This window comes from Desulfatibacillum aliphaticivorans DSM 15576 (genome assembly GCF_000429905.1).
GTDB lineage: Bacteria > Desulfobacterota > Desulfobacteria > Desulfobacterales > Desulfatibacillaceae > Desulfatibacillum > Desulfatibacillum aliphaticivorans.
The window spans coordinates 57672-115342 of record NZ_AUCT01000021.1 but is presented as its reverse complement, the minus strand read 5'-3'; the positions used below and the strand labels follow the sequence as shown (position 1 = coordinate 115342).

At 54.1% G+C, this 57671-nt stretch carries 49 protein-coding genes (2 of these 49 cut by a window edge); 20 read left to right on the top strand and 29 right to left on the bottom strand.

From position 1 onward, the window contains the following. Both G491_RS34165 and G491_RS0118215 read right to left on the bottom strand, forming a co-directional pair. A protein-coding gene (locus tag G491_RS34165) for a hypothetical protein (protein WP_051327364.1) crosses the window boundary here: on the bottom strand, positions 1-751 show its 5' portion. Its footprint begins 161 nt before the window's first position; the window shows 751 of its 912 coding nt (coding positions 1-751); the start codon lies at positions 749-751; the stop codon falls past the left edge of the window. Positions 752-1055: 304 nt separating this feature from the next. Further along, on the bottom strand, positions 1056-2717 hold the full coding sequence (locus G491_RS0118215) for an acyl-CoA synthetase (RefSeq protein WP_028315607.1): 1662 nt from the start codon (positions 2715-2717) through the stop codon (positions 1056-1058). Between the two features lie 372 nt (positions 2718-3089). Between G491_RS0118215 and G491_RS0118210 the strand changes: the two genes are divergently transcribed. Beyond that, complete coding sequence (locus G491_RS0118210) at positions 3090-3338, top strand: Nif11-like leader peptide family natural product precursor (protein ID WP_028315606.1); 249 nt, start codon at positions 3090-3092, stop codon at positions 3336-3338. 341 nt (positions 3339-3679) lie between these two features. Here the strand turns inward: G491_RS0118210 and G491_RS0118205 are convergent, their stop codons facing one another. After that, positions 3680-4936, bottom strand: a complete 1257-nt coding sequence (locus tag G491_RS0118205; protein ID WP_028315605.1) for an SGNH/GDSL hydrolase family protein — start codon at positions 4934-4936, stop codon at positions 3680-3682. Here G491_RS0118205 and bioD point away from each other — a divergent pair. Beyond that, the gene (gene bioD / locus G491_RS0118200) at positions 4935-5627 is read left to right on the top strand and encodes a dethiobiotin synthase (protein WP_051327363.1); all 693 of its coding nucleotides are present in this window, start codon (positions 4935-4937) and stop codon (positions 5625-5627) included. The genes G491_RS0118205 and bioD overlap by 2 nt on opposite strands. Positions 5628-5634: 7 nt before the next feature. Here the strand turns inward: bioD and G491_RS0118195 are convergent, their stop codons facing one another. From G491_RS0118195 to G491_RS31390, 4 genes are all read right to left on the bottom strand, one after another. Further along, positions 5635-6810, bottom strand: coding sequence for an efflux RND transporter periplasmic adaptor subunit (locus G491_RS0118195; protein ID WP_028315604.1), 1176 nt, complete (start codon positions 6808-6810; stop codon positions 5635-5637). Positions 6811-6850: 40 nt separating this feature from the next. Then, entirely contained in the window at positions 6851-8182 is a 1332-nt protein-coding gene (locus tag G491_RS0118190) for a TolC family protein (RefSeq protein WP_028315603.1), read from the bottom strand. Between the two features lie 11 nt (positions 8183-8193). After that, positions 8194-11331 (bottom strand): efflux RND transporter permease subunit, encoded by a 3138-nt coding sequence (locus G491_RS0118185; RefSeq protein WP_028315602.1) that lies wholly within the window; start codon positions 11329-11331, stop codon positions 8194-8196. Between the two features lie 172 nt (positions 11332-11503). Continuing rightward, complete coding sequence (locus G491_RS31390; protein ID WP_051327362.1) at positions 11504-12511, bottom strand: alpha/beta fold hydrolase; 1008 nt, start codon at positions 12509-12511, stop codon at positions 11504-11506. 162 nt (positions 12512-12673) lie between these two features. Between G491_RS31390 and G491_RS31385 the strand changes: the two genes are divergently transcribed. From G491_RS31385 to G491_RS0118140, 8 genes are all read left to right on the top strand, one after another. After that, a complete protein-coding gene (locus G491_RS31385) occupies positions 12674-13939 on the top strand; it encodes a (Fe-S)-binding protein (protein ID WP_169829466.1) in 1266 nt (421 codons plus the stop codon). Positions 13940-14035: 96 nt separating this feature from the next. After that, entirely contained in the window at positions 14036-15034 is a 999-nt protein-coding gene (locus G491_RS0118170; RefSeq protein WP_028315601.1) for a biotin synthase BioB, read from the top strand. Between the two features lie 20 nt (positions 15035-15054). After that, positions 15055-16008, top strand: a complete 954-nt coding sequence (locus G491_RS0118165; protein WP_028315600.1) for an ABC transporter substrate-binding protein — start codon at positions 15055-15057, stop codon at positions 16006-16008. 19 nt (positions 16009-16027) lie between these two features. Further along, positions 16028-16828 carry an ABC transporter permease gene (locus G491_RS0118160; protein WP_028315599.1) on the top strand — a complete coding sequence of 267 codons (801 nt, stop codon included), beginning with the start codon at positions 16028-16030 and terminating at the stop codon, positions 16826-16828. Further along, entirely contained in the window at positions 16825-17622 is a 798-nt protein-coding gene (locus G491_RS0118155; RefSeq protein WP_028315598.1) for an ABC transporter ATP-binding protein, read from the top strand. Before G491_RS0118160 ends, G491_RS0118155 begins: the two co-directional genes overlap by 4 nt. A gap of 135 nt (positions 17623-17757) precedes the next feature. Further along, complete coding sequence (locus G491_RS0118150; RefSeq protein WP_028315597.1) at positions 17758-17979, top strand: ParB N-terminal domain-containing protein; 222 nt, start codon at positions 17758-17760, stop codon at positions 17977-17979. 100 nt (positions 17980-18079) lie between these two features. Continuing rightward, positions 18080-19489, top strand: a complete 1410-nt coding sequence (locus tag G491_RS0118145; RefSeq protein WP_028315596.1) for a M14-type cytosolic carboxypeptidase — start codon at positions 18080-18082, stop codon at positions 19487-19489. A 60-nt stretch (positions 19490-19549) separates the two neighbouring features. After that, positions 19550-20746 carry an FAD-dependent monooxygenase gene (locus G491_RS0118140; protein ID WP_028315595.1) on the top strand — a complete coding sequence of 399 codons (1197 nt, stop codon included), beginning with the start codon at positions 19550-19552 and terminating at the stop codon, positions 20744-20746. A gap of 9 nt (positions 20747-20755) precedes the next feature. Here G491_RS0118140 and G491_RS0118135 read toward each other — a convergent pair whose 3' ends face one another. The 8 genes from G491_RS0118135 to G491_RS0118100 all read right to left on the bottom strand — a co-directional run bounded on the left by G491_RS0118135 (position 20756) and on the right by G491_RS0118100 (position 30058). Beyond that, complete coding sequence (locus tag G491_RS0118135; RefSeq protein WP_028315594.1) at positions 20756-21172, bottom strand: hypothetical protein; 417 nt, start codon at positions 21170-21172, stop codon at positions 20756-20758. Between the two features lie 124 nt (positions 21173-21296). Further along, entirely contained in the window at positions 21297-23369 is a 2073-nt protein-coding gene (locus G491_RS31380) for an ABC transporter ATP-binding protein (RefSeq protein ID WP_051327360.1), read from the bottom strand. Positions 23370-23392: 23 nt separating this feature from the next. Then, on the bottom strand, positions 23393-25168 hold the full coding sequence (locus tag G491_RS0118125) for an ABC transporter ATP-binding protein (RefSeq protein ID WP_051327359.1): 1776 nt from the start codon (positions 25166-25168) through the stop codon (positions 23393-23395). A 28-nt stretch (positions 25169-25196) separates the two neighbouring features. After that, the gene (locus tag G491_RS0118120; protein WP_028315592.1) at positions 25197-26051 is read right to left on the bottom strand and encodes an EFR1 family ferrodoxin; all 855 of its coding nucleotides are present in this window, start codon (positions 26049-26051) and stop codon (positions 25197-25199) included. A gap of 36 nt (positions 26052-26087) precedes the next feature. Beyond that, positions 26088-27035 (bottom strand): SPFH domain-containing protein, encoded by a 948-nt coding sequence (locus tag G491_RS0118115; protein ID WP_028315591.1) that lies wholly within the window; start codon positions 27033-27035, stop codon positions 26088-26090. A 30-nt stretch (positions 27036-27065) separates the two neighbouring features. Then, positions 27066-27530 (bottom strand): NfeD family protein, encoded by a 465-nt coding sequence (locus G491_RS31375; RefSeq protein WP_051327358.1) that lies wholly within the window; start codon positions 27528-27530, stop codon positions 27066-27068. A gap of 27 nt (positions 27531-27557) precedes the next feature. Continuing rightward, positions 27558-28457 carry an MBL fold metallo-hydrolase gene (locus G491_RS0118105; RefSeq protein ID WP_084511577.1) on the bottom strand — a complete coding sequence of 300 codons (900 nt, stop codon included), beginning with the start codon at positions 28455-28457 and terminating at the stop codon, positions 27558-27560. A gap of 80 nt (positions 28458-28537) precedes the next feature. Further along, positions 28538-30058: a tetratricopeptide repeat protein gene (locus G491_RS0118100; protein ID WP_169829465.1), complete on the bottom strand. Its 1521-nt coding sequence runs from the start codon at positions 30056-30058 to the stop codon at positions 28538-28540. Between the two features lie 329 nt (positions 30059-30387). Between G491_RS0118100 and G491_RS0118095 the strand changes: the two genes are divergently transcribed. The 6 genes from G491_RS0118095 to G491_RS0118070 all read left to right on the top strand — a co-directional run bounded on the left by G491_RS0118095 (position 30388) and on the right by G491_RS0118070 (position 37560). After that, positions 30388-31149 (top strand): SDR family oxidoreductase, encoded by a 762-nt coding sequence (locus tag G491_RS0118095; protein WP_015948492.1) that lies wholly within the window; start codon positions 30388-30390, stop codon positions 31147-31149. A 69-nt stretch (positions 31150-31218) separates the two neighbouring features. Beyond that, positions 31219-32145, top strand: a complete 927-nt coding sequence (locus tag G491_RS0118090) for a diguanylate cyclase (protein ID WP_015948493.1) — start codon at positions 31219-31221, stop codon at positions 32143-32145. 33 nt (positions 32146-32178) lie between these two features. Then, entirely contained in the window at positions 32179-33888 is a 1710-nt protein-coding gene (gene ade, locus G491_RS0118085) for an adenine deaminase (RefSeq protein WP_028315587.1), read from the top strand. A 12-nt stretch (positions 33889-33900) separates the two neighbouring features. Continuing rightward, complete coding sequence (mtnA, locus tag G491_RS0118080) at positions 33901-35010, top strand: S-methyl-5-thioribose-1-phosphate isomerase (protein WP_015948495.1); 1110 nt, start codon at positions 33901-33903, stop codon at positions 35008-35010. Positions 35011-35676: 666 nt separating this feature from the next. Then, on the top strand, positions 35677-36738 hold the full coding sequence (locus G491_RS0118075) for an RT0821/Lpp0805 family surface protein (protein ID WP_015948496.1): 1062 nt from the start codon (positions 35677-35679) through the stop codon (positions 36736-36738). A 168-nt stretch (positions 36739-36906) separates the two neighbouring features. Further along, positions 36907-37560, top strand: a complete 654-nt coding sequence (locus G491_RS0118070; RefSeq protein ID WP_028315586.1) for a TetR/AcrR family transcriptional regulator — start codon at positions 36907-36909, stop codon at positions 37558-37560. Positions 37561-37641: 81 nt separating this feature from the next. On the opposite strand, the gene G491_RS0118065 is transcribed toward G491_RS0118070, so the two are convergent. The 3 genes from G491_RS0118065 to G491_RS0118050 all read right to left on the bottom strand — a co-directional run bounded on the left by G491_RS0118065 (position 37642) and on the right by G491_RS0118050 (position 40285). Then, positions 37642-38898, bottom strand: a complete 1257-nt coding sequence (locus tag G491_RS0118065) for a diguanylate cyclase (RefSeq protein WP_028315585.1) — start codon at positions 38896-38898, stop codon at positions 37642-37644. A gap of 395 nt (positions 38899-39293) precedes the next feature. Then, on the bottom strand, positions 39294-40103 hold the full coding sequence (locus tag G491_RS0118055) for a DUF3786 domain-containing protein (protein WP_028315583.1): 810 nt from the start codon (positions 40101-40103) through the stop codon (positions 39294-39296). Further along, complete coding sequence (locus tag G491_RS0118050; protein WP_028315582.1) at positions 40100-40285, bottom strand: hypothetical protein; 186 nt, start codon at positions 40283-40285, stop codon at positions 40100-40102. The genes G491_RS0118055 and G491_RS0118050 overlap by 4 nt, the downstream gene beginning before the upstream one ends. Before the next feature lie 243 nt (positions 40286-40528). On the opposite strand from G491_RS0118050, the gene G491_RS0118040 reads away from it, so the two are divergent. After that, positions 40529-42973 carry a serine/threonine protein kinase gene (locus tag G491_RS0118040; protein ID WP_028315581.1) on the top strand — a complete coding sequence of 815 codons (2445 nt, stop codon included), beginning with the start codon at positions 40529-40531 and terminating at the stop codon, positions 42971-42973. 8 nt (positions 42974-42981) lie between these two features. On the opposite strand, the gene G491_RS0118035 is transcribed toward G491_RS0118040, so the two are convergent. The 4 genes from G491_RS0118035 to G491_RS0118020 form a co-directional block, all read right to left on the bottom strand. Further along, the gene (locus tag G491_RS0118035; protein ID WP_015948501.1) at positions 42982-44262 is read right to left on the bottom strand and encodes a serine/threonine-protein kinase; all 1281 of its coding nucleotides are present in this window, start codon (positions 44260-44262) and stop codon (positions 42982-42984) included. Positions 44263-44299: 37 nt separating this feature from the next. Continuing rightward, positions 44300-45484, bottom strand: a complete 1185-nt coding sequence (locus G491_RS0118030) for a DNA-methyltransferase (protein ID WP_028315580.1) — start codon at positions 45482-45484, stop codon at positions 44300-44302. A gap of 100 nt (positions 45485-45584) precedes the next feature. Beyond that, positions 45585-46403: an agmatinase gene (gene speB, locus G491_RS0118025; RefSeq protein ID WP_169829464.1), complete on the bottom strand. Its 819-nt coding sequence runs from the start codon at positions 46401-46403 to the stop codon at positions 45585-45587. A gap of 50 nt (positions 46404-46453) precedes the next feature. Beyond that, on the bottom strand, positions 46454-46999 hold the full coding sequence (locus G491_RS0118020) for a pyruvoyl-dependent arginine decarboxylase (RefSeq protein WP_028315578.1): 546 nt from the start codon (positions 46997-46999) through the stop codon (positions 46454-46456). A 154-nt stretch (positions 47000-47153) separates the two neighbouring features. Here G491_RS0118020 and G491_RS0118015 point away from each other — a divergent pair, with 154 nt between their 5' ends. Together G491_RS0118015 and G491_RS0118010 are read left to right on the top strand one after the other, a co-directional pair. Then, positions 47154-47450: a hypothetical protein gene (locus tag G491_RS0118015; RefSeq protein ID WP_157468372.1), complete on the top strand. Its 297-nt coding sequence runs from the start codon at positions 47154-47156 to the stop codon at positions 47448-47450. Between the two features lie 75 nt (positions 47451-47525). Further along, positions 47526-48245, top strand: coding sequence for an enoyl-CoA hydratase/isomerase family protein (locus G491_RS0118010; protein WP_028315576.1), 720 nt, complete (start codon positions 47526-47528; stop codon positions 48243-48245). Between the two features lie 774 nt (positions 48246-49019). Here G491_RS0118010 and epmA read toward each other — a convergent pair. The 7 genes from epmA to G491_RS0117970 all read right to left on the bottom strand — a co-directional run bounded on the left by epmA (position 49020) and on the right by G491_RS0117970 (position 55424). Beyond that, the gene (gene epmA, locus G491_RS0118000) at positions 49020-49919 is read right to left on the bottom strand and encodes an EF-P lysine aminoacylase EpmA (protein ID WP_028315575.1); all 900 of its coding nucleotides are present in this window, start codon (positions 49917-49919) and stop codon (positions 49020-49022) included. Between the two features lie 67 nt (positions 49920-49986). Further along, positions 49987-50550: an elongation factor P gene (gene efp / locus G491_RS0117995; protein ID WP_015948510.1), complete on the bottom strand. Its 564-nt coding sequence runs from the start codon at positions 50548-50550 to the stop codon at positions 49987-49989. Positions 50551-50744: 194 nt separating this feature from the next. After that, the gene (locus tag G491_RS0117990) at positions 50745-51371 is read right to left on the bottom strand and encodes a nitroreductase family protein (RefSeq protein WP_028315574.1); all 627 of its coding nucleotides are present in this window, start codon (positions 51369-51371) and stop codon (positions 50745-50747) included. Between the two features lie 31 nt (positions 51372-51402). Beyond that, positions 51403-52800, bottom strand: a complete 1398-nt coding sequence (pyk, locus tag G491_RS0117985; RefSeq protein ID WP_028315573.1) for a pyruvate kinase — start codon at positions 52798-52800, stop codon at positions 51403-51405. A 132-nt stretch (positions 52801-52932) separates the two neighbouring features. Next, a complete protein-coding gene (locus G491_RS0117980; protein ID WP_015948513.1) occupies positions 52933-53646 on the bottom strand; it encodes an enoyl-CoA hydratase/isomerase family protein in 714 nt (237 codons plus the stop codon). A gap of 55 nt (positions 53647-53701) precedes the next feature. Beyond that, the gene (locus G491_RS0117975) at positions 53702-54841 is read right to left on the bottom strand and encodes an acyl-CoA dehydrogenase (protein ID WP_028315572.1); all 1140 of its coding nucleotides are present in this window, start codon (positions 54839-54841) and stop codon (positions 53702-53704) included. A 28-nt stretch (positions 54842-54869) separates the two neighbouring features. Continuing rightward, positions 54870-55424, bottom strand: a complete 555-nt coding sequence (locus G491_RS0117970; protein WP_015948515.1) for a helix-turn-helix domain-containing protein — start codon at positions 55422-55424, stop codon at positions 54870-54872. Between the two features lie 609 nt (positions 55425-56033). Here G491_RS0117970 and G491_RS0117960 point away from each other — a divergent pair. Beyond that, positions 56034-57671, top strand: partial view of a tetratricopeptide repeat protein gene (locus tag G491_RS0117960; protein ID WP_028315571.1) — the 5' portion only. The gene runs 987 nt beyond the window's last position; only the first 1638 of its 2625 coding nucleotides appear in the window; it begins with the start codon at positions 56034-56036; its stop codon lies beyond the right edge, outside the window.

Below are 57671 nucleotides of genomic sequence, written 5' to 3'. Positions count from 1 at the left end.
CGGCTACGGCAGCAAAAACCAGCATGGCCGAAAAATGTATCAACAAAAAGGCCATGGCAAAGGTTCCGATTAAATACACAAGGATGAAGATAACCGCTTGCGCCAATCCGCCTGCAGGCGCCGCATTCTTGAAAATAACGCCCGCTTGCACAAGCTGGGCGAGAAGGATGAGGCCCATAACCGCCGGCATCCCGGATTGATAGAAGAACTGGCAGATAACCAGGCATACAAGTCCTCCCGCCCAGGAGTACAAGCCGGGTTTCCACGAAAACTCCGCCTGGGAATGATGCTGTAAATCCGCTAAAATATTGGCCAGGCACATGAGTTGATTGTACACGACCCAGGCGAAAATCACAAAGCCGGGTATGAACCACAGCCAGCCCGCCTTGTAAGGGTTGCAAAACCACGCGGCGTCTTTGCCCATGGTCAGGGCGTAAAACAGCTCTAAAGACGAAAGCAAGAGCAGGGTCGCCCAGTTGGCTGCGTGGGACATCCCTTCCAATGGCTCGTTATTCCGACCTTCCTGAATAGTGCGGAAGACCTTCAGCACAACGGACAGCGCAACAATGGCCAAGGTCATTTGTAAATAAAACCCGGAAAAAGAGTTGAACCCCGGCGCCCCATCCCGAAACACGGTTTGCAGGGCGTCTCCCTGGCTTGCGGCGTTCGCCGCGTTAAGAGGCAGGACAAACACGGTCAAAACAGCCGGGAGGAACATTTTTTCATTCAAACTTTTAAACAAATGCATCATGGCAGCAGGGCTTTCTTCATTCGGTGGAATTTCTATATTTGACGCCTTTTATTTTGCGCCAATAAGTTGCTTCACAACACCCCTGTCATAATATCCAAATGATTCCTAATAATCAAGGGCTGGAACGTTGGAATGTATACTAAATATCGTTATTTAAACTTAAAATAGTGTTCTAATAATGATTAATTTAGCTGGGGGGCGGGAGTCTTGCGAATTAAATTCCTTGATTTCCGTGTCTTCCGCGTAAAAAAAAAGGGCGGCCACGAAAAAATTCATGGACGCCCCCATTGGGTTCTATGTGTTGTTAGGCCCCTTTAAAAATATCCTTGTATTGCTGGCGCATGTCGCGTTTCAGGATTTTGCCGGTGGGCGTCTTGGGCAGGGCGTCCACGATGATCACCCGTTTGGGCGTCTTGAAAGGCGCCAGGTGCTCCTTGCACAGATCCATGATTTCATCCTCGGCGATGGTTTCGCCGGCCCGGGGGACCACCACGGCCGTGACCGCCTCCACCCATTTGGCGTGCTCCACGCCGATGACCGCCACTTCCTCCACCCGTTTGTCCAGGTAGACCACTTCCTCCACTTCCCGGGTGGAAACGTTTTCTCCGCCGGTCTTGATCATGTCCTTTTTACGGTCCACAACCGAAATATAACGGTCTTCGTCCAGAACGCCGATGTCTCCGGAATGGAACCAGCCGCCCTTCATGGCGTCTTCCGTCTTTTCCGGCTCCTTGAAATACATGATCATGGCGTGGGGGCCTTTACCGCATATTTCGCCGGGAGCGCCCAATTCCGTGATGGTCTCGCCGAACTCGTCCTCCAGCCGGCTTTCCATGTTCAGGCCCGCCATGCCGGCCGATCCCAGTTTGCCCAATGCGTCTTCCGCCTTCAGGACAGTGTGGTAAGGCGCCAGCTCGGTCTGGCCGTAGTAATTGTAGACTCCCGCGTCGGGGAAGCGCTCCAGGATTTCCTTCAACACTTCAACCGGCATGATGGAAGCGCCGTAGTAGCATTTGGTCAGGCAGGAGAGGTCGTACTTGTCAAAATCCGGGTGCCGCAAAAGCCCTATCCAGACTGTTGGCGGGGCGAAGAACATGGTGGCCCGGTATTTGTCGATGGTTGCAAGCACTTCGCCCAGGTCCGGCGCCATAAGCACGTTGGTGCCTCCCACCCAGAATACGGGATTCATAAAAACGTCCCGGGCGGCGCAATGATAGATGGGGAGGGCGTTTACGTTGATGTCGTTGGTGTCGTACCTGCCGTCGATGATGGCGCCCATGTATTGGGCGATCAAGGCCTGGTTGGATATGATCACGCCTTTGGGCAGGGATTCCGTGCCGCTGGTATAGGTCATCTGGCAGGGATCTTCGATCCGCAGGATCACGTCCGGCTCGGTTGCGGGATAGGCGCTGTACCAGGATTCAAAATCCTTGAACCGGTCGCTGGGAGGGCCTTGTCCGGCGAAATCGTCCGACCAGATAAAAGTATCCACCGTCTTCATGTCGTCCAGAACGTCTTCCACCAGCGGGTAGAGGGCGTCTTCCACGATAAAGACCTTGGATTCCGAATGGTCGATGCAATAGGTCACGTCCTTGCCCTTTAAAAGATAATTGATGGCCAGGTAGACCGCGCCGATCTTGCAGCATCCCAGCCAGGTGAGGACGTGGTGGATGGTGTTGTGAGCCAGGATGGCCACCCGGTCGTATTTTTTCACCCCCAGATCGGCCAGGGCGTTGGCCGTGCGGTTGGCGGCCTCTTCCAGTTGAGCGTAGGTCAGCGTTTTGTCTCCGAAAACCACGGCGGCCTTGTCCGGATAGTGGTACGCGCTGCGGCGGATCATGTCTGCGATCACCAAACGGTTGACCCGGTTGTACCGCTCCATGAGAAAGTCCACGTTTTCTTTGTTCAGCGTGTTGTAGCGCAGTTTGTCCTCTGCCGTCATGGGTTTATAAAAATTGTCGGTCATAGCGCCCCCCTTTATCAGGTCTTGGAAAGTTGCAGGGTTGAGTAGGAAAAGCCAAAGCGTCTTGGTTGAGTTTTGGGGTAAAAATTGAATGTCTTGTTGAAGTTGCAAATAAAGAAGTGCAGCCCGGGCTGGAAACCGCCGCCCGGTTAACGACTTTCGCCTATATAAGCCGTCATGTAATGTGATAAACTATTTTTTTCTTCTTGGCAAAAACAAATTCAATAATTCTGAATATCCATAGCAGACGATTCAATTTTTGAATTTTTTTTGGGCAATTATTTGGCTTTTTTCAAGCCGCCGACCAAAAAGTTGTGGTACGATCTATGCGGGATATGGACAGCCTGCCTGATCAAGACATAAGGAAGAAAAGCAATGACCGTGGCAAATGCACAAAAATTTATAAAAAGAGGCCTAATAGACAGCGAACTGCGGGCCCGCTTAAACAGGGCGTCAAACCCCGATGAGATTCAGAAAATCTTGGAAGAGGAAAACCTGGACTTTACTCCCGGCGAGTTCGATGAAGCGTTTCATCATGCGCTTACAGAGTGCCAGACAACGGACGCCGCGAATCAAACCAAGGAATTCAAAGGCTGGTGGGATCTTTTATTCCAGACTTTTTAAATTCGGGCCATCTTATCCGATGGCGCCATCTCAATTTTCGGGATTGCACTCAAAAGGCTGTCGGATGAACCTGCAAGTAAGAGCATGGGATTAAGGCAGGCGATGCCGCATATCTCAGCGCCTATCCATAAAGCGGTTAGATCCTGACGCAGAACCGTCCGCCCTACCCTTCAGGCAGAGGTATTTTATTTAAATTCAGGATGTTTGCTGGGCGCTTCTGCGTTTGATGTTATTTTACAAAATTCCATGCACTTCCCTTTATGAAAATTCGTTACTCCGGAAGAGAGCATGCGCGCAGGTTCATCCAACACCCTTTGGTTACTAACTTATCCTGCAATTAGTCACTTATTAACACCGGAGGAAATATCCCTATTTTCGTTTTGCTTTTCAGCCAATTTTTCCAGAATAAAGTCCGCATAGAGCCTGTGCCCGTGGTTGTTCAGGTGATGACAGCTTTTTTTGTTGTACATGTCCGGGCTGATATAGCCGGGCGTTAGCGGAGAAAATGCCCGTAAATAGTTGAGGTTCTCGCCCAGGCTATTATTTTCGTTTTCCATTTCCGGGTCCACCGGAATGATAAACAGCAAAAACTGCGATTCGTATTGATCGCACACATCCTTGATGCGTTGGAGGGACTGGATGGTGTGAGGCCCCGGCTTGTTCCAGACTCCCTCGCTAACCGGAAAATCATACCCCATCTTGCGGCCCGCCCAAACCAGGGCGGGAGAGGTGTAATACCAGGCGTAGGAGCCGATCACGGTTTTACAAAAAACGGATTTTACGGGATTGTCCGGCAGGTCCGGCCTGTCAGGGGCTTCCAGCCAGTTGCTGTGCCTTTTCCAATAGGCGTAGGCCTGTTGAGGCGAAGCCATGTAATTGCCCTGGTCGTCAAAGGCGTACATCCAGCCGGCATTGGTTATGTGATGGAGGTTCTTGCCCGGAAGCATGGGTTTGGGCCGCACAAAATCATTGCCCATAAAGAACATGACCGCCGTGTAATCCGGGTGCAGGCGGGGGACGTATTTTTCGGCCAAATACGCGTATTGGTTGGGATCCGCTCCGGGAACGCCCGTGTTATAGACCGTAAAGCCTTCCCTTCCCACCAGGTCCGCAAAAGACTCGTTCTCGGGCCAGGCGGCGACGCCCCATGTGAACGAATCCCCTAAAAACAAAACCTTGGGCTGCCCCGAATTATCTTCCACGAACTCCCTGCTGCGAAACCCTTCGGAGTTGATATGGTTTTCCGGCCAGTCAAAATCGGGATTCGCCCGCCAGACGCCTTCCGAGTCCGTGAACCACTTGGCTTTAACCGATTGCAGCTTATCCACTTTAGCCAGGCCGACGTCGTACCTGGCGATGTATCCGGGCTCATGCCCCAGCAGCCTCAGGCAAAACTCAGCCCCGGCAAGGGCCAGCAAAATGGACAAGCATGCCAGAATGGCATTGGGGAAAAAGGAGCTTTTTCGAAAAAAATGCATCATGGCCCAAATATTCAACGGGTTGGCCCCGTTATCCACAAAACGTTCTATGCCGCAATTGACAAAAACTCCGTGGTCTGCTTTGTTCTTCTGCTTGAAAGCGGCCTGGGAGCCGGGCATGAAAATTTCCAAGACAAATGCACTAAAATCAAGAGCGGATTTAAATTACATGGCCAAAAACAACTTTCCAGACCGGGTGTTTATTACCGGGACGGATTCGGGCGTCGGAAAAACCACGGTGGCAGCCATTTTAATGGCCGGCCTCCCCAACAGCGGATACTGGAAGCCTCTACAAAGCGGCGCGGAAGAACTTACTGACTCCCAATGGATTTGCAAAGTCACCGGTTTATCCGAAACGCGCTTTTACCCTGAAACCTACCGCCTGAAAGCGCCTCTTCCCCCTCATGCATCAGCGGCCATGGAAAATGTAACCATTGACCTGAATCAGTTTTGGGTGCCTTATCTGGGATCCCTGGAGCGCTTGATCGTGGAAGGCGTGGGCGGCGTCATGGTTCCTTTGAACGAGAACCATTTTATGTTGGACCTGATGTCCAGGCTCAACTACCCTGTCATCCTTGTCTGCAAAAACGGCCGGGGAGCGATCAACAACACCCTTTTGACTTTGGAGCAATTAAGAAATCAAGGCCTTAATATCCTGGGGGTTGTGCTGAACGGCCCCTCCGTAGCCTCCAACCGCACGGCCATAGAGCGATACGGCAAGGTTCGCATCATGGCTGAGCTGCCGGTTTTGGAGCAGGTAAACCCCAAGACCCTGGCCCAGGCTTATGAGGACTATTTTACTTTGGAATAGAAGCCAATCAGGACGAAGCCGCAGCCTGATGATTCGCCTCCACAACCAGGTCTCCATCCTTAAGGTTGTCCCCGCCGGTGATAATAACGCGGGCGCCTTCGGGGATGACATCCTCAATCGCCGTTTCATTGCCGTTTTTTAGCCCCGGCCTTACGATTAATCGTTTGGCCTTGTCGCCTATCATCAACCAAATAAAATGGTCTCCGTTCGATCTTTTTACAGCGTCCATAGGCAGCACTACGGGGTTTTCCATTTTTTCTTCGGCAAAAAACACGGTGACGAACATGCCGGGCCTCATGGCGGACGAGTCGTTGGCCAGGGCGTCAACCCTTGTTGTGCGCGTGGCCGTGTCCACGGTGGGTTGAATGCGCCACACAGATCCTTCATAAGGCCCTTTTTTGTCTCCCAGCAGCGAGATGAACACTTTCATGCCTTTGGAGATTCTATGGACGTATTGCTCGGCCACGTTCACCCTGGCGTATAACCGGTCCATGCCGACCACTTCCACAATAAGGGTGTCCTTATCGATCATTTCACCGGGGGTATGGGAAAAATCATCGGAAATCACGCCTGCAATGGGGGCCTTTATGGTCGCCTCGTCCAAATCCACCATAATCTCTCCAATGGAGGCTTTATTTTTGGCGATGTTCGCTTGAGAGACGGCCAGTCCCGCCTGTGCAGTCCGAAGCGTGGTTCTTCTTTGCGTAAGCTGCTGCTCCGTGCAATATCCGTCTTTGAACAGCTTTTCATAGCGGTCCGCTTCTTTTTGAGCATCGGCCAGAGTGACTTTCGCCTGCGCCAGTTGAGCTTGGGAAACAACCAGGTCGGCCTTGGCGCTTTCCAGGCGGGCCTGGATGCTCTTGTGCTCCACCAACGCCACGGTTTGACCGGCTTCCACCACATCCCCCTGGTGGACCAGCATTTGCTCCAACCTGCCGCTGACCTTGGATTTTACGGTCACCTGTTCTACGGCCTCAATGGTTCCGTTCTCCTGCATGCCGCTGTAAAACACGGGAACCCTTTTAGGCGCCACGGTGGTCACTACCGTCTTTTTGATTTCCTGCACCGTTTCGGAGGCCGCCTCCTTGGATTTATCCTGGGGTTTGCAGGCCATGAAACCGAATAGGCAGCACAGGACGGCCACCCCTGTGGTAACAGCATGGATTCTACTTTTTTTATTCATGGTCAAGCCCCCTTGCCTCCACGTCGCCTGATCAGCTCTTTCAATTATTTTCATTGGTCTGGTTGATTTCTTTCAATAAAACGCCTGTGGCGCGCTTCAGGTCAATGCGGTAAATATTATGATTATACACGGCCCGGGAGTAGTTCAGGCGGCTTTCCGCAAAAGTCACCTGGGCGTTGAGCACGTCAAGCTGCTCGTTTACTCCGTGCTCGTATCCGCTTTGGGCGAGCCGAAGGGCTTCTTGCGCCTGCAGCACGCTGGTTTCCCGGGCTTTCACAACCTGAGCCGCTGCTTTGAGATTGTCCAGGGCCTCGTTCACTTCCAGACGAATGTCGTCGTTTTTCTGGTCCACGGCGTACTGGTATTGATTGCGGATGGCTTTTTCCTGAATCATCCTTCCGCTGACGCGCCGGCCCTCAAAAATGGGCAAGGTAAAAACCACGCCGCCGTAATATTCCTCGGTCCAGTCATCGTACAAAGGGCTTTCGGGTTTTACAAAGCTGTACTTGCCCACGGCGTCCACGGAAAGGAGCCGGTCCGACCGGGTTGCAATGATGTTTTCATCCTGCATGGCCACTTGGGTTTTGAGCACTTTCAAATCCGGCCTGTGCTCCATGGCGATATCCAAGGGAGCGCCCTCAAGCTCCGGTTCTTTAACAAAACAAAGCTCTCCCTCAACGGCTATGAGAGAGTCCGGAGATAGCCTGAGGACTGTGAACAGCCGCATCTTGGCAATGGACAGGGCGTTTTTGGCGGACAATAAATCAGCTTGATTGTTGCTCATTTGCTCCCGGGCGCGGATCACATCCAGGTTGGTGGCGGTCCCCTGGGCTTTTCTGCCGGTGACCACGTCCAGGTTGTATTTGGAAAGGTCCAGGGTTTCGCTGACGGCCTGCAAATCCGCCCGGGCCAGCAACACGTCGTAATAACGGATGCAAGCCGCGCGCACGGCTTCCAGCCTTGCGGATTCTATGCTCTTTTCGGAATAATCTTCATAGAGTTTAGCCGCTCGGATGCCTGCTGCGATGCTGCCGGCTCGGAACAAGGGCTGATTGAGCGACACCGAGGCGGTGGCTTGCTCGTTTTCCCCCCTGGAAATGGAGTCGGAGACATAAAGGAGCTCCGTACCGCCGTTGATAACCGGCAAGGCATTGGCGTAAGCCTCCCGAATTCTTCCTTTGGCAACGTCCCGATCCTGAGTCGCGGATAGAACGTTCAGGCTTTGGGACGCAGCCAGCTCCATGACCTCGATCAGCCCCAGCTTGGATGGAGGGGGCGCCTGGCTTTCCGTTTCCTGGGCAAAACCCGGGGATGTTGCGCCCAAAAGCAAGACGCCCATGCAAAGCCCTATTTTTTTCAATATATTATCCACGTATAAAGCTCCTACTTTTCCTCGGAATCAGGGGGCGTTTCCACCAACTCAGCCGGCTCGGGCTGCGATTTCTTTCGCGTGAACAACTTGTTGTACAGACGCCCAGCCCCGCTCGAAATATTCTCCACCCAAATATATCCCACTGGAATGACGACCAAAGTCAAAACCGTGGAGGTAAAGAGGCCCCCAATGACCGCCAGGGACATAGGCTGCCGGAATTCCGACCCCTCGCTCAGAGCCAGGGCGATGGGCAGGGAGCTTATCATGGTGGACGCGGCGGTCATGATGATGGGCCGCAACCTCAACGGGCCGGCCTCCAGCATGGCCTCTACAGGCCCCAGGCCCCGCTCCCTTCGCTGGTTGGCGAAGTCCACCAGTAAAATGGCGTTGTTCACAACAATGCCCACCAATAGAATCATGCCTATCATGCTCATGATGTTGATGGTTCCGCCCGTAATCCAGATCAAGCCGAACACCCCGCTAAAGGCCAGGGGCAAAGAGAACATCACGACCAAGGGATTAAGAAATGATTCAAACTGAATAGCCATGACTATGTAAACTATAATCAGGGCTATGATGATGGCTTCCACCAAATAGCCCATGCTCTCCATCATCATTTGAGCGTTTCCCGTAATCACGGTGGCCATGCTTTTATCGCTTGGGGCGTGCCTGTCAAAGGCCGCCTGGATATCGTCGGTCGCTTGTTTTGTGGAGTACCCCTCCTGGACGTTGGCGTAAACCGAGGCGGAGTATCGCCTGTTGTAGCGTTTGATCACATTTGGCCCCACGGTGGTTTCCACATCCACCATAGCGCCCAAACGAACCGTGTCGCCGGTTGATGTTTTGACGGTGATCCGTCCGATGTCGTCCGCGACCAGACGGTCTTCCGGCGCGCCCTTCAAATTAATGTCGTAGCGATTGCCCTCGCTTTTAAAAACCGATGCGTCCGTCCCGCCGAAGTAGGTGTTGACCTCATTGGCGATGTCCTTCACATCCACACCCAGGGAGTCGGTCAGTCCCCGGTTAATATGGATTTTCACCATGGGTTTGGTAAGCCGCAGGTCGCTGTTTACGTCTACCAGGCCGGGCGCCTTTTTGAGGTCTTCGACCATGGCTTCAGTCACTCTGGCCAAATCCTCCAAGCTGTCCGCCTGGATGGACTGTTCGGCGTCCGAGCTTCCAGGGCCGCCGCCGCCCTGCTGGATTTGGAATATGACGTCCCGATACCCTGCAAACAGATCGCGAAGTCTTTCCTCGAACTGGGCCACGCTTACGGAACGCTCCTTCCGCCCGACCAACCGAATGTATAGGTTTCCTTTGTGGATTTCCTCGCCCGAACCGCCGCCGAAGGTGGCCAGCACCAGGGTGACCTCCGGCTGCTCCTGCACTATGGCGGATAGCTCCCTGGTCATGCGGGCGGATTCCTCCACGGAAGTCCCGATAGGCAGTTCGTACTGCAAGGTGGTTTCTCCCTGATCTTCTTCCGGGGCGAAATCCATACCCAGTTGCTTTGCCATCATGATTCCGGCGGCGAAGGTTAGCAAAGCAATAAGAATGGTAACAAACCGAAATCGCACGGCCCAGCCCAAAACCCTTCGGTACAGGGCCTCCAGGGCCTTCATAGGCAAGTCCAATATCTTGGAAAACGTTCCTTCGCTGGTTTGCTGCTTCATGAGATGAGACGCCATAAACGGCGTCAGGGTCAGGGAAACCAGGAGAGAAATCAGCATGGCCCCGGCGATCGTCATGCCGAAGGAAAAGAAAAAACGGCCAATGACGCCTTTCATGGTGGCCACCGGTACAAAAACCGCCAGGGTGGTGGCTGTTCCGGCCAGCACGGCAAAGCCCACCTGGCCGGCCCCCACAAGAGCCGCCTGGCGCACGGGCTTTCCTTGTTCGAGGTGCCGAAAAATATTTTCTATAACGACAATGGTGTTGTCGACAACCATGCCGACAGCCAGACTCATGGCCAGCATGGTCAAGTTGTTCACCGTAAAGCCCAGGGCGTTGCATATCAGAAAGGTGCTTATCAGGCATGTGGGGATGGAAATAATGGCCACAAGCGTGACCCGAATGCTCCGCAAAAATACGAACATCAGCAGGGCTGTCAGCACCACGCCGATCATGAGATCATTTTCCACGCCGTTCATGGAACGGCTGATGAAGTCCGAGGTGTCGGAGCTTATTATCATTTCTATGCCGGCGGGAGCTATTGAGCGCAGATCCTTCAGGACTTCCTTTACGCTGTTGCATACCTGAACCTCATTGACGCCCGGCTGCTTTTTCACCTGCACCGTGATGACGGGAGAGCCGTTGAGATAGGATCCCGTACGAACATCCTCGAATCCGTCCTCCACTTTTGCTACGTCGCGCAGCCGCACCAAGCGGCCGTCCAGGCTTTCTTTGACCACCAACTGGCTAAGGCCTTCGACGGTGGCGTACTCGCCTTCCACCCTGATGCTGAGTTCCTGAGTGTCGTTTTCTATGCGGCCGCCGGGCAACTCCAGGTGCCGCCGGGCAAGGGCTCCGGCCACATCCGAGGCGGTCAATCCCTGGGCTTCCAGGTCGGCCGGCTTCAGCCAAACGCGTATTTCACGGTCTCTAAACCCGACCAAATCCACGCTTCCCACGCCGGACAACGTCTGAAGACGGGGTTTGACAACCTTGTCCACAAAGTGGCTCCTGGTTCGGTAGTCTTCTCCGCCTTTCACGGCAATATTCATGACCGGGAAGGCGCCCACGTCCAGCTTGCTTACAATGGGGTCTTCACAGTCGTTTGGCAGATAATACTGGGCGAGATTCACCTTGGCGCGCACGTCGGCTGCAGCAGCGTCAATATCCCGTTCCAGGACGAATTCTATGACGATTACCGAGCGGCCTTCATAGCTGCTGGAGGTGAGATTCTTGATGCCTTCAATCGTGTTTAACTGCTCTTCCAGAACGTCGGTGACGTCCCGGTCTATAATCTCCGGGCTGGCGCCGGTCAGGATCGTGGACACGCTCACCACGGGGATATCCACATTGGGATAGAGTTCCAGCCCCATATTCCTGTAAGAGTAAAAACCAAAAAATATAGCGGCAAGCACAAGCACGATGGTTGTTACCGGCCGATTTAATGATATCCTTGTAATGGCAATTTCTCGTTCCACGAAAAAACCTTCCTTGGGGACGTTGCGAATAGCTGCTTATCGGCTTGATGAAGACCCTGGAGAGCCTCAATTGATGAGCAGGGGGAATTATGCCAGCATACCGACCATGGGTCAAGATAAGGGCGCCATTATTCACGCATTTTCACTAAAAGCAATTAATACGCCTTGACATTCAATCAGTTAAAATAAAAGGCCCGGAGGCACACGAGTCCCAAAAATTTTCCAAAGCCCCCAGCAATTCCCCCCAAACCGGCAACGGCAGCCAATGCCCCATATTCTTGATAATCTTTAAACGCGCTCCCGGGATCAGCCGGGCGGTTTCCATGCCAAGGCGCACCGGAATCAACGGATCTTTGGCGCCGTGTATCACCAAGGTCGGCGTTTTCAGGCTTTTAAGCCTTTGATTTCTGGATGGGCTGGCCAGGATGCCTGCCAACTGCCTTAATGCGCCGTTAGGGCACAAGCCCCGGTCATACAATTCCTGGGCGTGCCTCCTGCTTTCTTCCAGGTTCAAAGGCGCGCCCTTCCCGTTTACGGTCAGATTCAGGCCTACGTAAAAATCCACAAAGCCTTCCCTGTCCGTGGGCATGGGGTTCAACAAAAAGGGGAAGACAGCCGGAGACGGGGAAAGGGTCTGGAAATCCGAATCCCTTCCCGCAATCCAGTCGCCGATGTCCTTGCCCATGCCTTTGAGCACGTTTTTATTGGGAAGAATATCGGGAGCGGAAATCAGGGACACCAGGGTCCGAACCCGTTCGGGATAATCCAAGGCCAGGGCCTGGCCGATCATCCCGCCCATGGAGGCGCCCATGACGTGAGCGCTTTCCAAGTCCAAGGCGTCCAAAACGGCCAGGGCGTCCAGAGCCATGTCTTTCAGGGTGTACGGAGTTTTTACGGGCAAGCCGAGGAGTCTTTTAAGAACCAGCAAGGGGATGTTTGGAGCCCCTTCATCTTCCAGCCAGGTGGACCGTCCTATGTCCCGATTGTCGAACCGGATCACAAAAAAACCGCTGTCAGCCAAAACCCGGCACAACTTTTCGTGCCAGGTGATCATCTGGTCCGCAAACCCCATGATCAGCAATAAGGGTTTTGCCTGGGGATCTCCAAACGCATCATAGGCAATTTCTATATCTCCGTTTTTGGTGAACTTTTCAGGATGGTAATGAGCAAGAGTCTTCACGGATTGTTCCTCTTTATGGGAAAAGAGCCAAGCGGATGAACATAGATTGTATCTATATCAAGCCTCGCGGGTATCATATGTTTGTATTTGCGTACGCCCCCCCTGTGGACTATAAGTTAATGTCCGTTGGTCATTGTACATACAAGCAAGCAAATGGCAACCATGAAAAACGACGCGCACCTGGAAATGATTAGAATGGAACGTAAGCTCTCTCCGCTTGAACGGGATCTGCCTTCAGCCCTAAAACAAGTAAACGACCTTTGCAACGATTGCGGCGCGTGCCTAAAAAACTGCGCTTTTCTACAAAAATACGGCTCCCCCGGCCAGTTGGCCAAAGAATTGGCTAACGCTTCCGCCGCCAACTTGTCTATGGCCTATGAATGCAGCTTATGCGGCCTATGCACCACGCTGTGCCCCCAGGGGTGCGACCCATCCGGCATGTTTTTCCAAGCCCGCCGGCAGGCGAACGCAGACCTTGGCGACGACAAAAGGCACGGAGTTCTTCGAAATTATGAAGCGCAGGGAACTTCGCCGCGCTTTACCTGGTACGCTCTGCCCCAGGGCTGCGACACGATTTTTTTTCCCGGATGTAATATCCCCGGGTCCCGGCCGGAAATCGTCAAACTCCTTTTTCTGCATATGCAACAGTTTATTCCCAACCTTGGCATTGTGATGGATTGCTGCTGCAAGCCTTCCCACGATTTGGGGAGAACGGATTTTTTCCGGGAAATGTTCGGGGAATTGCGATCCTATTTGCTGGACAACGGGATCCAAAAAGTCCTTTGCGCATGCCCCAACTGCTTCAAAGTGTTTTCCACGTACGGCGACGGCCTGGAAACCGAGATGGTTTATACGCTTCTTGACGAAAAAGGTCTGCCGCACGCGGAGAACGTCTCAGGCGAGGTTTGCGTCCATGATCCCTGCCCGTTGCGAAACGAAAACGCGGTCCATGAATCGGCCCGCAGCATCCTGCAGAAAAAAGGGCTGGAAATCTCCCGCCAACGCCGCGAGCGAAAAAAAACCATGTGCTGCGGGGAAGGCGGGGCCGTGCCTTGCATTGCCCCGGATCTGGCGAAAAAATGGTCTGAACTCCGGGTAAAGGATATCCAGGGGCGGCCATTAGTCACTTATTGCGCGGGGTGCGCTTTGTTTTTGGGCCGGCATACCCCGACGCATCACGTTTTGGACATCCTATACAAACCAAAGGAAACTTTGGAAGGCCGGGTTAAACCGGCCCCGTCGCCCATAACCTATTGGAACCGGGCTCAGTTGAAGAAATGGTTTCAAAAAAATTTGCCGGCGAAAATCGAACGGGAAAGAAGCCCGCAATACGGCGCTTCCAATGAAGGGGCCGGAGGAGCGGGGTTCAAGGGGGCCCTATATGCCTTTGCGGGCGGATTGTTATGCGGCTTTAAGAAAATCAAATAACCCGCCCTTGACGGCCCGATCCATAGCAGGTAGGTTTTGCGAAAATCTTATCGCGAATCCTTATCATATTGGCGGACTTTTCCGCCGGGAGTGTGTATGACCTGGAAATTAAAACCGGCTATTGAAGATATCCTGAAAAAGGGCGAAAATCTGGAGGATTTAACGACTCAGGAAGCCCTGGACTTAATGGCGCTTCCCTTGGAAAGTCCGGAAGTTTACGCTTTGATGCAGACGGCCGACGCTGTATCCAGAAAAACCTTTGGAAAAAAGGGAGAAAACCATTTTCATATAGGCCTGAACGTAGAGCAGTGCCCGTATAACTGCCTGTTTTGCTCTCTTACTCAAAAGGCCGACGTGTTTCAGGAAAAAATCGAATTCAGCGAAGAGCAAGTTATTGCCTGGGCCAAGTCGGCTGAAAAAGACGGCGCCGACGGCTTGAATCTCATGACCACAGGCACATACGGTTTTAAACGGCTTTTGGAAATCGGCAGGCTGCTTAAAAAGACCGTGTCCACCCCGCTTGTGGCCAATACCAGGGACATCACCCACAAGGAAGGCGAAGCCTTGCTGGAAGCCGGATTCCAGGGAGCTTACCATGCGGTGCGGCTGGGAGAAGGCCGGGACACGCCGTTCAAGAGGGAAAAGCGCATCGCCACCATTCAGGTTTTTTCCGACGTGGGACTGAGTTGGGCGAACTGCGTGGAGCCCGTGGGTCCGGAACACAGCCATGAGGAGATCGTGGACCTCATGTTTCTGGCCAAAAAGCACAAAGCCGCCTACAGCGGGATTATGCGCAGGATTAACTTCCCCGGATCTCCCATGGAAAAATTCGGCATGATTACGGAACGGGAAATGGCCCGCATGGTGGCCGTCAGCAGGCTTGTCATGGCGGACGTTCCCAAAGCCCATTGCACGCACGAGCCCCACACGGCCTCGCTCATGGCCGGGGCGAACCTTTTCTTCCCGGAAGTGGGGGCCAGCCCCCGGGACAGGGAAGCGGAAACCGGCCAGGGCCGGGGCAACGGAATAGACCGGTGCAAGGCCATTCATTGGGAAATGGGCCTTGATCCCGACCTGCCATCCAACGTTTTTTGATAAGGAAGATTAGCGTCGATATGTTTAAAAAGAGTCTGCTTGTGATTGCCGCCGCCGCTCTCGCTTTGACGGCCGCCCCGGCTTCCGCCCGGGAGTACAAAATCGGAACCTGGAAGACCGCCCAGACCATCCAGCCTTTTTATTATCAGGATTACGTTCCGGAAGGCGACCAGGTTAAGGTCTTTTCCTTCACCAATCCGGCGGACCAAAAAACCGCTTTGCTGGCCAAAAGCCTGGATATGTGCGGAACCACCCTGGCGCACGCCATTCATTCGGCGTCTCAAGGACAGCCGGTGGTGGTGGTTGCGGCTCTTTGCAATAAATGCTCCGCTCTGGTGGTCAAGAAGGACGGCCCCATTCAAAAGGTGGAAGACCTGAAAGGCAAGCGCATCGGCTACGTACCGGGCACCATGCACGAAATATTGTTGCGGGAAACCCTGACGCGCCACGGCCTTTCTCCCATCAAGGATGTGCAATTGCTCAGGGTGGACTTTTTCGACATGGGCACGGCCCTGGCCGGAGGCGGCATAGACGCGTTCCTTTCCGGCGAGCCTTTCCCGGCTTTGGCCGTGGACAAGGGATACGGACGCATTCTGGCTTATCCTTATTACGGAGATACCGTGGGGTCCATCAATGCCGGCATGCTGGTGCGCCTGGACGCCATCGAAAAGAATCCAGAGTTGGTGTTCAAGCTGGTCAAAGCCCACGCCAAGGCTACGGATTATTTAAACCAGCATCAGGATCAATGGCTGAAAAAAGCCTCCACCTTTGGGACTCCCTTGAACATTCTGGAAAAGGCCGCCCCTAACATGGAGATAGCCTGGGATATGGACCCGGATTTTGTAAACAGGGCAAAGGCCCTGGGAGAGCGTATGCAGGCCTTGGGAGTCATCCAAAAGCAGCCTGATTACGACGCTCTTTTCGACCTGACCTTTGTCAATCGCCTGAAGGATGAAGGCTACCCCAAACCTTGACGCCTAAGATGGTTTCGCCATGACCTTTAACAAGCCGAACGGTTGGATGAGCAGCTTCATCCCCTGGATTCTTCCGGCGCTGTTTTTTCTGGGCTGGTTTTTGGTCAGCCGATTTGAAATCATCCCGGCCTATCTTATGCCCTCCCCGCGGCAGGTGGGGGAAGCCGGGGTTATATATGCTTTTGGAACGCCCGGCGAGGGGCCGTACGCGGGCCGTTTTTGGATGGACGCCTGGGTGAGCTGCGGCAGGGTGCTTGCCGGCTTCTCTCTGGCTGCCCTGTTTGGCATTCCACTGGGGGTGTTGTCCGGCAGGGTGGACGCTATGCAAAAAATCCTTTCTTCCTCCATCAACGCCCTGAGGGCCATCCCCGGCATTTGCTGGCTGCCCCTGGCCATGGTCTGGTTCGGGATCGGCTATAAGACCACCTTGTTTTTAGTCGCCTTGGCGGCTTTCTTTCCTATTTACATCAATACCGCCGTAGGCGCCCGGCAGGTTTCGCCCCTGCTTTTTCAGGCGGGAGCCATGATGGGCGTCCGGCGCATGAATGCGGTGTTCTCCATATTGCTCCCCGGCGCCATGCCGAGCATCCTGGCCGGACTCCGCCTTGGCCTGGGGATTTCCTGGGCCTATCTGGTGCTGGGGGAACTGACCGGCGTGCCCAACGGCCTGGGCGCCGTCATCATGGACGCACGCATGCTGGGCCGGATAGACATTATTATTGTGGGAATCGTGCTCATCGCCTTATTGGGGCGTACGTCGGACCTGTTGTTATCCGGGGTGTTCCGGCTTTGCTTTAAAAGCGCCAGGAGGCTTGCATGACCACGCAGCTTAAACTCATACCCGGGCATAAAAAAGAACTTCAGGCCACGCCCGTTCTTCAGGTTAGTAAACTATCCAAAGTGTTTAAAACCGGGGACGGCCCCATGACCGTCCTGCAGAACGTCAATTTTCAGGTTGCGGAAGGCGAATTCCTGTGCGTATTAGGGCCCAGCGGCTGTGGCAAGACCACGTTGCTGAATGTGCTCGCCGGTTTTGAAAAGCCCAGCGCAGGCAAAGCCTTGCTGGAAGAAAAGCCCATCACCGAATCGGGGCCGGACCGTTGCGTGGTTTTTCAGGAAGACACCTTGTTCCCCTGGCTCACCGTTAAGGAGAACATCGCCTTTGGCGTGAAAGGCCTTTCCAAAAGGAAAAAACGCGAAAAGACCAACCATTTCCTGGACCTTGTGGGTTTGACGCCTTTTGGAGACTACCTGCCCCGGGAAATTTCAGGAGGCATGAAAAAACGGGTGTCCCTGGCGAGGGTTCTAATTCTGCAGCCCCGCATCCTGCTGATGGACGAGCCTTTCGGCGCCCTGGACGCCCAAACCAGGGAGGAGATGCAGGATTTGCTGCTCTCCCTGTGGAATCAGTTTCATCACACCATCATTTTCATCACCCACGATATAGACGAAGCCGTGGCCCTGGCGGACCGGATTCTTGTCATGCAAAAGGATCCCGGCATGATCGCCAAAGAAATTCGGGTGCGCCTGCCCCGTCCCAGAGAGCGCACGGAAGCCCCGTTCCAGGATTATTGCAAAACCCTGTATCAATCCCTAAAGAAGCCGCAGCCGTAATTTCAGTTGATTTTTATTCTCAAGTTCCGCACGTATCTTACCGAAGAATAGGCATCCAAACGTCAAATAATTTGTGAGGATGAAACATCCATTTTTTCTGTAACACATTAAAAACCTATTATTAAGGAGATAGAAATGGCTGATTGTGAATGTTTGGCTGGATGCCCCTTCTTCAATAGCAAAATGGCCAGCAGCATGACCGCTGTGGCTCAAAGCATGAAAAAACGCCTTTGCCAGGGAGACAACACCAATTGCGCCAGGTATCAGGTTTTCAAAAAACTGGGCAAGCCCAAAGTGCCCGCCGACCTGATACCCAACCAGACGGATCGGGCGGCCCAGATAATAGCTGCTGGTTAAGGCAAGGCCTTTAACCGGTATCTACTTGAAAAAATACGGCGGGGAGGTTATTGTCGCTTCATAAGTGTAAACAAATTCATCAGCGCTACATGGAGTGACCGTGCCAAAGACCCGCCTTTTAACCGCCTTATTTTGCTTGTTATGCCTGTTGTCGGCTTCTGCGTGCGACGATTCCGACTCCGCCCAGACTGTTGAAAAGGAAAAGTACACGGGCGTTTCCACAGACTTTGAATCCGGCGCCATCGGCCGCGTTGTCCGCAATGCGCCCCAGAACTGGGATATCTACCTGGCCGCTGACAACGGGAACGCCGATCTGCCCGATTCCTACCGGAATTGGTGGTACATCAAAGTAGAGGATTTCAATCCGGGCACGGAAGTCAAGCTCACCCTCAAAAACCGGGGGTGGGCCTATTATTACGCCCCGGTTTTTTCCTACGATAAAATCACATGGCATCGGTTCGACGAAACCGAGGTCACGGCCAGCGACGCCTGCGATGAAGGCATTGAAGACTGCTTTCTGGAAATCGCAACAGACCGGTTCGTCCAGTCCCCCGTATACGTGGCAAGGTTTTACCCCTACACCACGTGGGATATGTACGCCTACCTGGACCAGATAGAAGCCAGCCCATGGACGACGATAACGACCTTGGGGCGGACCAGCGGATACGGCGCCGACATCCCCTTTATCAAAATTGAAGATCCTTCCGTGGACGACTCGTTGAAACGGGCCGTGTGGATACACGCCCGCTCCCATCCTGCGGAAACCGCCTCGTCTTACATGCTGGAAGGCATGATCAACCAGTTTCTGGCCGACCTGGACGCGGGTTTGGATGCGGCCAAACACTTGGTTTTTTTCGTGGCGCCCATGCACAACATCGACGGGGTGATCAAAGGTAATTACCGCACTGATCTTTTCAGCCGGAACTTCGAGGTCATGTGGTACAGGGACGACGCCGATCCGCTGTATCTCACGGAAGACTCGCCCGTGGAATGCCGACTGCTCAATCAAAAAATGGCTGAACTGGCCCAAAACGCGGATTATCTCACCGGCATGGTGGGATTCAACCTCCACTCCTCCAACTCGCCCGTGGACACGCCGGCTTTCGCCTACCCCCACTTTGGAGATGATCCCGCAACCTACACGGCGAAAGAAATTTCGCTCTGGAAAAAATCCCTGTACCTGATTCATTTAATCACGCAGGAATATGGATTCTTTTCCGCGCCTCCGGCCGAGGGCGGGAGCAGCTTTGTGACCAAATACTATCCCGAATCCTGGTGGTGGGCCAACATGGGGGACGACTGCCTGGCCATCACCATCGAGACGGTGTACAGCAAAGGCGGCATGGATCATTGGCTGACCCAGGACGACATCCGGGACTTGGGAGTCGCGACCACCCTGGCTCTGTACGATTACGCCGCCGACCCGTCTGCCTGGGGCAAAAAGGCGATTAGCGCAGGCGGCGGCCTGCCCAGGCTCGGCGTTCCCAACGAGGATGTGAGCAAGGAGTGAGCCCTATAAGGACTTATTGAGTTTTTGAGAGACGTCCCCAAAAATTGTTAAGGAATATCCATGGTATACGACTTCATCTTTGTGGGCGCAGGACCGGCGGGGCTCACCGGGGCCATACTGGCGGCCCGGCAGGGCAAACGCTGCCTGCTTATTGAAAAAAAGAGCTCTCTGGATCTGCATCCCAGGGGGGAAACCCTGCGGCATCGGCCCATATTGGACGAGGTGCTGGGGGAAGGGGTGATGGATTCGCTGACCATCGCCTCCACAACCATCATAGAGTATTTTGCCCCCCTGCCCCGTGAGGTCGACCCCATCGTCCTGGACATGAAGGTTCCCAACCTCACCTTTGAATGGCATGAATGGATGCAGGCCTTCCAAAAACAAGTTCAGGAATTGAGCATCGACCTGAAACTGGGCGCGGAAGTCATCGACCTCACAATGGAGTCAGGCAGAGTAACCGGGGTGAAGTATCTCGACGCGGATGGGAGTGAAGCCTCAGCTGCAGCCGATGTGGTCTTCGCCAGCGACGGCCACGGCAGCCTGATAGGCCGAAAATTGGGCGTGGATTATACGGGCATCAACTATCCCATCGTAAAATCCAAGTTCAGCAACGCTCGCTTTGACTCTCCGGGCTTTAAGTTTTTCTTTCTTCCCGAGGGCTCCATGGATTTCGCCCCGAATTTTCCTCCCGCCCTGGCTTTTCTATTTCCCCGGGAGGGATCGAGCTGCGAAGTTGGGCTGGCGGTAATGGCCAGGGCCGCGCTCAAACTGGGCTACAAATTGCCGGGCCCGGATGACCTGCTCCAGGTTTTTGAGCAAGCGACCAGCCGCCACCCGGTGATGGGCGATATCCTGGCGGAAGCGTCGGCGGATCTTGTGGAGGCCACCATGCTGCCCATGGGCGGCCCCATGGAAGAAGTTATCCCCAAAGCAGGCGTGGTGCTATTGGGAGACGCAGCCGGGTTTGTGGAAATATCCGGCGGCAGCGGCCTGATTTCGTCCATGGAATCGGCCAAGTTCTGGGTGAATATAATGATTGACCAGCAGGCCAAAGCGGGCGAACCGGCGGAGCTTTGGGCTATCTCAAGCATCCAGGCTATGACCGAGGCTTACACCTCATCAGGCATCTTCCGGCACAACAAGGCCATTGCGGATGGGTCCAATATCTCCTGGGACTACGTGTTCACCAATCTGCGCAACAGCGAAAACATTATCGCAAGCTGGGGCATAATCGCCAAAGCCTTGGATATTTTTTGAATGTTATGATTATAGGGAACGCCCGAAATAATATTCCTCATAATGCTCTTCAACGTTGATTAGTAATTCCAATAATTGGTGTAAGGCATGCTTTTGCGCTGGTTCTAACCAATCAACTCCAAGTAATGATTCAATTTGCGGTGTAAGAAAGTATATGTCGGCGTCTGACAATAAAACATCATTCACTAATCTTGGAAGAAAATATAGATATGCTTCCGGAAGGATGAGGGCGCTGTCTATAAGCATCATTGATACATCCTCTTCCGACATGTCATCCCTACCAAGGCCGCCGAATTGAACTTCGATTTGCTCTCGCTCCTGATCACGACATGGCGTATCCTCTGTAATTCTATCAGGAATACTTATCTGACCGAACTCCTCCCATATTTTTTTAACAATCTGTTTTGCTCTCTGTTTTATTTCCAATGCAAGCCTCCCCCTCGACAGAACGCGAGATACCTTGCGAATATCATAAGCAAAGTCTTTGAACACACCTTAAAAATTTCACTCACTGCCAATTTTTAGAATGGAAGTCCCATCCTCAGGACCGTTAATTGGAAAGCACCTGGCGGAGTTTGTAGTAGTGGCCCTGCTTTTCCATGAGTTGCTGGTGGGTTCCGGTTTCCACAATCCGGCCCTGGCGCACAACCAGGATGTTGTCCGCTCGTTCCACGGTGGACAAGCGGTGCGCCACCACCAGGGTGGTGCGTTTTCCCGCGATCTTCAGGATGGCTTTCTGGATGGCCCGCTCTGTCTGGGGGTCCACGCTGGAGGTGGCTTCGTCCAGGATGAGGATTTCCGTGTTATAGGCCAGGGCCCGGGCGAATGATAATAGCTGGCACTCCCCAGCGGAAAGGTTGATTCCCCGCTCCGCAATGTGGTGATCCAGGCCTTTTTCCAGGTTGTACACAAATCCGGCTTCGGCCTGCTCCAGGGCTGAGGCTATTTTTTCTTCCGTAATTTCCGGATCGCCCAGGGTGATGTTGTCCCGGATGCTTCCCGCGAACAAAAACACGTCCTGCTGAATCAAAGCCATGTGGCTTCTGAGGGCTTTCAGGTCCCAGTCGCGCAGGTCTTTGTTCTCCAGCCGTATCCGGCCGGTCGCCGGATCGTAGAACCGGAACAACAAGTGCATGAGCGTGGTCTTGCCCGAGCCGGTCCTGCCCACCAGGGCGATCATCTCGCCGGGTTTGGCGCTGAAGTTGATGTCCTGCAAAATGGGTTTGTCCGCCTCGTAGCAGAAGCTCACGTCATCAAACGCGGCGTCGCCTTTTACATCTTTTACGGCTATTGGATTTTCGGCAAGGTCCAGGGTTTGATCCTCGTCCATGAACTCAAAGATGCGTTCGGAAGAGGCCATGGCCGCCTGCATGATGTTGTATTTTTCCGCAATATCCCGAAGAGGCCGAAAAAACGTGCGCAGATAGCTGATAAACGCCACCACCGTTCCAAGAGTGGCCTGCTCGCCCAGAACGCGGCTGCCGCCGTACCAGATGATGATGGCCAATCCCAGGTGGGAAAGGAATTCCATGACCGGCAGAAACACGCCGAAGACCCGCACCTGCCGCATTCCGGCCAGATAATTTTGTTCGTTGATCTTTTCGAACCGGGCCATTTGATGGGCTTCCACCGCATAAAGCTGGATGGCGGCCATGGCGGCGAATCGCTCCTGGCAAAACGAGTTGATGGCCGACACCGTGGCGCGCAACTGGCGAAAGGCGTCTCGAGCCAGGGCGCTGAACACAAAGGCGCAGATCACCACCACGGGAATCAAAGCGTAGCAGACCAAAGCCAGCCGCCAATCCATGTAGGCCATGACCACGATGATGCCCAGGAGTAGGAACATGTCCTTGAACACGGTCACCAGGACCGACTTGAACATTTCGTTCAGGTTTTCAATATCGTTGGTGGCCCGGGTGACCAGTCTGCCCACGGGATGCTTGTCGAAAAAGCTGAGCGACTGGGATTGAATGTGGGTGAACAAGGCCAGGCGCATGTCGGCCATGATGTTCTGCCCGGCTTTTTCAAGGAGGTTGTACTCCAGGTATCCCAAGTAAAAAGCGCCGGCGGCCAACACCAGCAATAGCAGGCCCAGGTTCATCACGCCGGTCAGGTCCCGGGCGCGCAGCGCCGCCATTTCTCCGGCAGGCAGGCTGTTGACCAGAATCGTGGGCGTGAACCAGTCCCCGTCCTTTGCCTTAATGGAGGAGCTTTCCAGCTTCTCGAGGATGGGCAGGGTCTTGGCGGTGGGCGGAATTTTATAATAGGTTTCCGCCAGGACGCCGCCGGTTTCCAGGACGTTCAGGTCCATGGGGTCCAGCTTGCGTGTATTGGTGTGGGAGATAAACCGTTCTTCATCCCGGGCGCCTGGCTGGAAAAAAGCGGCGTATTTTTTCACAATCGCCTGCTGCTCGACATCTCCGGCCTGGACCTTGTACCATGAGGCTATGATGTACCGGTCAATGGCCATTTTGGAGACGTAAGGCGTAGCCAGGGTGAAAATGGTGATGCCCACGCTCACAATCAGGGCGATGAAGATTATGCGCAGGTAGGGCTTGCCGTAGGGCCAAAGCCTTTTCAGCAAATTGAGGTCGTAAGCCTTGCCCAGCTTACCCTCTTCCATATGTCCGAATTCTCCGCGCATGATTACAACCCGTTGCTCAATTGCTGCCGCCGGTACAAAGCCGCGTACAGGCCGTTATGATCGATCAAATCCTGATGCTTGCCCGACTCAACGATGCGGCCCTTATCCAACACGAATATGTTGTCCGCCCGCTTTAGGGTGGACATTCGGTGCGTCACCAAAATGGTGGTCCTGCCCTGGCGGTGGGACAAAAGTTGGTTGACGATTTTTTCCTCGGTCCGGGTGTCCACCATGGACAAGGCGTCGTCCAAAATCAGAATGGGCGGATCTTCCACCATGGCCCTGGCCAGGCACAAACGCTGCCTTTGGCCCCCGGACAGGGTGATGCCCCGCTCGCCCACCAGGGTGTCCAGGCCCTTCTCCATCTCCAGGACTTCCTGGTCAAAGCTGGCTGCGGCCAGGGCTTCCAAAGCCCTTTCACGGGATATGTCCGGCCGGCCGAACACCACGTTGGCTTCAATGGAATCGGAAAACACCGTGGCGATCTGTGTGACGAAGCCCAGGCTGCGCCTAAGCTGGCCCAGGGGGATGTCGTGGACGTCCCTGCCGTCGAAAAACACCGCGCCTTCGGGCGGGTCCATAAGGCGCACCAGGGTATGCAGCAGGGTGCTTTTGCCGCAGCCCACCGGGCCGACAATGGCGGTGACGGAGCCTTTGGGGATTTCCAGGCTTAGATCGTCCAGGGCCGGTGCTTTTACGCCGGGATGATGAAAATTAAGCGACTTAACGGAAATTCCGCCGTCCAGGATGAGCTTTCCGTCGTCCGGCGCCCGGCTGACGATCTCCGGCATGGTGGTCAATATACCGTTGATGCGCCGCATGGACGCACCGCCGCGCTGCACCAGATTGGTCACCCAGCCCATGGCCATCATGGGCCATGTAAGCAGGTTGAGGTATACGGTAAAGGCCACAAAGTCGCCGATGCTGATCTGGTCCATAATGGCCAGCCTGCCGCCCAGGCCCACCACCACGGCCAGCCCCACGTTGGTGAAGATGGCCATGAGCGGATAAAACATGCCCAGGCTTTTGGCCAGACGCAGGTTCACCGCCACGTAATCCTGGCTTTTTTCGTGCACCCGCTGCCGGGTCCATTCCTCGCGGCCGTAGGCTTTCACCACCCGGATGCCTGCAAAGGCCTCCCGCACCCTTTCGGTCACATCGCCGAAACTGCGCTGGGTGGCTTCGTATCCCGCGGCCATTCTGCGGCTGAAGCGCCGGCTCGCCAAAACAACCAATGGCGCCGGAATCATGGCGATAAGGGTCAGAAGCGGGTGGATGTAGACCATGATGCAGATGGCCGCGCCGGCCATAAGGGTGCCGTCCAGCAGGGAAACCAGGCCGATGCCCGTGGCCATGCGGATGGAGTTGATGTCGTTGGTGGACCGGGCCATGAGGTCGCCGGTGGGCATGTCCTGAAAAAACGAAGCGGAAAGAGTCTGGATGTGGCCGTACAGGCGGGCGCGCAAACCGCGCTCCACAATCCGGGCGTGGCCCAGCAGCAGGGTGCGCCAGATGTATCGCACGGCGCCCGCGATTCCGGCCAGGCAGAGAATCAGCAATGCATAGGATAAAAGATCGGACGCCGCGGCGACCCTGCGTGTGAGGGCGTCCACGGCGTCTTTGATGATAAAGGGCATGTAAAGCTGGATCCCGTCCACAAGGGTCAGGCACAGGAGTCCTACAGCCAAGCCCTTCCAGTTATCCACAAAGGCCTTTTTAAGGGGGGCGAACTCTCTGAATGCTTCCCTGAAGGAAAGGCGTTTGGACTCTTTCTTCAATTAAACCTGGCTGCTGTTTGCTTAATATTTAGACCATAATCCGGGTCCCCGGATTCTTAACCGCTTTTTTTAAGCCTCTTAACACGCCGGCCATGGCAGACAAGTTTACGGTCCGGGCATTGGACTTGCACGTCCACAAGCACTGATAGCACCGATAGCACGTATCGTGATTGGTCGTGATCTTGCCATTTACCGAACTGATGCTTCCCGTCGTGCAATTTTCGACGCACATGCCGCAATCTTTGCAGGATTCCTCCACCCACGTCACCTTGGGCAGGGCTTTTTTCTGCATGGACACCGGCATCAGGCCGTCCAGAAATGTAATCACAGGCTTGGGGGAGCGCAAGTCTTTAATATCAAAGTCCTGAACGCCGCTTTCCACCTTGGCGGCTACGGAGCGCACGGCGGCCCGAAAATCCGCCAGAACCCGGGCGTCGGGCTGGCCTTTGCCAAAGTCGTCATAAAGGTCGCCAAGCCGTTGGTCCGGAGTCATCTTAAAATTGTGGGGCGAAAGCACAGAGGCGCCGCCAAGCACCTTTGCGCCCTTTTTCTCCACTTCCACGGCCAATTGGTGCGGAGCGTTTCCATCGAAAACCGTGCCGTAGGTTAAAAAAACAAAGGCCCCGGCGCCCGGAAAATTAGGCAGATTCCGAATCATTTCCATGGCCGGAACCGGAACTTGCCAAAAATGAATGGGCGTACCCATCAAAAGCAGGTCCGGGTTTCCGCCGGGAAAAATCCTGGGGGCTTTTTCCAATGGCGTCTGATTGACGGCCCAGCCCATGTCCTCCAACGTTGCGGCCGCCTCTTTCGCCAGGGTGGCGGTGTTGCCCGTGTTGGAATGATAAATTACCAAGGCCGTACGTTGCTTCTCCTGTGTCATGCTTTCCCCTCCTCCATTCGCGTAAGCATTGTCTGATTATTGGCCTATTGTCTTGGTGTCTTTTAAAACGGAGCCAATGGCCGCCAACACGCCCGACACGTCGGACAGGTCCGTGGGGACGATCATGGTATTGTTTTCCTTGGCGAGTTTGCCGAATTCCTGAAGATAGCCTTCCGCAATGCGCAGGTTCACGGCGTTCATGCCGCCTTCCTGGTTGATGGCGTCGGCGATTTCCCGAAGCCCCCGGGCAGTAGCCGCGGCGATGCGCAAAATTTCCTGGGCCTTACCGTCCGCTTCGTTGATTCGCTTTTGCTTTTCGCCCTCGGACCGCTCAATCAACTCCTGCTTATCGCCCTGGGCCCGGTTGATCTTGGCCTGCTTTTCGCCTTCGGACTCGGCGATCATGGCGCGCTTTTCCCGCTCGGCGCGCATTTGTTTTTCCATGGCGTCCTTGATGCTTTTGGGCGGCAGGATGTTTTTGACCTCGTACCGGGTGACTTTTACGCCCCAGGGGTCCGAAGCCTTGTCCACGGCGTCCACGATGGCGTTGTTGATGGAGTCGCGCTCTTCAAAGGTTTTGTCCAAATCCAGCTTGCCGATGACGCTGCGCATGGTGGTCTGGGCCAACTGGGTGGACGCAAATTGGTAATTGTTAATGCCGTAGGAAGCCTTGACCGGGTCCACCACCTGAAGGTACAAAATCCCGTCCACTTCCACGGCGATGTTGTCCTTGGTGATGCAGGCCTGGGGCGGCACGTCGATGGCTTGTTCTTTTAAAGTGTGCTTGTATTCCACGGAGTCAAAAAACGGCCACAAAATGTGAAAGCCCGCCTCCAGGGTTTTTCTATATTTTCCCAGCCGTTCCACGATGAACGCCGACTTTTGAGGAACGACTCGAGCGGTTTTAAAAAGAGTAATAACCACCAAACTCAGCGTCCCCAGTATTATGAGGGACCAAATAATGCTCGTAGGACTTAAGTTCATCTGCTTTCTCCTTATTTATTTTGGTTATGACTATTGGTCAGCGTTTTTTATTGGTTTTACGACAAGCGTAATGTTTTCCTGACGAACGATTTCCACAGGCTGAGATTCCTCTATCAACTCATCGGCCACAGCGTTCCAACGTGTGCCCCGGAACTCCACTTTGCCCGTAAAACCCGGCTTGATTTCATGAACGGTTACTGCTTTTTGACCCACAAGCTCGTCGCTGTTAAAAGAGCTTTCCCCGTCCATGGCGTTCCCTACAAAGGTTTTTTTCACCCATGTCCGCAAAAGCGCCAATGAAAGAACCGAGGAGATCAAGAACACGAACAACTGGGTGTTCAGAGAGGCGTCAATTACCGCGCACATGGCGCTGACCACCCAGGCGCCAATGCCGAAAAAAATCAAAATAATGCCCGGCACGGCGAACTCTGCAAGAATCAGAGCCAAGCCAATGATAAACCAAATTAAAATGGGGCTGGTAATTGCTTCGATCATGGGCGGGTCCTTTCATAAAGCAGCCGATCAGGCTTCCAAAGCCCTTTTTAGCAAAAGGCTGGTGTAGGACATCAGATTTTCGTCAGGAAAAAGCTCAAACATCCCAAAGGCGTGCATCCTGTGAGCCCAGTCCAGAGCGACCTCGTCTTCCGTACGCCCCTGGGCCAGTTGCTCTTTCATGTCCGCCTGCATTTCGTATGTTGCGGCAATGGCGCGATCCAGAAAAGCCTGGCAGTCGTCCGCGCCTTCCACAACCAGGTCGTGCCCAAGAGCGAGCCTTTCGGGATTGGTCGCCTTGAGCGTTTTCAAAGACTTCACAGACTTTTCAAAGCTATAAAAAAACATGGGGTAGACCTGGGTCAGGCTTCCCCCCAGGCCGGCGGCGTCCGACATAAGCAGGGTTTTGTCCGGCTCTACAAAAAAAGACAGGCTGCCCGGCGAGTGACCGGGCGTTGCAATGGCCTCTATAGTCACCCCTCCGAGATCCAAAACCCGCCCCGGCTCTATGATCTCGTCCAGGACCATGGGTTCCGGCGGAAGCATTTCCGGGCTGGAATCAACCAGATTCAGGCCCAGCAACACATCCCCGAACACCTTGTCTTCTATGACAAACTTGGTCATGACCTTTTCTTTGGCCAGGATGTCCGCCGCAATCTGCGAGCCGGCAATAATGAGTTCAGGGCTTTCTTTTTTCAGGGTCACAAAGCCGCAAACGTGGTCCGAATGCTCGTGAGCCACCAGCAGATATTTTAGCGGAACGTCCACGCCAATTTCCTGAAACTGGGCCATGGCCATGGGGGCGGCGCACGACAGGCTGCCCTCCACCAAAGCGCATTCCTTGTTTCCTTTGACTAAAAAAATCGGGTATCCCTGATTTACGAGTATCCACACATGTTCGGAAAATTGTTTTGGGTACATCTCTGCCATGATTGCTGCTTTCCCCTCCTATAAGGCTTTGGCGCCTTGCCGGGTTTCTCCGGCGGCAAGCCCCGACCTTAATTATTATGCTATGGCGTGATCAAAAAACGATAGCTTTGGCCTCCCAAATCAAGGGTTTGACCGAAGCCAATGTGCTCCGTCTCCGAATCTATCTTCCCGTCCTCATCAATGTCCAGATAAATGCCGTCATTGGTAAAATCCCCGTCATTGATCCGGGTGTCCGTAAGATATGCTGTGTAAGTCTGATCCTGAATTGTCACCGAGCCGCGCAACTGGGTCTGGCTGTAATGGCTGGCCGCGCCGTCCCAGTCGTTTTCCCTCATGTAAAACCAAATATTGAACGATTCTTTACCCTTGTACCGCTCGTGAATTGTGGAAAACGGAATACTGACGGCGGCCGCAAAAAACCCGGTTCCCTGATTCAGAATCGGGGGGCCGTCGTCCGAAAGGTCCCCGTTGTGGTTTTTGTCAAAATAGATCACGGGGTGGGGGCCGGAGCTTCTGTCCAGGGCGAAATAATAGGTGAAGCGGGGTACGCCCAACTCCATGGCGCCGTACCGGCGTTCTATCCCCTGGTAATCCGGCTCCTTTATGACCCCCTCAGGCCGAATGGGCGATAGCGAGTCCGTGCCTGGAATCCATGCGCCGTTGGGGCCTTTTGAGCTTGGCCGGACCGGCTTGAATTTAAGGGCGATGGAAAGGTTGACCACCTGGCTGCCCTCATCGTCGTAAACGGGCTTGGGGGGAGGATCATGCATTTTCCGAAAAGCCCTGGCCTTTTCCAGCAGTTCGGCGGCCTCCCCGCTCTTTCCTATGGAATCCAAAAAGCGGACTTTGTCCAGCATGAGGCTGATGGAATTGCCGTTGCCTTCGCCGCGTTGAACGTCCCAAATCCTGATGGCGTCGTCGTACATGGCTTCCACGTTATCCAGGCGCCCCTGCCTGATTTGTATCCGAATCAGGCCTTGCTTTGCATGGGCCACGCCCAGGTCATCAGGCTTGTTTCGATCCTCAGCCTCCTTCAAAGCCATTAAAAAATAGAGTTCCGCCTCGTCTTCCCGATCCTGTTTTTCCAAGGCGAAAGCCAGATTGTTGTACGCCCCTATTAGAGCTCTGGAAGCCAAAGACTCGGACTTCTGAATAAGGGACAGGGCCTGCCGGAAGTCCTTCTCCGCCTGATCATAGTCAGACTCGCGAAAGGCAAGGGTCCCGTGTTTGGTCAGTTCCAGCGCTTTTTGGTCGACGGTTTTTTCCTTATGCGCCTGGGGAGGCTTTTTTGCATTCGCCCGATTCCCGGCGATGTCGGCCTTTCTTTCTTTTGCCGACTGCTCCAAGGCGGCCCTTTGGGCCATTCGGGCTTCATGCTCCCTGGCCTGGTGCGATCTGAACACCACCAAAATGCAAACCATGACCAACACGACCACGATCATAAACGCGGCTACGGAAAAGGTTTTCGGCCCGGCTTGTTTATAATTCGGCAATTTGGGCGTTTCAGGGGGAGGCGGGGGAGACGCATCGCTGCCGGACCGATACTCTTGCCAAGACGGCGACGGCTGACCGGCCAGGTAGTCCTTCACTTCGGGCGCCATGAACCCCATGCCGCCAGAGGATTTATCCGCGCTTTTTTTTGTTAGCAGGCGAATCAGAGCGATCAGGATTATCGCCCAAACAACTGCAAGGACAATCCATAAGACAATCGAGACCCCCATTATTTCATTCGGCAAATGGTGAAAGTCCATAGCCTTCTTATCCTTTCAGGCCGGGCCTTGCCGCCGGCCGGAAGCCCCATCAAAAAATCTTTGGAACTCTACTATGATTGACAAGCTAGCCGACTTGGCGCCATTATAATCCAACTGTGAAAACCGCCTCTTCCAACAAGCGGGCATGCCCTTCATATATTCAATCAAGGAGGTTTAGTATGGTAGATTTTTCCCTTAAAGGCAAGTATGCACTTATCACCGGCGCCAGCAGAGGCATTGGTGAAGCTATTGCCATGGCCTTGGGGCAGTACGGCGCCCACTGCATTCTGGTGAGCCGAAAAATGGAAGCCTTGGAAGCCGTGGCCGCCAAAATGAAGGAAAAGGGCTACGAAGCCACCCCCCTCGCCTGCAACATGGGGTATGTGGATAAAGTGGATGCTTTGTTTGCGGAGGTGAAGGAGCGGTTCGGCAAAATCGACATTTTGGTGAACAATGCGGCCGCCAATCCGTACTTTGGAGATATGCTCGGCGCTGACGAAGGGGTTTGGGATAAAACATGGGCGGTCAACGTCAAGGGCCCCTTTTTCATGATTCAATACGCCGCAAAGCTCATGATGGAAACCCAGACCAAGGGCGCCATCGTCAACGTGGCTTCCATCGCCGGCATCCGGCCTGCGGAGTTCCAGGGCATCTACTCCACCACCAAGGCCGCCCTTATCCATTTGACCAAGGCTTACGCCAAGGAGCTGGCGCCCCACGGAATTCGCGTCAACGGCCTGGCGCCCGGCCTGACGGAGACCAAGTTCGCCAGCGCTTTGTTTACCAATAAAGAGATCTACGATCATGCAACGTCCGCCATCCCCATGCATCGCCACGCCGTTCCGGAGGAAATGGCCGGAACCGTGTTGTATCTGGTGTCGGACGCTTCTTCCTTCACCACGGGAGAAGTTATTGTAGTGGACGGTGGTATGGTAATTTAATATTATCCTAATCACCCCCTGTTATTTACTTACTATCAGCCCATTGGGCCTCTCGGAACGTAAAAAATAGTGGAAAACAAAAGCATTCCATTGGAAAGCGTTTTGATAGTGGATGACGACAAACCGGCCCGTGAGGCCCTGTACGAAATGGTCCTCACGGCCGGTTATAAAGCCGCTGCAGCGCCGAGCGCTGAAAGCGCCCTTGAAATACTTGCAAGGCATCCCGTCGAACTGGTCCTGACAGATATCCACATGCCGGACATGAACGGACTGGAATTGACGGCCGCCGTCAAGGAGCGTTTTGACGCGGACGTTGTGGTCCTGACCGGTTTTGCGGACAGCCATACCTATGAGGAAGCCATAGGAAGGGGCGCCAGCGACTTTTTATTGAAACCCGTAAGGCTGCCGGAGTTGAAGGCGCGCATTCAGAGAGTTTTTCGGGAGCGTAGACTCTGGAAGGAACGGGAAGCCCTGATGGAGCAGTTGAAAAAATTGTCCATCACGGACGGGCTGACCAACCTGTACAACCGGCGGCATTTTTACAGGCAGTTAAGCACGGAGGCCAACCGCGCGGAGCGTTACGGGCGGGTGCTGTCCCTCTTGTTTTTTGACGTGGACTCCTTTAAAAAGTTTAACGATACATACGGGCATCTTGCCGGGGACGAGGCGCTTAAAAGCATCGCCCGAGCCACGGAAAACTGCCTGCGCGTGGCGGATTCCATTTTTCGATACGGCGGCGAGGAGTTTGCGGTTGTATTGCCTGAAACCTCGGGCGAACAAGCGATTATTGCAGGCCAGCGCCTCAGAAACGACATTGATCAACTTCGCCTGCCAATTAGTGAAGAAGAAACGGCCAAAGTCACCGTCAGCATAGGAGTTACCGAGTTTTCCCCCGGAGAGGAAATGGAGCGTTGCGTAAAGCGGGCCGACATGGCCATGTACAACTCCAAGCGAAGCGGGGGAAACCAGGTCCAGTTTATCCCGCCGGATGAATAATTTTCTACACCTTATTTTGGAACATCAAACACAATGATAGACGATCAAGTTATTGCCGCCGCCAGGGGAGACATCCCTTGCGACCTTGTTTTAAAAAACGCACAGATAGTTAATGTTTTTTCAGGCGAAATTCAAAAAGGGGACGTGGCCGTCCAAGGCGGAAAGGTTGCAGCCCTTGACTCTCGCGACGCCAAAATAACGGTTGACCTTGAGGGGCGCTTTTTAACGCCCGGCCTTATTGATGCTCATGTTCATATTGAAAGCTCCATGGTCAGCCCGTATCAATACGCCCGCACGGTTATTTTGCACGGAACCACGGCCGTCATCGCCGATCCCCACGAGATAGCCAACGTGATGGGCGTGGATGGCGTTTCATACATGATTCAAGCGGCGGAAGGAGCGCCCGTCGGCATTTTCTACGCCGTTCCCTCGTGCGTGCCGGCCACGCACCTGGAAACCGCCGGCGCATCCCTGGAGACCAAGGACATCCTGCCGTTTCTGGAGCATCCGAAAATCGTGGGTTTGGCCGAAATGATGAATTTCCCTGGCGTCATCTACCGCGATCCGGAAGTGCTGGCAAAAATAAACGCCGCAAAATCGCATAGAAAAACCGTGGACGGCCACGCGCCGGGTTTATCCGGTGCGGATCTGCAGGCCTATCTGGCCGCCGGAGCGGCAAGCGATCATGAGTGCACCACCCCGGAAGAAGCCCTGGAGAAGTTGGCCAGCGGCATGCGCATCATGATCCGCCAGGGGACGGGCGCCAAGAACCTGAACGACCTGCTGCCTATCGTCACGGAGCAAAACAGCCGCAGAATCATGTTTTGCTCGGATGACAGGCATCCCTACGACCTTTTGGAGAAGGGCCACATCAACATTATGGTGGCCCGAAGCATCCGGCAAGGCGTGGACCCGGTGACGGCGATCCGCATGGCCAGCTTGAACACGGCGGAATATTTCGGCCTGAGGGACAGGGGCGGAATCGCTCCCGGCATGCGGGCGGACCTGTTGGTCGTACCCGATCTTGTGGATTTTCACGTGCAGGACGTGTACTCCGGCGGCGTTAAGGTTGTGGAAGACGGCTGCGGCCTGCCGTCCCCCATGGACCCGCCCCCCAGGCCCCAGACCAGTTCCATGAACGTGAACCTGGACAGCCTGGATTTCACCATCAAAGCCGGATCGGGGAAAGCCCGCATCATCAAGCTGATTCCCGATCAGGTTGTGACGGCGGCCATGACTGGGGATGTACTGCAAAAGAACGGCGAAGCCCTTTCAGACCCCGCCCATGACATTCTGAAAATCGCTGTTGTGGAGCGTCATAAAGGGACCGGAAACATTGGGCTTGGATTCGTCAACGGCTTTGGATTGCGAAAAGGCGCCCTGGCTTCCAGCGTGGCCCACGACTCGCACAATATCATTGTTGTCGGGGTTGACGACGTTGACATGAAAGCCGCCGTTAAAGCCGTAGCGGACATGGGCGGAGGGCTGGCCGCTGCAGCTGGGGGAAAGGCTTTGTCCGTCTGCCCTTTGCCCATAGCGGGCCTCATGAGCGACCAACCCATGGAGCAGGTGCGGCATAGCCTGGACGCTTTGATGAAAACAGCCGGAGAGCTGGGAGCCAAGGCGGAAGATCCGTTCATGAGCCTGAGTTTTTTAGCGTTGCCGGTTATTCCTGAGTTGAAAATTACGGACAAGGGTTTGGTGGACGTCAACCTCTTTAATTTTGTTTCACTTTTTGAATAAAGGTCTGAAATCATGAATGTCAATGGAAAGTGGTACAGGGCCATATGGCCTAATGAGCACGACCCGGAAACCGTCGAGATTATTGACCAGCGCAAACTTCCGCACCGGTTTGAAATTGTGGGCCTGACCACCGTGAAAAAAACCATCCAGGCCATTCGCGACATGTACGTGCGAGGCGCGCCCCTGATCGGGGCCACGGGCGCCTGGGGAGTTTACCTTGCCGTGGTTAACATGAAGGATGCGGAAAATCCTCTCCAATATCTCAAGGAGGAGTGCTTTAAAATCAGCAACGCCAGGCCCACCGCCGTCAACCTGGAATGGGCGGTGAAAGCCATGGAAGCGGCAATCCTGGAAAAATCGAATGTGGAAGATTGGATAAAGGCCGCCTGGTCTAAAGCCATCGAGATTACGGAAGCGGAAGTGAAGAATTGCCGCCAGATCGGCGTGCACGGATCTCCGCTTATTGAAGAAATCAGTAAAAATAAGAATGGCAAGACGGTCAACATCCTCACGCACTGCAATGCGGGTTGGCTGGCCTGCGTGGACCACGGAACCGCCACGGCGCCCATTTACGCCGCCTTTGACAAGGGGATTGACGTGCATGTTTGGGTGGACGAAACCCGCCCCCTGAACCAGGGCTCCAGGCTGACCGCATGGGAATTGGGACAGCACGGAGTTCCCCACACCATCATTACCGATAACGCCGGCGGGCATCTGATGCAGCACGGCAAGGTGGATATGGTGATTGTGGGCACGGACAGAACGACCCATACCGGAGACGTGGCTAACAAAGTGGGAACCTATTTAAAAGCCCTGGCCGCCAAAGACAACAACGTTCCCTTTTACGTGGCGCTGCCTTCCAGCACAATTGACTGGGAAATGAAAAACGGCGTAAAAGACATCCCCATTGAAAACAGGGACCCGGACGAAGTCAGAAAGGTGTGGGGCCTGCATGACGGCCATCTTGTGGACGTATTGGTTCCGCCGGAGGAAAGCCCGGCCCTTAATGTGGCCTTTGACGTGACTCCCGCCCGTCTTGTAACCGGGCTTATTACGGAAAGAGGGCTTTGCAAGGCTTCGGAGGAAGGCGTGCGGTCGCTTTTTCCCGATAAAATGAAATAGCCTGCCATTTATGCTTTTCAAAAGAGGGGAAGGCCGGGGTTTCGGTCTTCCCCTCTTTTTTTGATACCGAAGCCAGGATGGTGGCAAGTTGTTTTCAGACAACTATCGATATTCCAAGGCAAATCCAAAATAACGCTGGGTCCCGGCTTGCGGGCCGATCCGGAAAAGCGGCCCACCCTTGCAGGGATGACGATTTATGCCGCTGCCGATGATAGTGGGTGGCCCAGGCAGAGCAGTATCCTGCCTGGGCGCGTTAGCGCAGTAGGAGCGGCCTTTGGGGTGAGAGAAACCATTAATCTGCTGCGGTCGAAAGCACTATCCAAAGACAAAAGCACAGATTCAACCAAATCCTAACGTCCGCCGAGCTTACCCTCCTTCTGTATTCTTTCCCGGTCGCACCTTTTGTTCTTCGAACCCAGGCAAAAAAAGCCTTGCCTGAGCCACCCTGTTCAGGCTGCCGCCGCCTTCTCGCATCCTATAATTCTTCCAAAGTAGGTCTTGAAAAATTGGAAAATACGATAACTACTCCAATGAGAGCAACTTGGCATGAGGGCTGTATAGCTTTACTGGCCGTGAATTTTAAAGATTTTTGCCCACACGGCGTAATATGTGTTATGTATCAGATTTCATGGAAATATTGGCGCTAATATCGAGTGGAGAATCTGCATGGAGAAGGGCGGAAAGATCGGAGTCATCCTATTATCGGCCAGCTTGTTTTTTCTTGGCCTGTCCATTTTTTATTTTTCCTATAAGGTTTCTCAAATCCATGGACAAATTCCCCAATTGTTAGCCCAGGTGGAATCCACCAGCCAACGCATAGAGCCCGTGATTCTGGAGGTTGCTCAAATCCGGGAGCAGGTTCCGGACATCATCAAAGAGGTGGAGCAAGTGCGCCTTACCGTCGACAAGGCCATTGCCGAGGTGGAGGCCTATCGGGCTATTATTCCGGAAGTTACGGCCGAGGCGGGCAGAATCCGGGAGCAGATTCCTCCCGTGCTGGAAGAGGTGGAAGCCACCCGGAAGATGATCCTGGCCATTGCGCCCCCGGACCCGGAGCGTAAAAAGAAACCCAAGGCCTCCATGCCTGAAATTCTTGCGGAAGTGCGGCAGGTGCGGGAGACAGTCCCGAAGATTCTGGCTGAGTCCAAGGCCATCAGGGAAGACGTGCCGAAGGTCATAGCCAGCCTGGACAAGGCCTCCGACGCGGTTCAGGCCGCTTCCACGGAGGTGAAGGAAACGCGGCCGCTGGTCCCCGGCATACTGGAGGAAGTGAAAACCACCCGGGAAGCGCTGCCCGGGCTTTTGGACCAGGCCGAGGCAATCACCCGGAACGCCCGCCAGGTTGGGGAGGAAGCCGGCCAGGGCGCCGTGGGCGGCATGATTACGGGCGTGCTTACCTCGCCCCTGAGACTCATGGAGTCCATGGGCTCCACCTTTACCGGCTGGATATGGCCGGATGAGCTGAAGGCCCTGACCGAGGAAGACAAAAAGCTGCTGGCTCAAAAATCGGCGGAAATCATCGAAAAAGATAAGATCGGAACCCTTAGAACTTGGAAAAATGCCAAAAGCGGCAACCACGGAACTATCAAACTTTTGGCAAAGGCTGACGAAAGTGGCAAAGAATGCAGGCTGTTGGAATTCAAAGGGGAAGTGGGAGGAGAAAAGCAAAATTTGATCCTAAGGCTTTGCAAGGATGAAAAAGGCGCATGGTCCGTCAGTGAAACATAATCCACCTCGGAATAAGCCCGCGCAGAAGGCGGCCTTTTTGCCTCCCACGGCTCCATTTTTGATGGGAGCTTGATTTTTCCTTTTCGGACAGGTAGATAATGGCCTTTGCGCCTCCCTGGCAAACCGGCCGGGAGGCATTTTATCAGCTTATTATTCTAAGGAAAGTTCATGTCGCTCAAAAGGGCCGTCAGTGACGGAGACAAACAAAAAAAACGCCAACTGATCATTGATACGGCCGCCAGGCTATTTCGCTCTTCCAATTTTCAGGACATAAAAATGATTGATGTGGCCAAAGCCGCCGGCATGGCCAAAGGAACGGTGTTTCTCTATTTTAAGACCAAGGAAGAGGTTTTTCTTGAGCTTTCCAAGCAGAATTTTTCCGTGTTTTTCACCCAGGCTAACGCAGCCTTGGAACAGGCCCTTGCCTCGGAAGAACCGCGATCGATGGATACATTCTCCGATTCGGTGACCGCCATTTTGGAAATGGCTCCTCTCATGCGTCCTTTGGCGTCCATCACCAGCGCCATCCTGGAACAAAACATCAGCTATGAAGCGGCTCTGGAGTATAAAACTTTTTTAAACTCCAATCTGGAACAAACCGGAAATATGATCGAACAGTATTTCCCGGCGTTGAAGCCAGGCGCGGGCGTGAAGATCCTGGTCTGGAGCTTTAGCCTGATGATCGGCCTGCAGCAGCTTTCCGAGCCTTCGGAAATTTGCAAGGAAGTCATGTCCAAGGCGCCCCTGCCCCATCTGGACATGGATTTTCACTCGGAATTCAGTAAGGTACTCAGGATATTGCTTGTCGGCTTGGGGTGTTGAAGCGCCGCTTTACTAAGCGGAATTGCGCTTGATTTTTTCCGGATTACTCCGCAGCTTCGCCTGGCAGCAAAAGGGTGCACGCTAACACGCGCTAATCAATTGCACATTATTTTTACCTGCGCGTTTGGCCTGCCGCAGCATTTGGTCCGCCTTCTTGATCATGATGTCCAGGGAGTCGCATAACTCGGTGCAGGCGCCCACGCTGATACTGACATTGACCTGTTGGCCGTCCACTTCTATGTATTTATTCTCCACGGCCGTGCGGATTCTTTCCAGGAGCGCGGGCACTTCGTTTTGGTCGGGATTCGCCATGATTATGCAAAACTCGTCCCCGCCGAATCGGGAGACGATGTCGGTTTCCCGGAAAGACTCCATGAGGGTGTCGGCCACGGTCTTGAGCACCTCGTCCCCCGCATCATGGCCGAAGGAATCGTTGACGCTTTTGAATTCATCCACGTCCAGCATGGCTACGGCGATGACCGTTTGATCGCGCATTGCCGAGGCATAGAGCTTTTGACCGTATTCAAAGAAGGACCTGCGATTGAACAGGTTGGTCAGGTAATCCCGGCTGGAAAGCTCCTTAACCCGTTTGATATGCCGCAGCAAATCGATGTTCTGGGTGATTCTGCAATAAAACTCCTCTGTCAAAAAGGGCTTGTTCAGAAAATCATTGGCGCCGCTTTTGATAAATTGGGCGGAAATCATGCCGCCGCCCTCCGTAGACACCCCAATGATGGCCAGTTGATCCCGGTTGTAGCGCCTGCGCAGCTCATTGGTAAGGGTTATGCCGTCCATTTCCGGCATATAGTAGTCTATGATCGCCATGCGGATGTCCGGATGCTCTTCCATAATCTCCAAGGCTTCCCGGCCGTTTTCCGCCTGAAAAATCTGGTATTGCCTCACAGAGAGCAATTCCGAGGCCATGGCCCGAAAAACCCGGGAGTCATCCACGACCAGAACTTTGGTTTCTCGGGCGTGAAAAATGTGACGAATCAGGGAAATGAGGTACTCAATGCTTTCGGGCCCGCCTTTGAGGACGTAGTCGACCACCCTCTTGGACCAGATAAAGTCCCGGGCGTCGTCCTCAAAAATTCCGGAAAAAACAATGGAGGGAATGTTCCAGGCCAGGACGCAATCCAAAATCTCGCCATCCGAGGCGTCCGGCAGGTTATAATCCAAAACGCTGACGCAAAAATCGCCGTTGTGCTTTTCAAGCAATGCCTGGGCGTCGGCCATGGTTTGGGCCCACATGACCTGGCACTCGAACTCGTCCTCTATGGCGGCTTTGACAGTGTCCCCAAACAAGGGGCTGTCTTCCACCAGCAACACCTTCTTCATTGGTTCCTCGCGGAGGGTTGTATTCTTCCTTAAGGAGGATAAACAACTATAGCAAAATGATAATTACAGGGATCCGCGGTTGTTAAAACTGCATACCACCGCCGGAGGCGGCGTTCTGATCCGGCTTCAGTTTTCCCGATAGTGAACAACGATTACCATGAAACCGAAAATGTGTCCATGCCTGGAAATGCCGACAAGGCTGGTCTTGATGGGATTTTTATAGGAGGAACGCGGGGTTTTCCTCCGGTTTAAGGGCGCACAGGCAGCATAGCTGCTTTCATATTGATAAAAACCAGAAATTGTTCCCAACAATACATCAAAATGCATCACTCGACAAAAAGGAGGCCCGGCAAAGCGCCGGGCCTCCAAAATCAAACATAGGGTTTAACAAGTCTCTACACGGCGACTCCATGTCGCAAAGCCAGCTTTTCGAACATGTTCCCAAGGCCTCCGCTCAGGGTGTACAAAGCCTGCGTCGGGAGATTTTTGTTTGCATTGGCGTCAAAAAACAGGTTGAAGTTGGACTCCATGCCGTCTTCCGGCCTCCAGTAGCAAACCATAATGGGAACCTTGGGCAAAACCTGCAGAACCACGGAGATGTCCGATTGATAAGCAGGCTCAACCTCTTTGCCGCCGAAAAGGTCCACCATGTCGGCGAAGAGATCGGGATAGGCGTCCGCCACCTTTCTAATAGGCTGTTCAACCCTTTGGACGAACAAGCCGTATAAGGGCTGCCCTCCCTCCAATTCCCGCAGGGAAATCCATTCCCCGGAGGGCTCCACCCCCTGGCCATGAAGCACATAGGCGAAAAAAGGCGCCGCCACCCAGGGGTTGACATGGATGTCTGTATGGATTTTGCCTGCGTTGTCCACGCCAAAGTCTTTTCCCAGGATTTTAAGGATCAATCGGCCATTGGCGTAGCGCCCCCCCAGGACCTTGGCCCTGGCCTCAAGATCCACATCCTTCATTTGCGCCCGAAACTCCTCCAGGGCTTTGTTAATTTCCTCACCGGGATCCACGGTTTTGGCCGGAGCCCCGCCTTCAGCCTCGGCCACGGCCGGGTCCAGACGAGGACAATCTTTCAGGTGGCTTCGGCCCTGAAAAACAGCCGCTGCAAAGGCCATGCATGTGGGATATCCGCATTCCCTGCAATTGGACTTTTCAAGCAGTTTGTAAATGTCTACGGTGCTTTTTTTCCCGCTCATATTTTTCCTCCTTGCAAACCAGGATCATTTATCCATCGCTGGGCATAATAAAAGCATTCCATTGCCGGAATGCAATCCCCCATATGGGGGAGAAATGCCAGATTTTGTTTTTTTGGGGGATCAAGATAGCCCGCAAAGGCGCCGATACCAGGAAAAGGCGCCGGATTGGATTGCAGATGCAAAAGGGAACCCCCTCCTTTATTTGGGGATGATAGGAATGATTGCCATTATTTTGACAAAAACGGATTCCTGTACTTCTCAAAATCGCCCCCATTCCAGTCTATTTAGTTGCGCCGGGCTTCGGCCCGTTTTTTGCATCCCGTAAATTCAGTTAATTTAACGACCATGCCTTCTTCAACCATCAGAGGGCGCGGCGTTCGGCCCTGGGTATAATCGGCATTCACTTTGTTCAGACAGGACCATCCATGCAATCTGCCGCCGCCAATGGATCAGGCTATAAAAAAGACAGGACGCCTGCTCAGGGGACCCAAGTCAAAATCGGCCGTTTTAAAATTTTAAAAGTATTAGGCAAAGGCGCCCAGGGCGTCGTCTATTTGGCCCAGGATCCCAATCTTGGCAGAGAAGTCGCCATAAAAACCCTGGATGCCTACCGGAATATCAGCCTGGAAAAACGGGAACGGCTTATCAAGGAAGCCAAAACCGTCAGCAAGTTGAAGCATCCCAATGTGGCCCCCTTGTATGAGGCCGGGTCGCACGGGGATCGCCCCTATCTTGTATTCGAGCATATCGAAGGGAAGCCCCTAAAGGAAATCCTCGCCCAGGAGAAGCCGTTGAAGGTGTCTCGGGCTGTCAAACTGATGATTAAAATCCTTGCCGGGGTTGGCAGCGCGCATAAGGCCGGCATTATCCACAAGGATCTTAGCCCCAACAACATCATGGTGGAGGAGGACGACACGCCCCGCATCATGGATTTCGGCATATCCATCATGATGACCGACGCCAAAAGCCAGTCCGGGCAAATGGCCGGCACAGTCAACTACATGTCGCCTGAGCATGGGGTTGAAGGGCCTTTAACCCCCCAGGCGGACATTTTTTCCCTGGGCGTGATCCTGTTTGAGATGCTAACCGGCAGGACTGCCTTTTCCGGCGAAAACGCCTACGCAGTGCTGTATCAGATTGCTTACGAAACGCCGCCCAAGCCGTCTTCCATCAACTCCAACGTAGACGACAAGCTGGACCGCATTGTGCTGAAAGCGTTGGAAAAAGCCCTGGAGAACAGATACTCCTTCGCCGATGACATGAAAGCGGAATTGGAAGCCTGGCTGAAATCCGACGAAGACGGGCATGGCATGGGCGGGAATCCGGAATCCAACAGCGCTGTGGAGTTCATTCTGAAACGCATGCGCTACAAAAAGGATTTCCCGACTTTTTCCTCCAATGTCATTGAGATCAACAAAAAAGCCTCCATGGCCGGCAGTAACATGGCCTCGGCGGCCGACCTTTCCCGGGTGATTCTCAAGGATTTTTCCCTGACCAACAAACTCCTGCGTTTGGTCAACTCCGCCTTTTACGGACAGTTCGCCGGCAAAATAACCACTGTCAGCCGCGCCGTGGTGGTTCTGGGCTTTGAAGAAGTCCGCATGGCCGCCGCCAGCCTCATGCTTTTCGATCACATCCAGAACAAAAGCCAGCGGGAGGACCTGAAGGACGCTTCCGTCAAGGCCTTTATGAGCGGCATGATCGCCAAGGAAATTGGAGACAGCATGCAGATGAAGGGAGTGGAAGAAGCCCTGGTCTGCGCCATGCTGCACAATCTGGGCAGGCATTTGGCCGCCTTTTATCTGCCTGACGAGTATGACGAAATCAAAAAACGGATGATCCAAAAGGATCTTAGCGAGAAGCACGCCTCCAAATCCATTCTGGGCGTTTCGTTTGAAGAACTTGGCATGGCGGTGGCTAAAAACTGGAAGTTCCCGGATAAAATCGTCCAGACCCTGCGCACCCTGCCGCCCGGAAATGTGGATCGCCCCAAAACTCCGGAGGAAATGCTGCGGAATCTATCCAATCTCTCCAATGAGGTCTGCGAGGCTGTGAGCAATTCCAAAGGAAACGACAGAAAAAAAGTACTGGATAGCATAGCCCGGCGCTACCAAAAAAGCGTTCCCCTTTCCACCAAAAAAATTGAGGGCCTGCTGCACGGCGCCAAGGATATGATCGGAAAATACGCCAATATCTTAGACATTGACGTCCAAAAAAGCCCTTTCATCAAAGCCATTGAAGATGAAGGCATTGCAACGGTCGTTCCGGCTGCAGAAGCCGTTCCAGGCGCCCTTCCCGGCGCGCCTTTACCCGGCGCCCCCCTCCAGGAGCCCTCCCTCTCCGAGACCCAGGAGCAGGTCAGCGTGCTGATCACGGGCATCCAGGAAATCACCAACGCCATGTTGGAGGAGTACAAACTCAACGACATGCTTTTTATGGTGCTGGAAACCATGTATCGGGGTTTTGGCTTTCAACGGGTGTTGTTTGCGGTCATGAACAATACAAAAACCACGATGACCGCCCGTTTCGGCTTTGGCCTGGACATGGACAATCTGCTTAAAAAATTCAGCTTTGACGTGGGCGCCCCCAATAACCCCAGGGATGTGTTTCAGTTGTGCGTCGCACAAAAAAAGGACATCAGGATCGACGACATAAAAATACTGCACGAAAAGGGCAAGCTGCCCAAATGGTATATCGACGCCGTCCTGGCGCCCGCTTTCGCCCTGTACCCCGTGGTGGTCAATAACCAGTGCATCGGCATGTTCTACATGGACCGGGAGCAGCCGGGCGTGGTCATCGGCGGCGAGCACCACAACTACATCAAAACCCTGCGCAACCAAGCGGTCATGGCCATTCGCCATGCAAGGTAGAAGATTTTTTAAGAGAATCTGCGGACCAGGATGGTTGCGAAATTTTTGAAAAAGCGGAGTTGGACGGGCGGGGGCGAACGGTCAAATAAGGTGGCGGAAATGCGCATGAGCATGCAGTCGGTGTCGGCGGTGACTGTGGCCACCCGGGGCTGGCAGGCGATAAAAGCCATTTCGCCGAAGCATTCTCCGGAACTGAGTACGGCCACCTGCTGGCCGCTTTTTGATATTTTCGTTCTGCCGGATAAAATTATGAAAAAATGGTCGTCAATCTCTCCTTCCTTGACGATATCCTGCCCTTTTTCAAACTTCAGGATTTCCCCAACATTGGCCACCTCAGCCACCTGTCCTTTTGTAAAGTTCCGGAAAAAAGGCACGTTATGGATGAAGTCGATGGCGTCCTGCACCTTATCCTTTTTGGGAGCGCGGGAATGGCCCAGGCCCCTGAGTACGAACTTGAGGTCGTAGGCGAAGTCCATGCAGCTTTGGTAACGATCTTGCTTTTTCTTGGCCAGGGCTTTTTTCAGGATTTGATCCACGGCCGGGGGCAGGTCCTTACGAAGGGTGGAGATGGGAGGCGGCTCTTCGTTGGTGACCTTATACATGATGGAAAAATTGTTGTTTCCGGGAAAAGCCTGCTTGCCGGTCAATATTTCGTAAAACACGCACCCCAGGGAAAAAATATCGGAAAATGGGCCTATGTCCTCTTCCTGAAGCTGTTCCGGGGACATATAGCTGGGGGTGCCCCAGACGCCCATCTCAGAGGTTTCCTCGGTCATCTGGGCGGTGCCGAAATCCGTGATTTTGGCGTTGCCCATGACGTCCACCATAATATTGGAAGGCTTGATGTCCCGATGGATGATGCCTTCCTTGTGGGCGTAATCAAAGGCGTTGACCACCGAAAACATGGTTTCCAGGGCCTGGCGGGGAGGCAGGAGCTTTTTGGCGCGGCAGACCTTTTCCAGGGTGTGGCCTTCCACGTACTCCATGGTGATGTAGCAGAACTCGTTGTACACCCCCAGGTCATAGACCGCCACGATGTTTGGGTGGTTCAGGCGGCCGGCGGACTGGGCTTCCACAAAAAAGCGCTCCTTGCCTCGTTCGGAGGTGGGGCGGGAGATCTTAATGGCGACGTACCGTTTGATGTAGGGATCGCGCCCCAGATATACAATGCCTGCAGCGCCTTGCCCAATCTTATAGATAATTTCGTAGCGGCCGACTTTTTTTAAGTCCGCAAGCCCCGCCAGAAACGAATCATCCAGCTTGGATGGTTTGTTTGGGCTATCTGCCATTGAGTTGCTTACTCCCGAATTCCTTAAGCCAGCCTGTTCAATCGAAAAGAGAGGTCTGAACGAGCGGACTTTTTGATTTTTTGGACTTTTCCAGTCTCTTGGGCTTTGGTGCGGTCTTTTTATTCCCATCGAAAAGCCGCGTCCAGTCCTGCTTTTCTTCAGTTGCTTCCAGGAGGCCGTGCTCTGCTGAAAAGCAGCCGTTTCCGGTCTTTTTCAGGCTTGTCAACCCGTCCAAAACCAGTTCTTTTTCCTGGCCTGTTATCACAGGAAATCCGTAGCAGGTATTTTTGTGGCGAAAAGCCCCCTTGTCTTCAAATCTTTTTAGTACGAAATCCACATGGCGTGCAAGTCTTTCTTCCTGGCGCTTGTTGGCGAAGCCCGTAAAATTCGAGGCTTCGGGCGAAAAGACGCGGCTCAGTTCCTCGTCCTGCTCGTAGGCTATAGAGTTTCTTCCACAGGCCATGGCCGCCAGGATGGTCGTGCCCAAGCCTCCAAACGGATCGAGCACCGCGTCTCCTTTGGCGGAGTACATGTTGATCAGGCGAAAAGGCAATTCAAAAGGAAAGGCCGCGCTGCGCTCCCGGAGGTTTTTTTCGCCGATCTCCTGACGGGCGCCTTTCAAATCCATCCACACGTCGGAAAACCAGGTGTTCCGCTCTTCCCAAAAATAGGCGCTGTTTTGCCTGTTTTGCTTTTCCACGCCTTTAAACTCCCGCTTGCCGCCCTTGCGGGCCACCAGGATGAATTCATGCTCAAGCGTCACATACGCCCCGCCGGGCAGCATGCCCGAGCCCATGAATTTGTTGGGTGCGTTGGTTTGCTTTCGCCAAAGGATTTCCGGCAAGATGCTGAACCCCAAATCCGTCAGGCTGGAAAGAATTCGTGCGTGATTTGGGTATAGGGAGAACTCCCCGTCTATGCTGCGCGTAGCGTCCCCGATGTTGATGCATAAAATGGCCCCGGATTTCATAACCCGGAAGCATTCGGCCCATACCTTATCCAGAATAACATGCATGCGTTCATAGGCTTTTAAGCCGTATCCGCGCTCCAGTAGATTGCCGATTTCCTGGTCCTGGGCGGAAAAAATCGCGTCCCACATCTGTATCATGGGATAGGGCGGAGAGGTCACAACCAGATCAATGCTTTGATCCGTGATTTCTTTCATGGCCGTGGAATCGCCATGGATCATCTGATGGATGGTCGCATAAGGGTAGTCAGGCATTGGGCGGCATTCTCCGTGGTCTGTTTTTACGGGAAAAAACGGTCGCAGCTTGGACCCGGCAACTATGACACATCAGAACAAATAGATAAAGCTGGGGAAGCTATCCAAAGCAATACACGAAGATTTTTTGGGCCAGGCGGGCGGCGGTGTATTCCGAAACGTGGGTATGGGGGATGACCGCCAGTTCATTGATGTCCGCAGCTACCACATTTCTCCGGGCGCCCAGGCCGCGAATCAGGTCCAGCGCCTGGCGATAGGACAGGCCGCCCGGCTCCGGGGTGCCTGTGCCGGGAATCACCGAGGGATCCAGGCCGTCCAGGTCCAGGGTCAGATAGACGTTTTCAGGCAGCAGGCTGACAACCTGATCGATCCACTCGTCGTCCTTGGGATCGATTCCATGGGCCAGAAAAACCTGATGGCCGGTCTGGCGGGCGAAATCCCTTTCCTCGGCGCTGAAGGACCGGATGCCCACGGCCACGGAGGGGATTTTGTCGTCCCCCGCAAGGCGGCGCATGACGCAAGCGTGATTGAACTTGCTGCCGTTCCAGGAGTCGCGCAGATCCATGTGTGCGTCGATTTGCAGGATGCCCATGCCGGGATACGCCTTGGCTGCCGCCCTGGCCGTTCCTATGGTCACGGCATGGTCGCCGCCCAGGGAAAGCAAACGTTTTCCCTTATCAAGAATGGCTTTGGCCGCCGCTTCAATCTCCAAAACGGCCTTTTCAGGCTCCGGGGAGATGGACGGCGGCCGGCAGGTGTGGATTTTCAAATCCGTCCATTCCTGGCCGGTTTCTTCATCCACGGCTTCCATTTGGGTGGAGGCGTCCAGAATATGATAGGGTCCGTCCTGGCTGCCCTCGCCATAGGATGGATTGGCTTCATAGGGCAGGGGGAGCACAACTATCCTGCTGGACTCCAAGTCCGTTTCCGGAACCTCGCCTCCTCCGAATGGAACAAAGTGCGGACGCATCACAACACGAAAATAGCCGCTGCCAGCACCGTGGTCCAGAGGTTGCCTTCGGCGCCCAGGGCGGCCTGGCTGATATGCTGGCTTTCCACGATCTTGCCGCTCATTTTGTATACTTCCCGGCGTTCGTCGTAGTCTTTGTCCGAGTCAAACTCAATGCCCAGGGTGGTGGCCAGCATTTCGGCCGCCAGGTCCTCGGCGTATTCCCCGGCTTCCAACTCGGTCTGGCCGAAGCCATGATGTTCGGACAAATATCCGTAACGGCCGGACTCCGCAGGAATGGCCAACCCAACGCTGGAGAAGACCCTGCGGCCGGGCTCCATGGTGTCTTCCCGGGCCATGACGCAAAAGGTTATTTCGCCGGGATGCAGCAGGGACAGCCCCTCTTCAATGGTCACGATTTCACAATGCGGCGGAAAAATGGAGGAAACCGACACCAGGTTGAAGTGCGCGATTTTTGCGTCTCTAAGCGCTTCTTCAAATGAGGCCAATTTTTCCTTGTGCGTTCCGACCCCCTTGGTAAAAAACATACATCTGGGCACCATCATGGCATAATGCTCCTTTACTCTTTGGATTTTTTAATGAATATCTATTGCCATGAATGTAATAAAATTACAATAAAGGCCAACGACGGGGGTTACATACGGTCTGGGAGCCCATTTGTCAATGGAAATATGCACCCGCAAAAAGGAGTTTTACCCATTGAAAATATTAATAGATATTTCGAAAAAGTGCATTCAGGGCGGCTCTCGCAGAGCCTATGAAGACCGTCTTTCCGCCTGCTTGAAGGCTTCGGCCGAAAACCTGGATTCTTTAGAGCAGGAAATTGACGCTTTGAAAAATTTTTTGGAAACCGCCGACTTTAGCCATCTGCGCTCCACCCATCCCGCCTTGGCCGGCGGCGTGGAAAGCCAGGCCACGCTGCATTATTCGGAAAAATCAGGCTTTGAAATTGAAGCGGCCGGGGAAATCATTCCTGTGCCTTTATCAAGCAAATAAGCGGGTTCTGATTGACGCGGACGGGTGGTTTGTGGAACAAAAAGAAAAACTATTTTGTTCTGAGAGGAGAGCATTATGAGCATTGCCAGTCTGACATATGATGAGACCGTAGCCGTTATAACCATGGATAACGGCGAAAACCGCCAAAACCTGGAATTCGCCAACGCCATGAACAAGTGCTTCAAAGACGCCTTGGATAACGAGGCGACCACCGCCATTATTATTACTTCGGGCGGAGAGAAGATTTTTTCCGCGGGCGTGGACCTGGATTGGCTGGGCGGCCGTCTTCAGGCGGGAGATACGGACTCCATGAAGGCCTTCATGTACGGCATGAACGAGGTGTTCAAAAACTGCCTGCTGGCGCCGGTTCCCGTCATCGCCGCCATAAACGGCCACGCCTTCGGCAACGGCGCCATGCTTTGCTGCGCCTGCGACTTCCGGTTTATGAAATCCGACCGGGGCTTTTTCTGCTTCCCCGAGGTGGACGTCAACATCCCCTTTATGCCCGGCATGATCGCTTTTTGCAAAAAGTCCATCCCCTACCACAAGTTCAATGAGTGGAAGCTGACCGGTAAAAGGGTGGCCGCCCAGGAACTGGAAGAGAGCCACGTCATCCAAAAAGCCTGCGCCGACAAGGAAGAACTGCTTGCAGAAGCCATGGCCTTCGCCAAGACCTTCAAAAAGGGACGCCCGATCTTTGGAGAGCATAAAAAACGGCTGCACAAGGAAATCATCGCCGTTATGGAAAAGGAAGATCCTGAGTACATCGAGCCATTGAACCTGATGGCGTCGTAGCTGAGTTAAAATATTCATGTGAGGAAAACCGCCGGCGCCCTTGCGCGTCGGCGGTTTTTTTTATGAATCCAGGGAAGCCTATCAGCGCCCCAAAACATCCGCCCTCATTCTCATACTGTGCACCTAAAATATTTCATGAAACCAAACAGGCATAATTATGCAAAAAACGTCCATGGGTAGCCCGGGCAGAGCAGTATCCTGCCCGGGTGCGCCAGCACATGTCGTGTAAACCTGATCCGTCAACAGAATTCCAGGTTTTCTATTGAAAGGGAGGCCTTCCCGACGTCCGCACTCGCCCCCATGCTTCGCGCGAGAATATATATAACTATCTTAAATCATATTGTTTTTTAAATATTAAACCGTAACTCACCCCCCCCAAGGTGAGGTTTTCGATGGCGTCGTACGCCCGCCGACCAATACCTATTTCAACTATCTTTCCCGGTCGCACCTTTTGTTCTTACGAACCCAGGAAGCACACTACGCTTCCTGGGCCACCCGGAAAACCGCCCAATTTGATTTGTAGCGTCAGGCCCCCGGCGCCTGCCCCATTTCGCGCACCGCGCGTCCCAATGCAAACATACGCAGGAATTCAATCAGGTCATTCCGTCCGCTGATCTTGCCCGGTTTATAACCCTCTTTTCCGGTCGCGCTTATTGGCCTGCGGCCCCTGGCATTGCATGCCAGGGCTGGCCTAATATATGGTATTGACGTGAATAAAATTCAGCCGTCGCTGATGATGGGCGATCCATACAAAATCAATGATGCCAGAGGGAATTATAACTCTTCTGGTGTGAAGGCGCTGATTTGGGCGATGTCGGCGGCGCCGGCGAATAGCATGGCCAGCCTGTCAACGCCCAGGGCGATTCCCGCGGAAGGGGGCATGGTTTCCAAGGCACGGAGAAATTTTTCGTTGGATGGATAGGGCTTTTTTCCCGCCAGGACGCGTTCTTCCTCTTCCATTTTAAAGCGCTCAGCCTGAACAACCGGATCCACAAGCTCGGAAAAAGCGTTGGCCATCTCCATGCCCCCGATATAGAGTTCAAAACGCTCGGCAAGATTAGGATCTTCCGGCTTGGGCCGGGCCAGGGCGGCCTTTTTTATGGGGTAGTCGTACAAAAAGACAGGATCAAGCCCTAAAGAGGGCTCCACCTCAAAGGCCATGACTTCGTCAAAGCGGTCTGTTTCCAAGGCCTCTTCTGCGGACATCCCTGCATATTTTCTGAACGCGTCCGACACGCTCTCCCGCCGCCACGACGGAGAAGCGTCTATCCTTTTCCCCTGATAGACCAAAGGCGCTCGATCCGGCATGGATTCCAGGCAAAAGGCCAGCAGGTTTTCGCAGTCCGTCATCAACTGATTATAATCCGCGTCCGTCCTGTACCATTCCAGCATAGTGAACTCAGGCAGGTGGCGGGCGCCCAGTTCCTCGGCCCGAAAAACCCGGCAGATTTGAAAAATCTTTTCGTACCCCTGGGATAAAAGGCGTTTCATGCAGGATTCGGGGGAGGTGTGGAGATACCAGTCCAGGGATGGCACGGCATCAATATGGGCTTCGGGAATGGGAGCCGGGATGCGGATGGGCGTCTCAACATCCAGGAATCCCTGGCTGCGGAAAAAGCGCCTGATGTGAAAAAGCAGGTCCGCCCGGATTTGCAATTGCTTTAGGCCGGCCAAATCGTTCCCCCAAAAACAACGGGGGCCGAAAAAGCCCCCGAATCATGCCGCGTTTTGAATGGCGCCGTTATTTTTTCACCCGGGTTACGTAGGCGCCGGTGCGCGTATCCACCTGAATGATGGTGCCTTCTTCCACAAACGGCGGAACCTGGAGCACCATGCCCGTTTGCAGGGTGACCGGTTTGGAGTCGCCGGCGACGGAGTCGCCCTTGACCCAGGGATCGGCCTGGGTGACTTCCAGTTCCACAAAGTTAGGCAGGGTGATGCCGATGGCTTTGTTTTCAAAGAACAGGATATCCATTTCCAGGTTGTCGATCAGGTATTCCTTGGCGTCGCCCACGGCTTCTTCCGTAAGCATGACCTGGTCGTAGGTTTTGACGTCCATGAAATAGTATTCGTCGCCCTGAGCATACAAGTACTGCATTTTCTTTTCTTCCAGGGCGGCCGGTTCGAACGTGTCGCCGGAGCGGTAGGTTCTTTCCAGCAGGGAGCCGGTCATGAGATTGCGCATTTTGCATTTATAAAAGGCAACCCCCTTGCCAGGCTTGACGAACTGAACCTCCAACATTACGTAGGGCTCCCCTTCAATCATCAGCTTGGTATTTTTTCTTAATTCGCCTGCGTTAATCATGCATACAACCTCTCCATAGTTTATTCCCGGCCTTAACGAACCTGAACCGAGTGATTTTTTGGAGCGTAAAATAATGGATTTATACGCCTCTGTCAACAGCCTGGAAAAAATGCAAAAATCCCCGATGCCGCGGCGCTGCCTTAAAACAGCGCCGCGGTTCAGCTTGAAACATTTTTTTGCGCCGTCTCCTTCATCTAAAAGGAGACGACAATATCTTCAAAGGACTTCCGCCATTTCGGAGCGGGGTATTCTTTGGACTCGTCAAAGTAGCCGATGGACATAATCAGCGGAATCCAATAGTTTTCCGGGATATTGAATTCCTTTTTCACCCCGTTGTGGTCGAACCCGTCCATGGGATGGGATTCCAGGCCCAGGCTTTTGGCCGCGTACATCAGGGACATGCCGAAAAAGCCGGCGTTTTTGACGGCAAAGGCCTGCATATGATCCTGGCTCGCGCCGTACAGGCTAACCATGGTCTTGGCCAGGCCCGTCTTATTGGCCTCGGGCATTCCGGACTTGACCATTTCGGCGAAATTCATTTCAAAGGACTTGTCGCCCTCTTTCCAGGCGTTCCGATCCCCCAGCACCATGAACACCACCGGAGCGTCCGTGATCTTGGGCTGGTCAAAAGCCAGCTTCCTCAGCCGGGCTTTGTCATCCGGGTCTTCCAGGATCATGAGGCTCCACGGTTGCAGGTTATAGCTGGACGGGGACTGGGCGGCCATTTCCACCAGTTCCCGGATGGTTTTTTTAGGCACCGGTTTGTTCGGATCGAAAAAATTCGCCGCTCTTCGCGTTTTGACTATTTCTGCAAAATCCATAGGTTGTCTCCCTCGTCTTAATAAGCTCGGTTCAAAGCTGCATAACCCTCAGCATATTAGTCGTGCCCGCCCCTCCGATAGGATGCCCTGCGGTGATTACCACAAGGTCTCCTTTTGCAATCAGGCCATGGTCCAAGGCCGCCCTGGCCGATGAATTGATCAGTGCGTCCGTGTCTTTGGGCGACGACACCAACACCGGCGTACATCCCCAATATAAGGACAATTCCCGCACTGTCGACTCGTTGGGAGATAAGGCCACAATCTTTCTTTGGGGCCTGAAATGGGATATTTTCTTGGCGGTCAGGCCGGATGCCGTGGCCGCCAGGATGGCGGAGGCTCCCAAATGCTCGGCCAGAACGCAGGAAGCATGGGCCACGGAGTCGGCCATGTCTTTTTCCGGATGCTGCTTCAAGCGGTGTTCGTAAGAAAAGGTTTCCTCCGCCTTTTTGGCGATTCGGGCCATGTATTGCACCGCTTCAATGGGGTAGGCGCCCATGGCGGTTTCCTCCGAAAGCATGACCGCGTCCGTGCCGTCCAGAACCGCGTTGGCTACGTCCGTGGCTTCCGCCCTGGTTGGCCGCGGAGAATCCACCATGGACCGAAGCATCTGGGTGGCGGTGATGACCGGCTTGCCCAGGGCGTTGGCCTTGCGGATCAGTATTTTCTGGTAAGTGGGAACTTCTTCCAGGGGGACTTCCACGCCCAAATCGCCCCTGGCCACCATGATTCCGTCTGCCTCATTGAGGATTTCGTCTATATTGGCGATGGCCTCGTGCTTCTCGATTTTGGCGATGACCGGGGCCCGGCGGCCGATCATCCGATCTTTGACCATGCGGATGTCCGCGGCGGACCGGACAAAGGAGACGCCCACGTAGTCCACGCCCTCGTCCATGCCGAAGTCCAGGTCCAGGATGTCCTTCTCCGTCAAGGCGGAGGTCTTTAAGGTGCGGGTAGGCAGGTTGATCCCTTTGTGGGAGGTGAGCACGCCGCCGGTAACCACCCGGCATTCCACGCAAGTAGGTCTGGCGTCAACCACTTCCAGCTCCAGGAGGCCGTCAGCCAGCAGAATGGGGTCGCCGGCCTCCACCTCCTCAGGAAGATCCGGATAGGTGACGGAGACCCCGTGTTTGTCGCCCTTGCCGTCTTCAGAATACAGGCAGAACAAGTCTCCGACCTTGAGGTGGATTCCTTCGGACGGCAGGTCGCCCACCCGGATTTTAGGCCCGCCCAGATCCTGCAGGATGGCGACGGGAATGCCCAGTTCACTGGAAATGGCGCGGAGGTCGGCAATTTTTTTGGCGTGCTCCTCGTGCGTGCCGTGGGCGAAGTTGATCCTGGCTACGTTCATGCCGTTTTTAATCAAGGCCCTCATGACCTCCGGCGAATCGCTGGCAGGCCCCAGGGTGGCCACAATTTTGGTGTAAGGCATGGTTCATAGTCTCCTTTTATTTTGGTAGGTCGCAGGCCGTTAAGTGAGCGGCTTTAAAGGAGACATCTTATCAGGGGAAGGGCGAGAGGACAAGATAATGAGGACCGGCGCCCGCCGGTCCTCATAAAAAATTTACACCTGAAGCCTGCCGGTCTCGATGATGGGCGGATCCAGTTCGTTGATGGCGTACAGGATGTCGCGGTGCATTTCCTCTTTAATGGCGGTCACCACCTGACGGCGCTTGTTCTGGGTCAGGGCGAACTCCATGACCTTGTCCATCATTTCGTCGATATGATAGGCGCCGGCCACCATTTTGGCGTCCAGGCATTGCTGGGCGGTCATGCGGGAGCCGGTGAGTCCCATGAAATGCATGACGTCGTTGGACATGACATTGCGCAGCAAGGCCATCATGCCGGGCAGAAAAGGAATGCTGATATCCACTTCCGGAATGCAGAAAAATCCCCGGTCGGTCCGCATATAGCGGAAGTCAAAGGCGCCGGTTAAAATGGCGCCTCCGGCGAAAGCGTGGCCGTTGATGGCGGCGATGGTGGTCAGGGGATAAACCAGCAGCCTTCTGAACAGATCGTTCAACTGATAAAAAAATTTTTTGGAGGTGTCCACGTCCTTGGCCTGCACAACAGGCATGAGCCAGTCCAGGTCCAGGCCGTTGCACCAGATTTTCTCGTTGGCGGACGTCACAACCAGGGTTGCGGCTTCCGTCTTGTTTTCAATCTCGTCCAGGACGTCCAAAAATTCCCCCAGGTAGGTGGGGTTGAAGCGGTTTTCGCCGTTGTTCATGGTTAAAACCGCCACATGCTCTTTTAATTCATATTCAACCAGTGCCATGCTCTTTCCTTTCCGTTTTTCGTCCGGCCGCACACAGCCCGGCCGGGCCTTGCCTTTATTTAAGCAGATGCCGGGAGATCACAATGCGCTGTATTTCGGACGTTCCTTCATAAATTGTGAAAACCCGCGCGTCCCGGTAATACCTCTCAACAGGGTAGTCTTTGGTATAACCGTATCCGCCATGAATTTGCAAGGCCTTGGCCGTAACCCGGTTGACCATTTCGGATGCAAAGAGCTTGGCCATGGAGGCTTCCATGGTGAAATTCTGGCCCCGATCCTTGCGGGAGGCCGCGTCAAGAGCCATGAGCCTGGCCGCATGGATTTCCGTGGCGATATCCGCCAGAGGCCCGGAAACGCCCTGGAATTGCCCGATGGGCTTGCCGAACTGCTCCCGCTCCTTAGCGTATTTGACGGCCGCGTCCAGGCAGGCCTGGGCCACCCCGATGGATTGGGCGGCGATGCCTATGCGTCCGCCGTCCAGGGCTTTCATGGCCAGGGAAAATCCCCCGCCTTCACCGCCCAGTATCTGGGAGGCCGGAACCCGGCAGTCTTCAAAATACAGATCCGCCGTGTCCGAAGCGCGCAGGCCCATTTTGTCTTCCAAGCGGCCTACGGAAAAACCCGGCGTTCCTTTATCCACCAAAAATGCGGTGATGCCCCGGTGGCGTTTGCTGGGGTCGGTTTTTGCGGTGACGATCACGACCCCGGCGTTCTTGCCGGAGGTGATGAACCGTTTGACTCCGTTGATGATGTAATGGTCGCCGTCCTGAACGGCTGTGGTTTCCTGGCGCAGGGGATCTGATCCGGCCAGGGGTTCGGTCATGGCAAAGGCGCCGATCATCTCGCCCATGGCCAGGGCCGGGAGATAACGCTGCTTCTGCTCGTCCGTGCCAAGGTGCAAAATGCTGTCGCACACAATGGAGTTGTGAACGCTCATGATGACCGCGGTGGATGCACAGGCGTAGGCCACCTCGGACAAGGCCAGCACATAACTGACGGCGTCGGCCCCGGCGCCTTCGTATTCCGGCGGCACCATCATGCCCAAAAGGCCCAGTTCGGCCATTTCTTTTAAATTCTCAGCGGGGAACTCCTTGGTCCGGTCCCTTTCGGCGGCGGTGGGCATCAACTCCCCGCGGGCGAACTCCCGCACCATTTTCCGGACCATTTTCTGCTCGGCAGTCAATCGAAAGGACATGGTCCTCCCTCCTTTATATATGCAAAGGTTAAGGGGTGTAGACCACCACCAGCAGCAGGGCGGCGTCCTCTCCGGGATTTTTAAGCAAGTGGCGCAGGCCGGAGTTAAAGTGGAGAGAACCGCCTTCCTCCAGTTTGTTCACATGCTCGCCCACGGTCACCTCCACCTTGCCGGAAAGCACGTAGACGAACTCCTCCCCTTCGTGTTGGTAACTGACGCCGTCGTGCTCCTGCTTGGGGGGAATTTCAATCTTAAAAGCCTTCATGTGCTTGTGCCGCGCCCCCGGCGAAAGGGTTGTGTATGCGTAATGGGAAGTGCGTTCGGAATAGGCTTTGGCCAGGCCCTTTTTCGTGGTCTTGACCTCCTTTTCCAGAAAAAAGGCCGAATCCACTTCCAGGGCTCTGGCGATCTGAAGGAGCGAACCCACGGAGGGCATGTTTTCTCCGGATTCGATTTTTTCCAGGGTGTCTACGGCGAGTCCCGTCTCATTAGCCAGGGTTTCCAGGTCCATGTCCTTGTCTTTTCTCAGGTCATGGATTCTTTGTCCTGTGGAAATGTTCTTTGCTTTCTTTTTTGGCGGCATGGCAGTCTCCTTGGGCGATTGGAATAAAGGCGAGTTTGGGAGTATTGTGGGGGATTGTTGCACTGATGTCAAAGATATTTCTGAATCTTTTATACAACAAATTTGTTTGCAGTCCCATAGGGTCTGACGGGCAAGGCTTCATTCCCGGCAATTAGAATTTTATTGTTTATTTTACGGATATTTATACCAAAGAATGGATAAAAATCCGGAGAATTGACCATGGGGGAATTTTTTGGGCGATAGGCGCTATTGGTATTATATGCTTAAATGCCAACAAATTTGTTTTTATAATTGAACTCCCCCTTCAGCGGGCACTCCAGATATAACCCTTTATATTAAAAGCATATTTTATAAGAATTCCGGCCAAAGGGAAGGATTTCCGCCCAAGCCCCCAATTCCTTGCCGTCCGCTGGGGGGATTCGGTCCGCCCGCATTGCCAACAGAACTGTTTTAAAAAATACAACCCTCCCCAAGAACTTCTCTAAATCGCCCCGTCGAATACTCCACCCAATGCCGCAGTTTGAGTATTCTGAATTAATCCCTTGATATATCCATCCCTTTATTTTATACTCACCTTACCAACAAAATTGTTGAACAAGGCGGCCGCCCATGATCTCATCCTGCAGACACAACCCATGGCTTCCCCACGGAAAGCCGTCATCCCAAAACGCCTTCCTGCGCCAGGATTTCGTGGCCCAATGCGTTGACCGCCTCTGCCCCGCCCATGCTGCGCCTCAAAATCCCCAATCCGCCGCCCCATCCCTCTTAATCCAAGGCCCTTGGGGCGGAGGCAAAACCATGATGGCGGGCGCCATTGCAGAGCAATTGGCCAAAAGGCCGGATAAGCTGCCTGTTTTGCTGCCCCAGGACCTGCCCCACGTCCTAAACCTGGCCAGGTTCTTTATGGAAGCCCTTCATCTCCTGCTTCCGCCGGATGATCCGGACTTGAGGAGGGTTATGGAAGAAGCCTATCCCGGCGCCCAACGGGGAAAGGCTCTTGATCTGCTGAAAAAAATCGCCCGCAGCCAGGGTAAGACCCTGGTCCTGATTGCGGACGACCTGGACGTTTTGCTTATCCAGCAGGCGCCCAATCAGGAAGCGAAGCTGTTGAAGCAAATCCTCACCTATGAACCGTGGCTGTCCATGGTTGGAACCATGGACGACGCCAACGCCTCTCACTTTCCTGCAGAGCTTAAGGGCTTTTTTACGGTTCTCCGCCTGGAGCCTTTAAGCGACCAGGAAACCATCGCACTATGGCGCGGCGCCGTTGACAGAGAGCCTTTCCCGGTGGAAGCCGCTTTATGCAAATACTTGTGCCGGGGCAATCCCAGGCTCGCGGCTTTTCTTGTAGATTCTTACGCCCGGGATCCCGGCGAAAATCCCTTCTCATCCTTTTTATCCGTCCTGGACCGCCACACGCCCTATTATAAAGGACTGCTTCAGGAGCTTCCGGCGGTGGAAAGAAAGGTGTTCGCGGCTCTTGCGGATGAATGGGCGCCGGCCGCCGCGCGGGCGATAGCCCGAAAAGCGGACATGGACGTCAATAAGGCCAGTTCCCTGCTCAATCGCCTTGTCAAGCGCGGCAGGGTGCGCGTGGCGGGTAAGCAAGGCAGGGTAAAATCCTACGAACTGGAAGGGCCCGCCAATAATCTGAACTACCTTGTGAGGACCGGGCCCGGGCATTTTCAGCAGGTAATGGGGCTGTGTTTGTTTTTAGAGGCCTTTTGCCTGGAAGAGTTAAAGGCCATGCCGCCGGCTTCCAAAAAGGACTCCGCCGGGGAGACAGTTCCGCCAACCGCTAAAGAAACCGCGGAGGCGCCTCCTGTTACGCACCGCCCGTCCTTTTCTTCTCGTGCGGAAGCCCCCTTGCCGCCGCCTAAGCCGGAGCGTCAGCCGCCCCCCTCTCCCTTTACCTTCCCTCATAAACCGAATCCCCCGTCTCCAGGCCCGGACGACGCCGCAGGCTGGACCGAACTCGCCAAGTTTTTGGAAGCTGAAGGGCTGTTTGAGGACGCAGTGCAGGCTTACACCAAAACCCTGTCTATCCGGCCCGACCATCCCTGGGCCTGGGGAAGGCTCGGGCAGTTACTGCGGACGGAGATGCATTTGTACGAAGACGCGGAAAACGCCTACCTTCAGGCCATTGAAAAAGACGCGAATCAGGCCTGGATCTGGGCCGGGCTGGGCCGCCTGCTCCATGAAAACCTCAAGAATTACGTGGAAGCCGAGCAAGCCTATCGCATTGCC

What these genes read in the sequence shown, in the direction of transcription:
- G491_RS0118215 (WP_028315607.1), bottom strand. Translation starts at nt 2,717, where the DNA reads ATGACCGACAATTTTTATAAACCCATGACGGCAGAGGACAAACTGCGC.
- G491_RS0118210 (WP_028315606.1), top strand. Translation starts at nt 3,090, where the DNA reads ATGACCGTGGCAAATGCACAAAAATTTATAAAAAGAGGCCTAATAGAC.
- bioD (WP_051327363.1), top strand. Translation starts at nt 4,935, where the DNA reads ATGAAAATTTCCAAGACAAATGCACTAAAATCAAGAGCGGATTTAAAT.
- G491_RS0118205 (WP_028315605.1), bottom strand. Translation starts at nt 4,936, where the DNA reads ATGCCCGGCTCCCAGGCCGCTTTCAAGCAGAAGAACAAAGCAGACCAC.
- G491_RS0118195 (WP_028315604.1), bottom strand. Translation starts at nt 6,810, where the DNA reads ATGAATAAAAAAAGTAGAATCCATGCTGTTACCACAGGGGTGGCCGTC.
- G491_RS31385 (WP_169829466.1), top strand. Translation starts at nt 12,674, where the DNA reads ATGAAAAACGACGCGCACCTGGAAATGATTAGAATGGAACGTAAGCTC.
- G491_RS0118170 (WP_028315601.1), top strand. Translation starts at nt 14,036, where the DNA reads ATGACCTGGAAATTAAAACCGGCTATTGAAGATATCCTGAAAAAGGGC.
- G491_RS0118165 (WP_028315600.1), top strand. Translation starts at nt 15,055, where the DNA reads ATGTTTAAAAAGAGTCTGCTTGTGATTGCCGCCGCCGCTCTCGCTTTG.
- G491_RS0118160 (WP_028315599.1), top strand. Translation starts at nt 16,028, where the DNA reads ATGACCTTTAACAAGCCGAACGGTTGGATGAGCAGCTTCATCCCCTGG.
- G491_RS0118155 (WP_028315598.1), top strand. Translation starts at nt 16,825, where the DNA reads ATGACCACGCAGCTTAAACTCATACCCGGGCATAAAAAAGAACTTCAG.
- G491_RS0118150 (WP_028315597.1), top strand. Translation starts at nt 17,758, where the DNA reads ATGGCTGATTGTGAATGTTTGGCTGGATGCCCCTTCTTCAATAGCAAA.
- G491_RS0118140 (WP_028315595.1), top strand. Translation starts at nt 19,550, where the DNA reads ATGGTATACGACTTCATCTTTGTGGGCGCAGGACCGGCGGGGCTCACC.
- G491_RS31380 (WP_051327360.1), bottom strand. Translation starts at nt 23,369, where the DNA reads ATGGAAGAGGGTAAGCTGGGCAAGGCTTACGACCTCAATTTGCTGAAA.
- G491_RS0118120 (WP_028315592.1), bottom strand. Translation starts at nt 26,051, where the DNA reads ATGACACAGGAGAAGCAACGTACGGCCTTGGTAATTTATCATTCCAAC.
- G491_RS0118115 (WP_028315591.1), bottom strand. Translation starts at nt 27,035, where the DNA reads ATGAACTTAAGTCCTACGAGCATTATTTGGTCCCTCATAATACTGGGG.
- G491_RS31375 (WP_051327358.1), bottom strand. Translation starts at nt 27,530, where the DNA reads ATGATCGAAGCAATTACCAGCCCCATTTTAATTTGGTTTATCATTGGC.
- G491_RS0118105 (WP_084511577.1), bottom strand. Translation starts at nt 28,457, where the DNA reads ATGGCAGAGATGTACCCAAAACAATTTTCCGAACATGTGTGGATACTC.
- G491_RS0118100 (WP_169829465.1), bottom strand. Translation starts at nt 30,058, where the DNA reads ATGGCGCCCGAAGTGAAGGACTACCTGGCCGGTCAGCCGTCGCCGTCT.
- G491_RS0118095 (WP_015948492.1), top strand. Translation starts at nt 30,388, where the DNA reads ATGGTAGATTTTTCCCTTAAAGGCAAGTATGCACTTATCACCGGCGCC.
- ade (WP_028315587.1), top strand. Translation starts at nt 32,179, where the DNA reads ATGATAGACGATCAAGTTATTGCCGCCGCCAGGGGAGACATCCCTTGC.
- mtnA (WP_015948495.1), top strand. Translation starts at nt 33,901, where the DNA reads ATGAATGTCAATGGAAAGTGGTACAGGGCCATATGGCCTAATGAGCAC.
- G491_RS0118075 (WP_015948496.1), top strand. Translation starts at nt 35,677, where the DNA reads ATGGAGAAGGGCGGAAAGATCGGAGTCATCCTATTATCGGCCAGCTTG.
- G491_RS0118070 (WP_028315586.1), top strand. Translation starts at nt 36,907, where the DNA reads ATGTCGCTCAAAAGGGCCGTCAGTGACGGAGACAAACAAAAAAAACGC.
- G491_RS0118065 (WP_028315585.1), bottom strand. Translation starts at nt 38,898, where the DNA reads ATGAAGAAGGTGTTGCTGGTGGAAGACAGCCCCTTGTTTGGGGACACT.
- G491_RS0118055 (WP_028315583.1), bottom strand. Translation starts at nt 40,103, where the DNA reads ATGAGCGGGAAAAAAAGCACCGTAGACATTTACAAACTGCTTGAAAAG.
- G491_RS0118040 (WP_028315581.1), top strand. Translation starts at nt 40,529, where the DNA reads ATGCAATCTGCCGCCGCCAATGGATCAGGCTATAAAAAAGACAGGACG.
- G491_RS0118035 (WP_015948501.1), bottom strand. Translation starts at nt 44,262, where the DNA reads ATGGCAGATAGCCCAAACAAACCATCCAAGCTGGATGATTCGTTTCTG.
- G491_RS0118030 (WP_028315580.1), bottom strand. Translation starts at nt 45,484, where the DNA reads ATGCCTGACTACCCTTATGCGACCATCCATCAGATGATCCATGGCGAT.
- G491_RS0118020 (WP_028315578.1), bottom strand. Translation starts at nt 46,999, where the DNA reads ATGATGGTGCCCAGATGTATGTTTTTTACCAAGGGGGTCGGAACGCAC.
- G491_RS0118010 (WP_028315576.1), top strand. Translation starts at nt 47,526, where the DNA reads ATGAGCATTGCCAGTCTGACATATGATGAGACCGTAGCCGTTATAACC.
- efp (WP_015948510.1), bottom strand. Translation starts at nt 50,550, where the DNA reads ATGATTAACGCAGGCGAATTAAGAAAAAATACCAAGCTGATGATTGAA.
- G491_RS0117990 (WP_028315574.1), bottom strand. Translation starts at nt 51,371, where the DNA reads ATGGATTTTGCAGAAATAGTCAAAACGCGAAGAGCGGCGAATTTTTTC.
- pyk (WP_028315573.1), bottom strand. Translation starts at nt 52,800, where the DNA reads ATGCCTTACACCAAAATTGTGGCCACCCTGGGGCCTGCCAGCGATTCG.
- G491_RS0117980 (WP_015948513.1), bottom strand. Translation starts at nt 53,646, where the DNA reads ATGGCACTGGTTGAATATGAATTAAAAGAGCATGTGGCGGTTTTAACC.
- G491_RS0117975 (WP_028315572.1), bottom strand. Translation starts at nt 54,841, where the DNA reads ATGTCCTTTCGATTGACTGCCGAGCAGAAAATGGTCCGGAAAATGGTG.
- G491_RS0117970 (WP_015948515.1), bottom strand. Translation starts at nt 55,424, where the DNA reads ATGCCGCCAAAAAAGAAAGCAAAGAACATTTCCACAGGACAAAGAATC.